Source organism: Candidatus Saganbacteria bacterium, from assembly GCA_026387835.1.
Lineage (GTDB): Bacteria > Margulisbacteria > WOR-1 > JAKLHX01 > JAKLHX01 > JAPLKZ01.
On sequence record JAPLKZ010000011.1, the window covers coordinates 1 to 57671 of the forward strand.

Here is a 57671-nt window from a genome sequence, read left to right on the forward strand (position 1 = left end):
GCAAATCTTTCTTCGACAATAAACGACCTGAAAGAGCAGGGGCTCTGGATAGTCGGGATCGATCACAACGGCAGTAACAAGTTAAGCGAAATTGATTATGCGCTGCCCTTGGCGATAGTGATCGGCGGCGAGAACAAAGGGATAGCTCCTCTGGTAAAGACAAGATGTGATTTTATGGTAAGAATACCGATGAGGGGACAGATATCCTCGCTTAACGCTTCAGTTGCTGCTGCTATTATTATGTACGAGGCTTACCGCAAGAGAAAACCGCAGAAGTTCTAGGCCTGCCTGTACCAGTATTTCATTATCATCAAGATAACTACTGTCGCGCAGGTGAAGAAGTTGGCTACAATGATAATCCAATCACCAAGATAGATCCCGTATATTGCCCAAAAGAACGTGCCTATCGAGGAAAAAGACAGTGTGACCAGGGAAACATCTTTTAAATGCCCGGTCTTCAGACCTTTGATTATTTGCGGGACAAATCCGGTAGAAGTTAGAAATGCCGCAAGTAAAGCTATGAATTTAAAAATCATGATGCGATTATAACATGGATCGGATTTGCCAAAGCAAAGGACAGTCAAAATTGAAAAAAACAGGGTGTTTTGATAGTATAATTAAAGAGTTGCATTTGCGGAGGGGTGGCCGAGCGGCTAATGGCAACAGACTGTAAATCTGTCGACGAAAGTCTTCGGAGGTTCGAATCCTCCCCCCTCCAAATCAGAACTTCCAGGTAGCTCCTACCATCTGGGTCTTGTCAAAAGCGCCGCCGAGATAAGCGTAATCTACAATAAATCCGCCGACGCCTACGGAAGCTCCCGCAGTCTTGCTGCCATCATAAAGACCCGCCCTTATGGCAATTCCGCGGATAGGACGTACTTCAACACCATAATGCATCGAAGCTTTTTCGCCTCCCGCCACGTTCTGCGCGAAGACGTTATGCCCGTCAACAGCGATAGTGATCTCGTCTATAGGCTTGATCGCGGCTCCCGCATTGACCAGCATAGAATATCTGGTCACTGCGCCGTTCTGCCAGTTGATATCCGTTGTCAGGATCTCTTTTACCGCGAGACCGAGAGACAAATTAGGAAGCGGTTTACCGATAGCGCCCAGGTCTATTCCGGCGCCGAACCCCTTGATCCCAGTGCTTATTACTTTGAGGTCATAGAAATTCAGGTTGGCGCCAACCGCCACTCTTTCTTCCCAGCCTGAGGCGACAGATACCGTGTACCAGTTGCGGAACTCGTCAAGTGCGGGGTTAATATCGTTAAGCCATGTCAAACCCAGTGCGAACTGAGCTTTGTTGTATGGAAGATCGCCCGGGTTCTCATACCTGTTATCCCAGTAAGTGTGACCGTGAGGCGCGAAATTCATATTTATTGTCAAATTCTGTATGGGGCCGAAGATGCCGGCAGATTTTTGGGCGTCCGGTTTAGGGGTCGCTCTTTTAACGGGATTCCTTGAATAAGAAGTATCCGTTCCTTTTTCTTTTACCTGAGGCGCCATCGACTGTTCCCTTCCGGTCTTTGGCACGCTGCTGGGGCCCCAATTCTTCTTGAGGATGCCCTGATCCCCGAGGTATTGCGCCGTCTGAACAGCGAATGCCGACATAACGCCAACCCCGAATATCCATTCAAAAGGTGATGACATAGGGGCTTCATAGCACATTTTGACAGCGGCAAGATTGTCTCCCATAACTGCGTTCCTGTTTGTTAATAAAGTAGAACCGGTTATATCCACTCCGGGATTAAATGCAAATCCCGCGGGATTCCAGTATGCCGCGTTGGCGTCATCCGCTATCGCGGTGAATGCTCCCCCCATGCCCATAGGGCGCGCGCCGAAATATGCATATGCCGGGGCGGTAAAAATGACCAGTAACGCCGCAAAAACGATATGTTTTTTATATCTCATTTATGACTCCTTTCCTTGTTATAATAAGATATATGACCAAAATAATCAACATCGCGATAATCGCCCATGTGGACCACGGCAAAACAACTTTGACAGACCACCTGCTGCGGCAGGGGGGAGCTTTTTCTGAAAGGGATGAAGTGCCGGAGCTTGTCATGGACTCCAATGATCTTGAAAAAGAACGGGGTATAACCATATTCTCAAAAAACTGTTCGATACATTATAAGGACAATAAAATCAATATTGTCGATACTCCGGGACATGCCGACTTCGGTTCGGAGGTCGAACGCGTGTTAAAGATGGTGGACAGCGTTCTTTTGCTTGTTGACGCAAAAGAAGGCCCAATGCCCCAGACAAAATTTGTGCTTTCAAAATCCCTCAAACTGGGCTTAAAGCCGATAGTCGTCATAAATAAGATAGATAAAAAAGGCTCCCGTCCTGATAAAGTGATCGACATGATATTCGATCTGTTCGTTAAGCTGGAAGCCACGGACGAACAGCTTGATTTTCCTGTTGTTTATTCTATATCAAGGGAGGGCATGGCAAAATACAACCTTGAAGATGAAGGCAAAGATCTTTCCCCTCTCTTTGAAACGATCCTGAAACATGTAAAGCCTTATCCTGATAAAAGTTCCGAAGCCCTTCAAATGCAGGTGACAAACCTTAAATATGATGATTATGTCGGACGTATAGCTATAGGCCGTGTCAGCAGCGGAAAACTTGAAAAAAACGAGCAGGTTGTTGTCTGTAAAAGGGACGGTTCGATCGTCCCGGGCAAGATCACCAAGCTCTCGATATTCGAAGGATTAAAGCAGCTCGAGATAGAATCAGCGCAGTGCGGCGATATAGTCGCGGTAGCCGGTATGCCCGACATAACCATAGGGGAGACGATATGCACTGCCGATAATCCGAAGCCGATGCCGCTGCTGCAGATCGATGAGCCGACACTTACCATGGAATTTCTCGTGAACGATTCTCCGTTTGCGGGAAAAGAAGGCAAATATGTGACCAACCGGCATCTGAAAGAGCGCATTGACAGGGAGCTCCAGACAAATGTAGGTTTAAGAATAGAATCCATCGGAGGCGCCGACGGATACCGCATTTCAGGCAGAGGAGAGCTCCATCTGTCCATACTTCTTGAGAACATGAGGCGCGAAGGATATGAGATCGCCGTATCGCAGCCGGAAGTTATTATAAAAATAGTTCACGGGGAAAAGATGGAGCCTATAGAGCAGGCTTCGATATCGGTCCCGGAAGAGTTTGCCGGAGCTGTGATAGAAAAGCTGGGCAAAAGAAAAGGCGAGATGCAGGACATGAACGTAAAGAACGGCACGACTTTTCTTAATTATCTTGTGCCGACCAGGGGCCTGCTGGGGTTCCGGGCAGAGTTTATCATGGACACAAAAGGGGAGGGCATACTTCATCATGCTTTCTTCCGGTATGAGAGATATAAAGGGGACATCTCAAAACGGCAGAACGGAGTGCTCATATCGGGGGAGAACGGAAGAAGCGTTGCCTATGCGTTGAATAATCTGCAGGAGAGGGGCAGTCTTTTTATAGGCCCGGGAGTTTCTGTCTATACAGGAATGATAATAGGGGAGAACGCGAGAAGAGAGGATGTCACGGCAAACCCTTGCAAAGAGAAAAAGCTTACAAATATGAGAGCCTCCGGTTCTGATGACCTCGTAAAGCTGACGCCGCCGATAAAGTTATCGCTTGAGCAGGCGCTTGAGTTCATCAACAATGACGAGCTTGTGGAGATAACGCCTCAGAATATCAGGTTAAGGAAGAAATACCTGACGGAGAACGAGCGAAAAAGACAAAAGTAATATTGTCTTAATACTTCTCAAGTCTTTTCTTAAGAAGATTATGTTCCTGAACGATCTCTTTCGGCAGATCTTTCCCGAACATCTTGAAGAATTCTTTCTGGTCCTCGAGTTCTTTTCTCCACCCTTCCCTGTCAATGTGCAGGAGTTTTTGCATTGCGACCATCGAGACATCGAGACCGGTAAGGTCTATATCCTTGGAGTCGGGGATATAACCGATCGGAGATTCCACCGCTTTTACTTTTTGCCTGCAGCGGTCGATTATCCATTCAAGGACCCTGAGATTCTCGCCGTAACCGGGCCACATGAATTTTCCGCTTTCATCCTGTTTAAACCAATTGACGTGAAAGATCTTGGGAGGATTTGCCATGTTCCTGCCCATCTTCAGCCAGTGGCCGAAATATTTTCCCATATTGTATCCGCAGAAGGGGAGCATTGCCATGGGATCACGCCGCACCTCGCCCTGTTTTCCGTATTGTGCCGCGGTCCGTTCGGACGCCATCGTCGCTCCGACATAGACGCCGTGCTGCCAGTAAAAGGATTCATATACAAGAGGGGCCAGTCTGGCCCTTCTTCCGCCGAAGATGATAGCTGAGATCGGGACCCCATGATGCTGTTCCAGCCTGTTGCTTATTGAAGGACACTGCGAAAGAGGCGCGGTAAACCTGCTGTTCGGATGAGCCCCTAAAACCGTCCTTCCTTTTTCATCCGTCATTCCGGGTTTCCACGCTTTACCCTCCCAGTTTATGCCTTCTTCCGGTACGGGGCCGTCGCCGTCTTCCCACCAGACAGTATTATCAGGCTTTAAAAGTACATTGGTAAAAATAGTATTTTTTCGGATAGTTGCAACCGCGTTAGGATTTGTCTTCGAATTTGTTCCCGGGGCAACACCGAACATTCCTGCCTCGGGATTGACCGCCCACAGAGACCCGTCGGTATCTATCCTCATCCAGGCAATATCGTCTCCTAAGGTCCATATACGGTATCCTTTGCTTTTTAGGCCTTCTGGAGGAATGAGCATCGCAAGGTTAGTTTTTCCGCAGGCGCTCGGGAACGCTGCTGCTATATAAGCAATATATCCGCTCGGATCTTCCACGCCCATTATCAACATATGCTCTGCAAGCCAGCCTTCTTTTTTTGCTATCCAGCTGCCAAGCCGCAGCGAAAGACATTTCTTCCCGAGCAAGACGTTGCCTCCGTATCCTGACCCGACGCTCCAAATAGTATTGTCTTCCGGAAAATGCAGTATCAGGCGCTTGTTTAGATCAAGGCCGGCTTTTCCATGGAGGCATTTTGTAAAATCACCGTTAGAGCCAAGTTTATCCAGGACAGTTTTTCCGATCCTTGTCATTATCCTCATGTTCAAAACGACATAAATGCTGTCGGTCAGTTCCACGCCTATCTTTGAAAATTCGGAACCGACCGGCCCCATACTGAAAGGTATGACGTACATTGTTCTTCCGGCCATGGAGTTCTTGAATATATCGCCGGCCTTTTTATACCCGGCTGTGGGCGACATCCAATTATTATTCGGCCCGGCATCGGCCTTTCTTTTTGTACAGATATATGTGAGATGCTCGGTCCGGGCGATGTCGTTTTGCGCTGTCCTGTGATAAAAGCATCCCGGAAGCTTTTCCTGGTTCAATTCGATCAACTCCCCGGTATAGCAAGCTTCTTTTTCAAGCCGTTTTTTTTCTTCATCGCTGCCGTCTATCCAGACGATCTTATCAGGCTTGCACAGGGCCGCCATCTCTTTGACCCAGGCGTTAAGCTTTTTGTGTTTTGAGCTCATATTATAATCTTACCTCAAACGCTCTCGGCGGGCAAGGTTTTACGCACAGCTCGCAGTCGATGCATTTTTCTTTATCAAATGATATTTTCATCTTGCTTCTGTCTATCTGCATCGCCCCGGTAGGGCATATTGTTATGCAGGCGCCGCACTGAGTGCATTTATCCTCGATCCAGCGGACCTCTTTTTTTAAAGGCTCTACCAAGACGCCCTGAGCTTTCATGAACTCAAGGCCCTTTTTCAAATTCTCATCACTGCCTGATATTTCGATGACCATTTCTCCTTCATCTTCGGGCGTGATCCTTGCCTTAAGGATGTTGAAGGCAAGATCAAAATCCTTTGTCAGGTGATAGACAATAGGCTTGTCCACTTTAAGGTGGGGGAAAGTCAGCGCCAGCTTTTTTGAAGAGCTCATGGCTATTTGCCTCCGTTCTTATAAGGACGTTCATTGAGAAGCTTGAACTTTATCCCGCTGTCAGGTCCCGGGAGGTCTTTTACCGGTTCCGTCAGAAGGAACTTGCCGTTCTTTATGCGGTCTTTAAGGATGTTAGAGATCTCGGCCGCTTTTGGATAGCTTGAAAGAGAGGCGGTTTCCACTTCTTTCCCGTTCACCTTTATTTTCCCGGTCTTTAGATCGGCGTAAGATACTTCGCCGATGACATCCGGCTTTACGTTGGGGTAAACATCGCTGTAGTCGACGATAGGCGCGAGTATCTCGCTGTCCTTTAATGCGGCCCATTTTGCTATATCTTCGTCCAGTATCGGGATGGGCACGCCGATGCCGACGTTCAGCGAAACGCCGTATCCCAGAAAGCTGACGCCTACGATCCATTTAGGGTCCATCTCTTTCAGGTCGCCGATAACCGAGAGTGTGCCTGAAGGCCTTTTTGGAACGCCTTTCTCGGTCCGCGGGGTCCCGGGATTATACTGGGTCCCGTTCCACGCGACATAGCCAGTTCCGCCGCCAAGGAATATCCTGGTCCCGATGCCGATAGTCTTATAAAAAGGGTCCTTGAGGAGCGGACTTAACTGTCCCGCGCTGCAATAATTGGCATTTGCAAGGTTCGGCCGAAGGACGCCTAAATATGTATATATCGTCTTGTCCGAAAGATTGACGGCGACATTATAATTCTGATAGCAGTTCCTCGGATTGAACAAAAAAGCTTCGTTCAGGTCCTTTATATTCAGTAACGTTGAAAGTTTTTTCCTCGGATAGCAATCGGTCCCGTAGGCAGTAGCTTCAAATTTTACGTCTTTCCCGGCCACAAGATCATGGATAACATGACCGCCGCCGTATTTGAATTCCCCGGGATAAACTTTATTCTCCGGATCATCATCGGGCATTTCTGTCGCGCCCAAATAAAGGTCTACAGCAGCAAGACCGGCGTAAGCATTTACCCCGTTGAACCATGCTTTGCTTATCTTTATCCTCGGTTTTGTGTGCCCGACGTTCAGGAACGCTCCGGACGAGCACATCGGACCGAATGTCCCCGTAGTCACCACGTCCACCTTCTTTGCGGCGCTTTCAATCCCTTCCTTGTCCGCAAGATCAATAAACTCTTCGGCATTGACCACCACTACCTGGCCTTTCTTGATCTTTTCATTTATTTCATCATAAGTCCTTATCTGTTTTGACATAGTACCTCTCCTTTAATATATAATTTACATCTCTTTTTTATCAAGGCCCCCTTTTGGGGGCTATTCATTATCCATATCATATCAGTATCTCCATAAAACAAAAAAACTCAGCGTCTTTTGCTGAGTTATATCCACGGCTTTTTAGCACATTTATATAGCGCAGCAATACGACTCAAATCAGCGCTTTCCTAAATTATACAATCTTCAATATGCCAAGTCAAATCCCCGAAAAAGAATTGAAAAGGTTCAATATCAATAATATTCCGGTGATGATGAGCAGCAGGCCGCTTAGAAAAGTGATGTATCTCATGTATTTTGATATCTTCGGGATAAAAGAGATCAGGCTGTTGACCATAAGAGCGGATATCAAAAACGGCACGGCCAGCCCCGCGCAATAAAAACATAGGAGAAATGTTCCGCTCAAGATGCTTGAGGTCGTTCCGGCAAGGATCAGTATGGTCCCGAGTATCGGTCCGACGCACGGTGTCCAGCCTGAGGCAAAGATCAATCCGGCAAGGAATGAGCTCAAGCTGTTCTTGGCTTTTAGCGAAGGCGCGAATTTTAGATAGCGGTTCAGCAAAGGACTATTGAACACCCCCATTATGAAAAGACCGAAGAAAATAATAATAAAACCACCGACGATCCTTGTATATTCTTTGATATCGATCAACAGCTGGCCCAAAAAACTTATTGCGACCCCCAGCAGGATAAAGACCAAAGAAAAACCCAGAACAAAGAAAATAGAATTGATCAAAGTCACCTTTTGGGCGGCAGCCCGGTTGCTTTCAAGGTCTTTGAACGTGATCCCGGTAATATAAGATATGTATGACGGGACAAGGGGCAGTATGCAAGGTGAAAAGAACGACAAAAGACCCGCGGCAAAAGCTGTTAAAAATGAAACATTCTGCATTTTATTCCTTTATCAGGGACTTTATATTGCCGATGACTTCAGGCAAGTCCCATTCTCTTCCTCCGATGATCTTTTGGGCTATCTTCCCTTTTTTGTCGATGATAAAGGTGGTCGGGATGCTGTAGATGCCATAGATATCGGAGACAGCATTGTCTTTGTCATGGAGCACCAGAAAAGAATACCCGCCTTTTTCTATGAACGCTTTGACAGTTCCCGTGTCAGTCCTGTCAATTGAAACGGCGATCATCTTAAAATCTTTCTTAGAGAGCGCGTTGTTCAGCCTTTCCATCGACGACATCTCGGCCCTGCAGGGAGGGCACCAGGTGGCAAAAAAATTCAGAAGGACGATCTTGCCCTTAAAATCCGACAGTTTTTTATAATGTCCCGATACATCTTTAAGTTTAAAATCCGGGGCGGGAGTTTTTTTTGCCGTGCCGCCTGAGGGGCCCTTTTCAGACATGGCAAAAGAAATTACAATGAGTAGCGAAAAGATCAGAATGAACGCGAAAATCCGTTTCATACGGGCAATTATATGTTCAACCAAAAGACAAGTCAAATTTCGAGGACCAAAAAAAATGCCTCATTCCTACACGCGGTGGGCGACAGTCACTGCATGTTGTCGCCAGGATCTGAGGCATTTTACCCCTTATCGCGAGATAACGTATCATCAATCTTCTTTCAAGAAACTACGAAGTGTCGCCATAAACCCTAGGAAGGCAGGAATGGGCAAAGCCGCAAACCAGCCGTGATTTATATTAACTTTCGCAATTTCAATGAAAAAAGTCTTGCTGACCGGCTCAGCGGGGTCGCACCGCGTCATAGCCTTAAATCTTAATTTATCAAACGCCAAAACCGTTGTCAAGTGCTCGTTTACAAACTAATCCGGATATGATAAAGTTAAGAGTGAAAAATGAAACTATTTGCATGGCTTTCTCCTGTCAGGTTCAATAAATACGCGTCAACATACGTGTTTTCGCCGAAAGCGAAGATAATCACTATCTGGATCATGATCGCTGCGTTCGTCATGTTCCTTCTTTCAGTAGCACATCTTTTGCCGGTGTTCATCTGGGCTGCTGTGGCGGCCTATCTTTTTAATCCTGTCGTCTCTATGGTTTCCGAAAGATCGAGGCTTCCTAAATCTTTATGCATCATCATCCTGTATCTGGTCGTCGGCTGCATTATTTATTGGGGAGTGAGATCATTGATGCCGGTAGTGGCATATGAATTCCGAGAGCTTTCCGTCGGCCAGTCTGTCCAGAGCGGATCGCTCCTCGGCAGGATAGCGGCAAAAGGCGACATAAATATTCTCGGCGGAAACATCGATCTTAAGGAAGCGGCCGACTCTGTCGCTCCCTGGCTGATGGCGCAATTCCCGTCAAAGGCGTTCCCGTTGTTTTTTGGCGCGGTTGAAAGGCTGGTCCTTCTTCTTGTCTTTTTTGTCGTCGCATTCTATTTTCTCATGGAATCGGGCAAGTACCTTGAAGCGCTAGAAAAAGTGATCCCGGAACCGTACAGGGAAGAAATAGCATCCTTAATAGAACGAGTGAATATGACCCTCGGATCTTACATCAGGGCACAGGTATTATTGATATTTATAATGTCAACGGCAAGCTTCATAGTACTTTCGATTCTTAAGATTAAATTTGCGGCGATATTAAGCATCATGACAGGGGTGTTCGAGGTTATCCCTGTGATCGGTCCGGTCTGCGCGACGGCGATAGTCGCCATGGTCGCTCTTTTCCAGACGGCAGTGCCTTACGGATTGACAAAAGAGGCGCTGGTCCTTTTGGTGATAATATTGTATTTTGTTTTAAGGCAGCTTGAAGATTATCTGATCATCCCTAACGTGGCAGCGCATTTTGTAAGGGTGAATCCGGTAATAGGGATATTTGCGCTGCTTGTCGGAGGCGCATACGCCGGAATTCTCGGGCTGTTCCTGGCTGTCCCCACGGCGGCCATTCTAAAGGTTATAATAGGATATATATACCAAAAATTGACCGAGTAATATTCTAGGAGGAAAATAATGAGACAGTTAAAGATAATGGGGATATTTTTGGTCTGTTTGGGGCTGTTCATTGCCGGATGCGGAGGAAAAACCCAGCTGCCAAAAACCGGTGTGGAAAAATCGGCGGCAACCGCCGTCCAGGAGAACAAGACTTCATCAGGGAAGGTCGTCCTTCAGATGTGGGTCATGCCTAACAGTCTTGAGCCGGTCAGGGACATCGAGGCTATACTCGCGCCATTCGAAGAGGCAAATCCGGATATAGATATCAGGGTGACATCTGTTGACTGGGGATCAGCATGGACAAAAATAACTACAGCCGCTACATCTGGCGACACGCCGGATATCGTCCAGCTGGGATCGACATGGGTCGGTTCGATATCCGCGATGGGGGCTCTTTTGGACCTGCAGGATAAAGTGTCCGAGATCGGCGGAAGTACAAGTTTCATCCCGGCCGCGTGGAAGTCTACAGGCCTTGAAGGGACAAAATCTGTAACAGCCGTCCCGTGGTTTGTTGATGCGAGAGCTCTTTTCTTCAGGACGGACGTCTTAAGGCAATTGAAACTTTCCAAGGACGATCTGAAGACATGGGCATCGTTTGAGAACTCCCTTACAAAGATCAAGAATGCCGAGCCGGAAATAGAAGGGGTAAGAGTATATCCTCTGGGGATCCCCGGGAAGAACGACTGGAACGTTATTCATAATATCGCCCCGTGGATCTGGGCAGCCGGCGGCGACTTTCTCTCCAAAGACAGAAAAAGCGCCGCGATCAATTCGTCCGCTGCGGTGGACGGAGTGCTTTATTACGTTAGCCTGGTGAAAAAAGGCCTGATACCCATAGACGCGCTCGAGCTTAACACCGCGCAGGTCAGCAGTAATTTCAACAACGGGTCATACGGGATGTACTTTGACGGGCCGTACGAGGTAAAGACGCTCACGCTGCCTCCGGAACAGGGAGGCTCTTACGGATCGATCGCTTCAAGAAATTTCGGGGTCTCTTCCTATCCTGCCGGGCCAAACGGTAAGTTCACTTTCGTCGGTGGAAGCGATCTTTCTATATTCAAGAACTCCAAGCACAAGGAAGAAGCATGGAAAGTCATAAAACACCTTGTTACAACTAAGATGCAGGTGAACTACGCAAAAGCAACCGGTTTTTTACCGGCTACAAAAGCCGCATTTTCCGACCCGTATTTTGCTTCGGACCCTTTCAGAGCAGTGTTCAAAGAGGCCGTACAATATGGCAGGACATATCCCTGCGTCGCTGCATGGGGACTGATCGAGCCAATACTGACAAGAAGGCTGGGTATCATGTGGGACCATATCCTTGCAGCCGAGGATGAAGATATCAAAGCGATCGTAAAAGACGACCTTGATGCCGCGGCAAAAGAAATTAATTCCGTTTTGAGCGTGAGAAGATAGGTATCAGATGTGCGGAATAATCGGCTATATCGGGAACAAAGAAGCGGTCCCGATCCTTCTGGAGGGGCTGAAAAAACTGGAATATCGCGGCTATGATTCCGCGGGGATAGTCGCGCTTTCTGACGGGAAGCTTATAGTTGAAAAATCCATAGGAAAGATCTCAGACCTTGAGGCGCTGATCACTCCAAAGAAGATAAGCGCGCACACGGGCCTCGGCCACACAAGATGGGCAACGCACGGGATTCCGTCGAAAGAGAACGCCCATCCGCACTCTGACTGCACCAACTCGATAGCTCTGGTCCATAACGGGATCATTGAGAATTATGAAGCTTTGAAATCAGATCTGATCGCAAAGGGGCATGTTTTTAAATCCCAGACCGATACGGAAGTGCTTGTCCATTTGATCGAAGACGAAATAAGTAAAGGTCTTGCGGAGGCCGTCAGGCTTGCAGTATCCAAGGTCCAGGGGTCATATGCGATCGGTGTCATATACAAAAAAGAACCGGACCGGATAGTCGTAGCCAGGAAAGGCAGCCCGCTTATAATAGGCCTCGGCAATGGTGAAAACTTCACTGCATCGGATATCCCCGCGATAATAAAGAACACGTCGAGGATCATCACTCTTGAAGAAGGCGATATCGCTGTGGTCGAAAAGGACAATGTAAAAATAATCGACCTGTCGGGTAAAAAGATAAGCAGAAAAGAGACGCTTGTATCGTGGGACCCTGTTTCCGCGGAAAAAGGCGGATATGCGCATTTCATGCTGAAAGAGATACACGAACAGCCAAAGGCCATAATGGATACAATAAGGGCCTGCGTCGACACCGCAAAGAAGCAGATAAAATTTAAAGACCTCAACCTCAATAAAAAAGATATCTCCGGGATAAACAGGGTGATACTGACAGCATGCGGCACTTCATGGCATGCCGCGCTGGTAGGGGAATATTTCATTGAGCATTACGCCAAGATACCTTCAGAAGTTGAATATGCCGCGGAATTCAGGTACCGCAGTCCGATCATAGATAAGAACACTCTTGTCATAGCGATAACACAGTCAGGAGAGACGGCCGATACTCTTGGAGCGGTAGAAGAAGCAAAAAAACTTGGGGCAAAAGTTGTCTCAATATGCAATGTCGTCTCGTCGTCGATCGCAAGGGCTTCGGACGGCGTTATTTATACGAAAGCGGGACCGGAGATCGGGGTTGCTTCGACAAAGGCTTTTACGACGCAGATAGTGGTCCTTTATCTTCTGGCCCTTTTTCTGGCATCCGAGAAAAAGAAAATATCAAAAACCGAGATCCTTAAAAAATTGGAAAGTCTTTTCGAGATCCCAAACAAAGTGGAACAGGTCCTGTCGCAGGAGGAGCGGATAGAAAAGATTGCGGATAAATATTACCAGTGTTCCAACGCGCTTTACCTTGGCAGGGGGGAAGGTTTTCCGATAGCGCTTGAAGGGGCCTTGAAACTGAAGGAAATATCATACATCCACGCCGAAGGATATCCTGCCGCCGAGATGAAGCACGGACCAATTGCCCTCATAGACGAGGACATGCCTGTCATAGTTCTGGCCCTCGCGGGAAGAAGGTATGACAAGATCCTCGGAAATATCGAGGAAGTAAAAGCTCGCGGAGGAAAAGTCATCGCGCTTGCGACCGAAGGCGACAAGAACATAAAAAAGAAAGCGGACGATGTCATCTACCTGCCTGTTGCCAGAGAAACAGTCTCGGCGATATTCGCGGTCATACCACTTCAGCTGTTTGCCTATTATGTCGCGGTAAAAAGGGGCTGCCACGTGGACCAGCCGAGGAACCTGGCAAAAAGCGTTACAGTTGAATAAAACTATTTCTTCTTTTGTCCTTCGATATTCTTGATAGCTTCCGCCGCCTTTTTAGCAATTTCGGCATCGGGATTTAGAAGCGATCGCCGCCTTTATGCGTATTTTATTTTCAGGACTTGGAGATTAGAGCGTAAGCCCCTATTGTTCCGCCGCTTTTAATACATCAGGATCATTTTGCAGCGATTTATCGGCATATTGTAACGTCCATTTAGCATTTTTGACTGCGACTAACACAACTTCTTTATCACTTTTTAAGGAAATATCGACATATTTCAGAGCCCATCCGGTTTTTCGGACTGCGGCTAATACAATTTCTTTGTCCTTCTTTAAGGAAATATCGGCATATTGCAATGACTCTCCGTTCTGTTTAATTGCAGCTAATACAATGTCTTTGTCTTTCTTCAATGAGATATCGGCATATTTCAATGACTCTCCATCTCTGCTAACCGCCGCCAACACAACTTCTTTGTCCATCCTCAACGGATCATCGGCATATTCCAGAGCCTTTCCGTCTTGATTGACCGCCGCCAACACAATTTCTTTGTCTTTCTTCAAGGGCTCATCGGCATATTCCAATAATCCCGACTGTTTGGCAATGATCAACATAAATTCCTTGTTTTTTCTTAAAGAGATATCGGCATATTGTATCGCCCACTTAGCATTATTGAACGCGGCTAACACAACTTCTTTGTCCTTCTTCAGGGAGATATCGGCATATTCCAGCGCCCATCCGTCTTGATTGACTGCGGCCAATGCAACGTCCTTATAGGTTTTCATGGAAGTATCGGCATATTGGAGTGCTCTTCCGTTTTGATTGACCGCGGCTAATGCAACGTCTTTGTCCTTTCTCAAGGAGATGTCGGCATATTGTAATGACTCCCCGTCTTTACTAACTGAGACTAACACAATTTCTTTATCTTTCTTTAAGGACTCATCCGCGTATTGCAATAATCCCTCCTGTTTGGTGATGATCAACATAAATTCCTTGTTTCTTTTCAAGGAGATATCGGCGTATTGTATCGCCCACTTAGCATTATTGAACGCGGCCAATACAACATCCTTATCTTTTTTCAATGAATCATCGGCATATTGAAGTGCCCATCCGCTTTGTTTGACTGCAGCCAATACAACTTCTTTGTCCTTTTTCAGTGAGGCATCTAATTGTTGCAGCACCGAACCGTCCCGGCTGACCGTTTTTACTATCAACTCCTTATTTTTTGTTGCTGAAGTGTCGAAGTCTTTACCGCCCATGGCCATGTAAAGAGTGCTTGCTTTAGCCTGTATTGCCGGATCTCCGCTAAGCGCTGCGGTCTTTAGAGCAGGCAATGCTCTTGCTCCTATCCTTTTTAAAGTGTCAGCCGCCTCGTTCCATTCACGATAATCACATATATAATGTAGATTCAAATTGCTAACAAGCAGGGGGATTAAGTCGTCGGTTATTTTTTCGGGCGCAATACTTGAAAAACCGTCACATGCGCCTTTTCTGGCATTCTGGTCCTCGCTCACCAAAGCCTTCTTCAGGTAATCGGTCCCTTTTTTGCCAGCAAGGACAAGGGTCTTTGCCGCAAAATTCGGGATCGCTTCAAATCTTGCCCAGCCCTCCCATTCGTACGTGCACATATTGATATTTTGATACATCAGCTCAAGATATTCGTCGGTAATAAGCTCCGGCTTCTTTTCGACCAAATTATAAAATACCCTGGCAGCCCCTCTTCTTACTTCTATGTCTTTGTCCGCAAGGGCTTCTTTAATGAAAGGTAGAGCTCTTTCCCCTATCTTTATCAGCGCGCCGGCGGGATGATTCTCTCTTTCGCTGTTTGTTTCCCTGTCAAAATTCCCCAGATTCTTTGACAAAGACCGTAATATTCCATCATTAACAAATTCTGGCGTAAGCAGTTCTTTTGGAAGGAGCGAGATAGAATGTGCCGCCCACCTGCGGACCGCATCGTTTTTATCCGATAGAGATATTGCAATAAACGGGACAGCCCTTTTCCCAATATTAGCAAGTGTTTGTGCTGGCAGGCTGTAAATGTCATAGTCGTATTTAAAATGCAGGTCAAGATTCTTAGCTATTAATGGCAGAAGATCGTCCCCGATGATGTCTGGCTTTTTGGAAGAAATCGAATATAAGACGTCGACAGCCCCTTTTCTCGTGTTCTCATCGGGATCAGACAGCGCCTCTTTAATGTATGGCAATGCTTTTTCTCCAAGTTCAGCCAAGGCTTTAGCTGCATAATTATCAAATGCATTAAAACGACCCCATCCTCCGAATGAGTAACGGCATATGTTTAAATTCTTCACCAAGAGTTTGATAACCGCATCGCTGACATCTTGTTTCTTGCCGCTGATCAGTTCGTAAATGATTTTGCACGCTTTTTCCCTTACAAATTTAGAATCATCGTTTAAAAGCGTTATAAAGTCCTCCGGTTTTGTTTTGTTGAACTGATTTTGAGAATATCCCGATTTTTCCAGAAACGATAAAAATTCCTCGAATTTATCAAAGGAACGGCCTTCGCCGTATTCTTTTATTGCCCTGCTGGCCTCATCAGGAGAATCGATCTCGCCGTTATTGTTTCCTTTTTTATCCGCTTCCTGCAAATAGGGCCTGTAGTCATCCGGTGCGCTGCTTATTTTTATCGGCATAAAAAGGGCCTCCTTTTTTATTCTCTATCGTCTGAATCTGTATCGAGCGTATTTTCTGAAAATTTCACTTTAAATCCAATTTGAATCATAGGCCCCCGTCTTTCTGCATCAATGATAAAATGTTAAAATATAATATATAACGTATACTTAGAAAGACAAACAAATGAAGTACGGCGATTTTTCAAAAGACGGGAAAGAGTACATCATAACGGATCCGGATACGCCGCGCCCGTGGGGCAGCTATCTGACTAATGAAAAATACTGCGCGGTCATATCACAGACAGCCGGAGGATATAGTTTTTACAAGGATTCAAAAACCGAAAGGATGCTTTACTGGACCGGCCAGAACCTTCACCAGGGAAGACCTGGAAGATATGTGTTCATTCAGGATGAAGAGACAAATAAAACATTCAGCATTTCGTGGGAACCTCTGCGTACAAAATATGAAAAATTCGAATGTATAGTCGGGTTCGGCTACCAGACCATCAGATCAAGATCCAACGGAGTAGAAGGGGAGACCACATATTTCGTGCCGGCTGACGAACCTTGCGAGATATGGAAGGTAAAGATAAAGAACGCCACAAAGAAAACAAAAAAGCTGAATCTTTTCGGTTATCTCGAATGGTTCATCGGAAGCGCGGATTACATCACCTTCTATAACATAGCGATACTCTGGAACAGGGTCCGTTTTGATAAAAAGGCAAAGGCGATATTCGCGAGAAAGACAGCTTTTTATGAAGAGTTCAACATCAAGGACAATCCTTACACGCTTTTCTTTGCTTCTTCGGAAAAAGTCTCGAGCTGGGACTGCAACAAGCGGAAATTCTTGGGCGCGGGCAATACCTGCCAGCATCCCGAAGGAGTCTATAACGGAACATGCACGAACAGCATCTGTGACGGGGAAGAGCCTGTGGGAGTACTCCATCACAGGGTCACGCTCAAACCCGGGCAGGAAAAAGAGATCGCCTTCATACTCGGCCAGACCGTAGGACAGAAAAATGCCGCCAGGATCATAAAAAAATACCGCGATAAAAAGACCGTTGAGAGGTCCCTCGAATCGACAAAAGTTTTCTGGGAAAAAAAGCTGGTTCCAGTGCAGGTTGATACTCCTGACAAAGATTTCAATAATATAATGAACAACTGGATAAAATACCAGCTATGGATATGCAACATGTGGTCAAGGTCTCCTTCGTTCTATCATGAAGGACAGGGAGGAAGAGGGCTCCGCGATTCATGCCAGGACAGCGAATCCATCCTTTCGATAGATCCGCAGTACGCAAAAGCCAAGATGCTCAAGGTGGCTTCACTGACCCGGAGGGACGGGACACTTGCGCCCGGATGGTCAGATACATACGGGCCTTATTCCAACAAGCCTTTCAAGGATCATCCCACGTGGCTTACTCCGTCGGTCGCGGCGTATGTCAAAGAGACCGGAGATATTGATATTCTCAATCAGGAAGTCCCATGGCTTAAGGACAAGTGGCGTGAGGGCGGTACCAAAACAGATATGGACTGGAAGGGCGGAGCCGTTGCCGACGGAGAAGGAACCCTTTTTGAGCATCTCCTGGCCCAGCTCACATTCACCTATAACGATGTGAGCGTCCACGGTATACCCAGAGTAGGGGAAGCTGACTGGAACGACGCGCTTGATATGGCGGGCCGCAAACAGATCGGGGAAAGCGTTTGGCTCGGCATAGCGCTTGTCCGAGCTCTAAAGATGCTTTCCGAGCTCGCGGGCCTGATAAAGAAAGAAGATATCGGTAAAGATCTTCAAGAAAAAGCGCGCGTGATGACAAAAAGGATCAATGAATCCGGCTGGGACGGGCAATGGTATCTTGCGGGTTATAACGATGAGATGATTCCTTTCGGGTCTTCAAAGAACAAGGAAGGAAAGATATTTTTAAATTCGCAGTCATGGGCAATACTTGCGGATATCGTGCCTGAGGACAGGGTAAAAATAATGATGAAGGCTGTAGAAAAAGACCTTAGCGGTAAACACGGCTATGCACTGCTTGCTCCTGCATATACGGTATTTGATCCAGGGCTTGGCAGGATAGCGATGTTCTCGCAGGGGACTAAGGAAAATGCCGCAGTGTTCTGCCACGCGCATACCTTCATGCTCGCGGCGCTCGCGAAGTTAGGGATGGGAGATAAACTTTATACAGAAATGTGCAAGATAATGCCGAGCAAACAGAAAAATATCGATCTGTACAAAGCCGAGCCTTATGTTTATGCGGAATACCTTATCGGGCCAGGACACCCTTATGCTTATGGCGAGGGGGCTTACACATGGCTCACCGGGACAGCGGGCTGGACGTTCATGGTCGGAACGGAGTGGGTGCTTGGTGCACGAAGGGATTATCAGGGGCTTCGCATAGACCCGTGCATCCCTTCAAAGTGGAAAAAATGCAGCATCACAAGACCTTTCCGCGGTTCCGTCTACGAGATAAATATTGAAAACCCAAATGGTGTTGAACACGGGGTCGCTTCGGTCGAAGTCGACGGCAAGATCATCGAAGGCAACCTTATCAAACCTCACGGGGACGGCAAAATACATAAAGTAAAGGTTATAATGGGTTGAATATGTTCCCATTCGGCGTAACATTTTATCCTGACCAGTGGCCGAAAGACTACTGGGAGACCGCATTTTCGCAGATAGCGGAAAGCGGTTTTAATATTGTCAGGTTCGGCGAGATGGCGTGGAACTGGATCGAGCCGCGGGAGGGCGAGTTCCATTTTGAAGAAATGGACGAAGCCCTGGACCTCGTCAATAAATACGGATTAAAAGTCCTGCTCGGCATCCCCACCTCGATGGCACCGACCTGGCTGGTAAGAAAATATCCCGAGACAAGGCCTGTTTCTAACGAAGGCACGCTGTATCCGGAATACGGGCCGAGGCCGAACATCTGCAGGGACAGTAAATTGTACAGAAAATTCGCGGAGAGGATGCTTCGCAAGCTGGTAGAAAGATACAAGGACCATCCAGCAGTAATGTACTGGCAGATAGACAACGAACCGGTATATCCTCCCCTTGATTCGACGACAAACCTTGATTTCTGCCATTGCCCGGAGACCAGGAATGATTTTGTCGAATGGGCAAAACAAAAATACGGCACTCTTGAACAGATCAACAGGTCCTGGGGGACAAAATTCTGGACGAACGAGTTCGGAGAAATGGACGATATAACCACTCCAAAAGCCGGTGTCTGGGACGCAGGGAACCCCCATATTTTTCTTGACTGGTTCAGGTTCAAGACCGATTCACTTCACAGTTTCTTAAGCTGGGAAAAAGGCATCGTGAAGGAATATGACAAGTCGAGGAAGATCGGCACGAACGGCTTTTTGGGCATATCGTCCAGAGTCCCCGACCACGACACGATGGCCGAAGGTCTCGACTGGTACGGATGGGATATCTATCCGATGGGTGGGAGGAACACCCCCCAGCAGATCGCCGAGATGTCCGACTGGTGGAGAAGCCTTTCTTTAGGAAGGAACATGGAATTCCACGTAACGGAACTCCAGGGAGGGCCGAACGTCAGGTGGGGCTATCCGGGTTTCATAGAAGGACCGGAGATACGCGTATGGACGCATCAGGTAGTCGCTCACGGAGCGCAGGCGATACTTTACCATCAGTGGCGTACTTCGGTATTCGGCGGAGAGACGGGAGGCTTTGGTATACTCAAGGCGGACGGCACAAGGACAAAACGCCTGGAAGAGATAGAAAAAGCGGGGGCAGAAATTAAAAAGATAATCCCGATACTTCACAGGCATAAACTGGACCCGAAAGCCGCCGTCGCATATTTAAGGTCATCCGATATACAGACATACCAGGAGCAGGGACCTCCAAGAGCAATAACCGGCCAGTGGGAACAGGTTAGGGCGGAATTGGGGCATACCCACGGGCTTGACAGCTGCCAGGGGGCTTACATGGTGTTATGGAACTACTACAATCCCGCGGCGTTCATATTTGAAAGGCATCTTGAAGACGGCAATCTTCCTTACGAGATCATTCTTCTGCCGAACCCCTATATCCTTAAGAAAAAATACGCGGAAGTCCTTTTATCCTATGTAGGAAACGGCGGAACGCTTGTGACAGAGGCGAGGTTCGGCGCTAAGAACGAGAACGGAGGCCTGCACGAAAAGCCGATACTTGACGACTTTTTAAGTATCACCAGCCACCACATCGAAACGATAGACGACAGGATCTACATCCCGAAGATCCGCTCGTACGCGTACGGGTTCAGGGACCTTATCTCTGACGCGGAAGGGACTATTGTCAGGTACAAGGACGGGTATCCAGCTATTATCGAAAGAAGTGTCGGCAAAGGGAAAATACTCTACGCGACCTTCAGCCTTTTCATGAGCATCGGTAAAACGGGCAACGAGAGGCTTGCGGATTATGTGAGGGCGCAGCTCCCGCAGCCCGAATTTTTCTTAAAGGACAAGGACAGCATAGAAATGGTCCTCTGGGACGATCCCGAGACGCCGGTATTATATGTGATAAACCACGGGTCGGTCAAAGAAAAATTCGAAATAGATACGCCGGAACGCTTCACCAAAGCGGAAGACATCCTGAGCGGCGAAATATTTGAAATTGAAAAGGGAAAACTGCCACTTACATTTCACGGGAGAGAGGTAATGGTCCTGCATCTATCATAGACCGGAAAGGAATATCAGATGAAATACGGGTATTTTGACGGGCTAAGCAAAGAATATGTGATAACAAGGCCGGACACGCCGCTGCCCTGGATAAATTATCTGGGCTGCGAGGAATACTGCGCCCTGATGTCAAATACTGCGGGAGGGTACAGTTTTTTCAGGGACCCGAAAGAAAGAAGGCTTTTGCGATACAGATACAATAACATCCCTTATGACAGGGGAGGGAGATACCTATATGTAAGGGACAACAAAACAAATGAGTTCTGGTCAGCGACCTGGCAGCCGGTGCAAAAACCCACGGCAAAGATGTCCGTCAGTAACGATTCCGTGCTTTTCCCGGTGCAGGAGGGTAAAAAGGACGATTATATTTACGAATGCAGACACGGCCTGGGGTATACAAAGATAACGTCCAATTATAAAGGCATTCAGACAACCACGACATATTTTGTCCCGCTCGGAGAGAGCTGCGAAGTCTGGATGATGGAGATAAAGAACAACAGCCTCCAACCCAGGTCTTTAGGGGTATTTTCGTTCGTCGAGTTCTGCCTGTGGGACGCTTTGAACGACATGACGGATTACCAGTACAACCTGAATATCGGAGAAACTAAAGTCACAGGTAATATGATCTATCATCTTTCAAGGTACAGGGTCGAAAAGAGCTATTTTGGTTATTTTTCGTGCAGCGAGGATATTGCGGGATTTGACACCCAGAGAGAGGATTTTCTGGGCAGATACGGAGATCTTTCCGCGCCGAGAGCTGTTGTCGAAAATAAATCCAACAATTCTATCGCATGCGGCTGGGCGCCTGTAGGGAGCCACAATATCCAGGTGAATCTAAAAAGCGGTGAGACAAAAACGATAATATTCGTGCTGGGCTACAGCGAGAAGGCCGGCGATGAGAAAAGGGTGGCCGCGAAGTTTTCAAACAGAGAAAATGTCGAAAAAGAATTAAAAAAGCTGGCGAAGCACTGGGAAGACAACCTGGACAAGCTCTGGGTCAAGACCCCGGATGAGGACGTGAACCTCATGGTAAATGTCTGGAACCAGTATCAGGTTAGGACCACGTTCAACTGGTCAAGGTCGGCATCTTACTATGAATCCGGCATCGGAAGAGGGATGGGATTCCGCGACAGCAACCAGGACACGATGGGATTTGTCTACCAGATCCCGGAAAGGGTGAAGCAAAGGATAATCGACCTCGCCTCGACGCAGTTCGAGGACGGTGACGCGAACCACCAGTACAGCCCGCTCACAAAAAAAGGCAGCGGCAGGGGCTACAGCGACGACCATCTGTGGCTTGTCTATTCTGTTTCCGCGTATATTAAAGAAACGGGCGATGCAAAATTTCTCCTGCAGAAAGTTCCGTATGAGACCGGTAAAAAAGATACGATTTACAAACACCTTGCAAAAGCAATTAATTATTCCCTTAAACATAAAGGCCCGCACGGACTGCCTCTCGCGGGATTTGCCGACTGGAACGACTGCCTTAACATGACAGGCCCTAAAAAGCAGGCTGAGTCTGTGATGGTCGGCCAGATGCTTGCCGGCGCGTGTGCCGAGATGAGCAGGATGGCTGTTCTGATAAGGAAAAGAACGGACTCAAAAAAATACAAAAAGCTTTTTGAAAAAGTGAAAAAGCAGATAAACAAGGTCGCGTGGGACGGCGAGTGGTATATCAGGGCTTTTGACGACAATAAAAAAGCCGTGGGCACAAAGAAGAACAAAGAAGGAAAGATATTCCTTGAAACTCAGGGATGGGCGGTACTCACCGGCGTCGCGGAAAAGGACAGGATGATAAAATGCCTTGACTCGGTAAAGAAACATCTTGCCACCAAGTACGGGATAATGATACTTCAGCCGTCATTCTCAAAGTTCTATCCGGAACTCGGGTCCATCTCCATCTATCCTCCCGGGCTAAAAGAGAACGGCGCGATATTCTGCCACCCGAACCCGTGGATAATAATATCCGAGTGCATCGCCGGCAGGGGAGAGCAGGCATTTGAATATTACAAGGCGATCGCCCCTTCAGAGAAGAACAAAATGCCTGACACTCATAAGCTTGAGCCCTATGTTTACTGCCAGATGATAGCCGGGAAAGACCATAAGGATTTCGGAGAGGCAAAGAACGCCTGGCTTACGGGTTCCGCGGCGTGGAATTTTATGGCAATTTCACAATGGATCCTGGGTATAATGGCGGATTATGAAGGGCTCACGATAGATCCCTGCATACCTTCGGTATGGGACGGATTTGAGGTAAAAAGGCATTTCAGGGGATGCGATTACTTGATAACCGTAAAAAATCCGGATCATGTATGTAAAGGAATAAGAGAAGTAAAAATGAACGGAAGAAAAATTAAAACCAATATTCTCAAAGCTCCCAGAGGAGCAAAGCAGGTCAAGGTCGAAGTGGTGATGGGCTAAAAAAGCCTACATTAACTTCGGGTCTATGAAATAACTTCCGCCCATGTTAAAAACAGCCTCTGTGACTTTGCTGTCACCCGCTATCATGGCCGCGATCACGTTAGGGAACGTATTAGCCATGTGCCTAACAAAATCGTGATAGCTCATCCTGTGAGAAACACCCAGAGGATGAAGACTAAGCTCCGGAGGAATATCATCCGAATGGGTATGCTGCAGAGATTTGACCCCAAGAAAAAAGCCGGACCTGGGCGCGAGCACGAATGCAGGCTTTAATCTCCCGGTCCATTCTGAACCGGCCCAGCTGTCGATACAGGCGCCGATCCTGGGCCCGAGCATTTTAATATCTATAGCAGCGTCAAGTTCCCCAAGACTGTCGGTAGCTTCTGCAAGCGCGGCCGTTGACATGACATAGAAAGTAGTATTGACCGAAGAAGGGTTCTGTTTTGTCGAGACCATGTCGGCAGGCAGTACCGTTCCCTCACAGAGAAATTGTCTTTCAGGGTTAGAGGTCTCACGGACGGCGCCGCCGCCGAGCTGGTTGTTTGAGTTCGGCGCGACAAATACCAGCATGTTGTACCCTTTGCCGAACAGATGTTTTGCCATGCCGATCACCGTGGGGTCCGCGCCGTAAAGGAATTCATCGCAATTCCCGTACTGGAAATATTTGATGCCGGATTCAGACATAGCCTTATAGGCATTGTATAAGGAAAGCATCATTGAAAAATCACCGTGGCCGGTGGAAAAAAGCTTGTCCGTAAAGTCCAGCGTTCCCAGGAACATCCTGGATGAGCTTGGCTGGACGAACCCGAAAAGATTATCGATCTCCGGCTGCGACCATCCCGCAAGGTCCGTTTTAAGCCTGTCAGCAGTAAATCCCACGCTTTTTGAATTCAGCATGCAAAGCGTCAGCGCGGTCCTTTCCAATGTCCTTTGGGTCGCGGCAAAGTTGTCCATCATAAGACCGAGAAGTGTCCTGGGGCCGCTGTTGGTCTCTATCGGGTAAAGATATCTAGGCGGCAGGTCGCCTTCATTTACTCCGTTAAGCCCGCCGAGAGGCCTGATCCTGCCAACGATATCAGGGTGTTTGAGTACAAAATCAATTGCTCTTGATGATTCTCCTGCCGAAGGAAATCCCATGGCAACGGTAGAAAGCCGCGGGTTGACGGAATTGCTCTTTAGTTCTTCTATTCCGTCCCGCGTGAGACCGGCCAGCTCCTGCGCGCTGTGGGCCAGTATTTGTTTCGGTTCCCAGGTGTGGCCTTTTATCGGCGGAGTGTGGGGCGTCAGAGTAAAATAGCTTTCCGGGCCGAGGAATGCCAGGCTCCCTGCAGGCCGCCTTGATGAAGCCAGTACTATTGCTTTAAGTTCATCATGGCGGGTTGCCAGCACTCTCTGGGGCGTGTCTTCCATTGCGTCAAGACTCGGGATTACACTCTGCGCTTCCATTTCCCTTATTCCGGGAAGCAGTTCCCTTGCGCTTGCATTCTGGTCGAACAATCCCGATATCAAAGCCCTCAGCATATCCGCCTTACCTGTATCGTTGATCGGCTGCCTGAAGGTATGGTCCGCAGGCACCGCGCCTGCCCTTACATGCCCGCCAAAATTATGGATCTGGGCCTTGGGAGCGAATCTAACAATCTGTGCAGCAGCATTCATCTTAAAGCCCTTTCTATATATATTGAGATCTACTTCATTTATATATCGGTACGTATTTCATGAAATTTCATGGAAAATCAGGCTTTTTTGAAGATTTGGAAAGATGTCAGGCTTCTAAGTTATCAAAATAAGTGAGCCGATCAGAATATCCCAAGAAATTTGCTGTTCTTTCTAATTGCTATCGCAGCTTCTTTAACTGACCCGTTAAACAGGCATTCGACAAACTCTCCTGTGGTGAAATTGGCGGAGTATCTGCCATCTCCTGAGCCGCCCTTCACTGAAATGTGCCCCCTGAAAATGCCGGGTGCCCTGTTGATATAAAAATCCTTGAGATCTCCTTTGATGTTCTCAAAATAGGACAGATGAGCTTTTTCGTCGGCGGTAAGACCGGCAAAAGCATCAGCCACAAGCCCCGCGTAGCTGCTACTCTTTCTGGCTGTCAGCAATAACGAAGTAAAATGGCCGTATAATTTTTTGTGAATGCCGTTTATTTGGCCGCGCATATTTTCTGCGAGAACGGTTTCCCCCTTTTTGTTGCAGTCATCGATCATAAGGAGGATATCGTGAAGGACTTTGGCCGATTCTTTTATATCTGCCAGCCTGACGGCTATCTCTGTCTTCACGCCGGCGACGTTTTTACTGGAAGCCCTGCTCTCTTTCAGCGAATCTTTTTCGGCGCGTATGAGAGTGTCGTTCATGCCGGTGAGGGAATCCCTTACGAACCTTTTGCCTGAAATAAGGTTCCTTTCTTCTTTGCCGAACAGGCCCTGCACCTGGACATTGGCGTCCCCGGCTTTGACCAGGTCCTTTCTCAGGAGGTCAAGAAGTTCCGTTTTTATTTCCATCGGCAGCAGATTGAGCGCTTTTCCTATTTCCGCCCTGAGGCCCTGCTCCGTGCCGTTGGCGCTGAGCGCCCTGTACATCAGGTAGAGGCCGTCTTCTTTAAGCTGTTTTTTGGTCTTTTCATTTATTTTTAAGGCAGGGTCTTTCAAAATTAACGCTGTTTCATTTATCACTAATATTGCGGCCCTGACATCTTTTGCCACATTTCTCTTTTCGATAGTCTCCCTTGTGCCGCCGATGGATGTGATGAGGTTCAATCCCGGAATTGTCCCCGAATTCTTTATTATTCCCTTAAAATCAACTTCCCACGGGACGAACGGGATCAATTTTCTGGTGATCCTGCCGTACTTGATCTTGGCTTCATCGCGGCCGGACCTGTAATACGCCATGGACACGGGGTCGCTCGTGCGTGCCGTTTTCAGCGCTTCAAAGATCTTTGGTTCGTCTTTGGGATTGACGGAAGATTTAACTGACGCCATTTTGTCGTATATGGCCTTCTTTACACCAGGCGTTGCAGATATCCCGATATCTTCCGGCTTTTTAATTTCTTTTGCTTTCTTCAGATTGACCGCGCCGGTTTTGTCGATATATCCGTGGTCGATGAGCTGCTGGCGGACAGTATTAATTTTTGCGTTGCTGAGTATTTCGAACACGGCCGCCTTTTCATCGGCAGTGAAAAGGCTTGCTCCCTTTTTGGAAGAATTGAGGATCTCGTTTATCTTTTCCTTGTCTTTAGCGGAAAGCTTTAAAGTTCCGAGTTCCCCTATATTGCCGCTGAACGTATCGCTGACCGAGTAGGCCCCGCCGAAAAGTCCGCCCTTTGCTATATGCCTAGACTTGACCAGCTCAGCGAGGATAAGGTTCTTTTTGTCTCCGAACTGCTCGAACTTTGTTTTATCGATTCTATTGTCCGTTTTCGTGGGATTAAAAGCCCGGATAAAGTCGTCTTTGTTTTTAATAGTCTTGAAAAAATTATCCGTTACCACATTGCTTCCGATAAACAAAAACCCCGTGCTTATGAATCTTGCTTTGCTCAGTTCTTTCCACACAAGCGCCTGCCTTTTTTCAAATTGCGAGAAGTCCGCTTTTCTTATTAGAGGTTTTTCGCCGGAGAGATTATCTTTGTAATCTTCCGCGGTTATTATCCTCGCATCCCTGAGAGAGAATTTCTTCTCGTCTTTCGGGTCGAACTTCGGCTGGACAATGCCTTTCTCGTCCGTATATCCCGCTGAACCAAGAGCCGCCTGCACCCGTGAGCTGTCGGTGCTCAGGCCTCTAAAAGATCTGTTTGTGACGATGCCGTTGCTCACGATATTTTCAAGTTCAGTAGTTATTTTTCTGCTGTTCATCAATCCGGGGATAGATACGCCGGCGGTGATGAGCGCCGCGGCGACGGCAAAATACGGATTAAAAACAAATTTGCCGTTTACAGCAGTAAGCCAGAAAGTGGTCCAGCTGGGCTTGCCGCTTGGATCTATTGATAAGCCAAGCGGGGTCGATGAACCGGGCAGTGTGTAGAAAAGCCCAAATCCGGTTGCGCTTTCTGAAATACTTAATCCGAGATCAAATCTGTTTACCGAAAAGCCAAGGAATCCGGACACCCCTTTTTCAGGATTTCCGATATTTAATTCACCCCTGAACGCGATGTCATCGCCAAAAACAGGAAGTCTTTGCACGAGTCCGGCTTTGCCATAAGGCGTTACATCGCGGGTTGTTTCGTCGTTTTGCAGAGTGAATCCAGGCCCCGCGTATATTTTTGTGTTTTCAGAAGGTATTGCGTACAGCGTCAGATCACCGCCTGCGTTAGTAGCAGTGGCATGCCTTTCTTCAGCATAGGCGTCGACGCCCGCGGTGGCCATCAACCCGGTCGGCATTCGAGTATCAAAAGCTTTTGTAATAAAAGCCCTGAGAGAGCCCATTGCCGCATTAGTTGTAGTGTTGACTTCCTCGATCTGGGCCCTGTAAATTGTTGTTGTTTTGCCGTCCTTTATCATATTTATTTCAGTCTCTTTGCCGCCGTTCTTTCTGATTATCTGCAGACTGTAAGCTTCACTAGGGGTAGTCCACGTGCTATTGGCATCTGTCATCCATGTATTGGCAGGAACGCCGGGATTAAGGGTCCTCTTCGAGCCCTGTACGATGACATTATAGATAACATTATTTCCTTCCGTTGTTACGGAAGAAGTGCTGTAGGTTTCCCTGTAGATCCCTACGGTTGGCCTATTGTTTGAATCGGAGTTAATGATGCTTGTATCTATGGCATCAATGGCGGGCCTGACGGAAGCATCTGTAGTTGTTGTTTGGTTTCTCTGGTCAAGCTGAACTATGGAATTGCGCTCCATATAAGCGTAGCCGGTCATGGAAATATTGTTCAGCCTTAACTGTGCTATTTCATTGCCGCTTCCGTCTGTCAGCGAGACATTGTTTACCGCATTGTCTGTGGCAAATCCTACGAACCAGCCCTCGAAAAAAATGCCGGTCGTCCTATCACGCATGGTCTCATGAAGCCAGCCGATCCGCCTCAGCTCATTGCCGTCGGAATCGGATACCGTTTGCGTGCTGTAATGTGGATTGGTATCGGTCCATGCCGGCGCTCCGACGGTTGTCTCTTTTTTATCAATGACTTTCCAATTGTATTTTTTGCCTATTTTAGTGCCGCCTCCGAGCGTTGCTTCGGCAAAAAAACTGATTCCGTTCCCGAGATCGTTTGAATATGCGAGAGAAAGTTCCGGCCATACAGCCGTATTCCCCTGGCTGTCTTTATCCGCCAGTATTGATGCGCCAACATTCCAATGTTTGTCGAGCTGGCGGTTGACCCCGACTTTAGCGCCTATCGTATTTGTTTTCTTCCCATATTCCGAATCTTCGTATCTATTATGTATGCCCGCGGAAAAAGCATCCTGTCCGTTGGTCCACTCGCCCCCTATGCTGTCATATCCGCTTTTCTTTTTACCATTATTATCCTCAACTTGATTATTCAGGACCAGGGTCGTTCTTTCGCTCAATCTTATCCGCTGCTCCGCGGAAAGAGTTGCTGTTCCGTCGAAAGGCGAGAGAGAATAATACACATCGGTCCTATCATAAGGTGAAGAAAGGAATGTCCTTCCGCTGAGGACCTTGCCGGGATATATGTAAGTCCTGTTGCTTTCCTCGAGGCGGAACCTTTTTATTATCGAATCAATGTTCTTGACACCTTCCAGGTTCTTATATATTCCGGCCAGCTTGAGGTCATAGCCCGGCATCCTTTTGGCGTTCAGTATTTCGTAGGTCGTCTTCAGGTCATAATAGATCTGGGATTCAAAAAGATAACCGCAGGCGGACTTTTTGTCCCACTCATCAAAGAAGAGCGTCCCCATCTTTTCCTGGTACGCGGCCGCGGCCAGTACCCATTTTCTGCCGTCCGGTCCGTCATATCCGGGGTTTGCCATGCAGTTCTTGGCGGACGCCTCAAGGGCCAAAAGTATGAGCAGCCGGCCGTAATCATTTTCGGAAAGGGCCTGCAATGCCTTTGGATCGCCGCCGAATACGATGCCGGCGACTTTCTGCCTGATATTGATGCCGGAAGCGGTTTTGACCGCCTCTTGTATAGGGATGTCCGCTTTTAACAGGAGCTCTTTCAAAGCTTCTTCGTAAAGGTCGACCGCGCCGTTCATTTTACCGTCGTTGTCCGTAAGATACATGGCCCTGGCCGTGTGCACGGACAATTCAAAATTGACCGGGTCCAGGTCCTTTGCCGAGACAAAATCACTAACGGCTCCTTCAAAATCCTGCCTGCTAACCTTTATGCTTCCGAGGGCTGATTTGGCATTTGCTTTTATCTTGGCGGGAGCTTTGCCGGAATCAGCTATTTCTTTAAAATATTTTTCCGCGCCATTTTTATCGTGTTCGGCAAACAATCTGAATGCCAGATCGATCCCAGCCTCATATTTTATCCGGTCGCCCGCATCAGTTTTGCTGTAAATTTCACCGAGGGCTTTTTTATCGCCCCTCAATTTTGCGAGCCTGAACCCGGCTTCATTATTCTGCTTCGGATTCTCCGCGATCTGCCCGGCCCTGATATAAGCGGCCGATGCTTCGGCGGTATTATTTACAAACGTAAAAAGATTGCCAAGTATTATGAGCGCGTCCGCCATATCATAATTGCTGAGGTTTGAGGATGAGGCAAGAAGCTCAAGGTTTTTAATGGCCTGTTTTATTGTTTCCTGCTGCTTGAGGACATCACTGCCTTCCATAGAAGCTAGGTTGAGCTTGGTATTCAGGAGGATGAAGCGCGACACCAGCATCCTTTCGTATTCCTTTAAAGTCCCTTTTCCCAGTGCCAGCTTTAGGCCTTCAATATCTTTGTTCTCTGATAGGGCTTGAAGCGTTTCCTGGGCGATTATGGAGGAAATATCCATTATCCCGCGGGCTGTATACGCGCCGTCTTCATCGTTCTTCCCCTTGGCCAGCTGCCATGCCTGGAGAGCCGCCTGGCCGACCGAGATACAGATATCAGTAGCGATCAGATCCAGATATTGTTTTGTGCTCGAATCGCGGGGTAAACGCTCGATAGCTTTTAATAATGAATCTTTTTTATTATGCTCGAATCCGATGAGCTTGGACCCGATGGTCTCCAATTCTTTCAAAAGCCCGACTTTTTTTGTTTCGTCTTTCTCATTCACCGCAATAAGGAATTTAGCTTTGACGTATTCCCTTGCCATTTCCGACACGGAAATATTGTGCGCCCATTGGTTAAAACTGAAAGCGTAGGCAAATACATTCAACTGCTGTTCTAACGGTTTGTTTTCAACAGTGGCACCAATCAATTCTAATGACTTTTTAAACGCGTCTTCAATTCTATTGAGACGGGCTTTTATTTGTTCTCTTGTGGTCTTGACTTTTGTGTCATCGAGAGCAAAGGACAGAAGCCGGCTCTCCGCCATGCCGATATTTTTCGAAAGGACCACTCTTTCGCTATTTTTGGTAAACCATGGAGTGAACTTAATATCGATATTTGATAGCCCCGGGATCTTTTTTAGGTAAGCGAGTAGGTCGCTTAATTTTTCCGACAAAAGCGCCCCATACAGATTTTTTGCGGTCTCGACATTTTTCGCGTCTCCCCGCATAAGGCAGTCGGCAAGAAGTGTGACCGCATTTTTGATCGTACCGTTTTGGTCATTGTCCTTACTTATATTGCTCTTCAATACCTCAATGCAAATATCTTTGGCTTTTTTTGTGTTTTCTTCTGTCCCCCTCTTTTTTTCTGCTAAAGAGCCCTCTCCTGGCGCTATGTTAAAATGATATCTCGCTGTCGACAATAAAAGACCGTTTCTGTATCTTGGGTTATCTATCAACCCTCGCTCCAAATCCTTTACGTGCTCTTCTACAGATATTCTTTCTTCACGGGTCAACTCGGGTTCTTTTCGTCCATTTGTCGACGGAGAAAGATATTTCTTGCCGACATCTGAAGTTTCTTTAATCGCTTTTTGATAATCATCCATAATAAAAATCCTATTTCACAAACAATTTAGTGAAATCCGCATTATAATCAATGGTCATTGGCGTCTCTTTTCTTTCCCCTCTATATATATATCGTCCAAAATAGAGCCAAATTTCACTTGGCTCATTCTTTGGCCGGGAACGGATCTATAAAATCCTTGCTTTGTTTCTGCTTTTCAAGATATTCGATCGCAGCCTGCTTAAACTCTGCTACAGATACATTCCGCCCATTATATGACGAGACATAATTATTATCGTCACATTCTTTTATCGCCGGTATCACATCGGACGTGTCGATTTGCTTCTTTGCGGCTTCGTCAAGTTCCTCGCGGGTGATATTCCCGTCCCTTATTGAATCTATCTTTCTCAAACGCTCATAAACCTTTTCGATATTCCCCGCGCCGGTCAAAGTCGCTTTTTCCATGTTCGTTCTCCTTTTCTTTATGAAATTGATTCCGATTAATATGGATTATTCTTTCTGCCCATATTTATTTAACAACTCTTTGTAAATATCATTTATAGCCCTAATTTCATTAGACCCCCCATCTCGCAAACATTCCCGCATTCGGGTTTTGGCGCGGCTTTTTATTTCCTCCGATTTGCAATATTTAAAAATTAAGAAACAATCTTTAAATGCTCCGATCTTAAGGCCAAGCTTCTTTTCCTCGCTGATGTTTTGATCTGAAGATAGCAAAAGCAATATTTCTGCCTGGCATAAACGGGCCTCAAATAAACTTCTGCCTTTTAAGAGGCCCAATTTATTTGGATCGTAAATTATATCGAGTAAACTTTTTGCCGTCCGAGCTATTGTTAGTTTTTCATTACGATTGTCTTTGCTATTTGCCGAATAGATGTCATTTTCCGCCATAAGAAGGATAAGCCTTGCGGAAATGGGGCCAAGTCCGACATTTGAATGAGACTCAAAAACAGTCCTAATATTGCCTATCGAAGGTGTTCCATCCCCGATAAGTGCGATTTTTGCCAGACCAGCCGCTTCAATAGCAAGACCAGCTCCTTTTGTCCGCAACGCCGGATCGTTTGTTCCCAATGCTGTTAATGCCGCGATATAGGCGCATTCCGCTATCTTTAACTGCAGTTGAAGCTTGTAATAGCCCTTTGAAAGGATGCCGGAAAAATACGGTTCTTTTAAAAGCGCTTCTAATGAGCCTTTTATATTTAAAAGAGCAGTAATATCTCTTTTGTCAATTGCTTGGCTTGCTTTCACGTCATATGCCACTAGCAAAGCCCTTAAGATGAGATCCCTGTTAAAGGAATTGTTTTTGATCAGCATAGCTTTTGAAGTATCGATATTATTTGTGTCTATCCCAAATGAATTTGGGATATCTGATATCTCTTTCGGTAGTTCAACTTCCTCTGTCAGATCTTTAGCTCTATAGTATTTGGCAAGAAGAGCTTCGGCCTGCAGGACTTTTGCTGTCATAATATCTCTTTCTGAATCTTTTGTTTTCGTAATACCAGCGACGGCCTTGGCGATATCTATCACATGATCAAAGCTGATAGGGGAGTCTACTTTTTCTTCGTAAGTATCTATTGCCTGGGCAAGGCGGACCCGGGCGATTATAACCGCGGCTTTTACCGCAAGGGAAGAGTCGACGTCTTCAATAGCATTTGTAATTAGGGTCTGTTCGTACGCCGCTTTTTCTGTTCCAAAAGTCCATTCAGGTATGATCTTGCTTATAGCTTCTTGGAGCTGTGTTTCAACCTCGCCGGTATCTTTGTTCTTATTCCGGAGCAGATACCACTGGCGGAGGGAGGCTTCAACCATCAAAAGGGAAGCAGATTTATTATAGTAAGAGTCTTTTAGATATCCTCTTGCTGTTTGAGCGAGATTAAAAACGTTATTAATGCTCTCTAACGCATCTTCAAATGTATCGTCGATATTTGACAGTATCGTTTCGGCAAGGATCAGCAAAGCCTTTGCCCTTAAGTCTTTATGTTTAACTTTGCCAATGGCAGCTGTTATGAGAGCCAAGTCAGCTTTTGTTAATTTATTAAAGTTAAAGACGATCTTTCCGGCCTCAATGCCGGTAAGCGATGAAAGATACTGCTTCATCTTTGCGGTTTGAGCAGATGTCTGAGCAGATACGCCGTCCGCATTTCCCGAGGTCTTATATGCCTGTCTTAAGGAGCTTGAGACCTCCAGAGCCAGAAGGTCAGCACTGAGCTTAAAATACTCTCCTTTTATTCCTGATTTGTATATTTCGCTTTCAAGGACCTTTTCTATCAAAGCCCGCGCGTGCTTCAGCTTTTCGATGTCACTTCCCGCCTCAAGGAGTTTGAAAGTGACAAGATACAGAGCCGCATCGGCGTAGATGTCGCTGTCGTCGTCGGTAAGCTTCTTATTAAGGGCTTCAAGTTCAGCGTTTTCTTTTTTCTCAGCCTTTGGGTCAACGACTAAAAACCGTTGTATGGCCGGTCCTAACATTGCAAAAAGTTCGCTTGCAAGGACAGAACCCCTTTTGCCGGTTTTGTCCGTATATGTGTTGCCCAGAGATTTGAGCACGAAATATTTTTGGAAAAGGCCTTCTATTTTCAGCAACCCCAACATTTTTAGATCTCTTTCATTCAACAGGTCAGGCAGTTTCGCGAGTTCATTTTCAAGCAGTGACAGCTCAGACAGTTCTTTTTCAATAGAGCCCAGTTTATTTTCTTTGTTCATTTCGTGGTTCAGGGAAAGCCCCATCAGGGACAACTGTACCTTGAAGAGAGTAGCACGGAAGGCTGAAGTCATAAGTATCTTCAATTCAACCGATACCGGCGCATCGGCTTTTTCTTTTGAAGGCTCTCCGGTCTTTGCCTGCATGGCTTCCCATTCTTTGAGGCATTTAATAAGTTCGGCATTGGCATCCCGGGTATCGGCATCAAGCTTATTGTATGCCACGATCAAAGAGGCTTCACCGCACACGACCTTGAAGCGGGCGGTCATATTATTTATATCAGGCGTTTTACATTTCCCGGCGATTTCAAGTGCCGGCCCTCTGGCATCCGCCACAACTTTAAAATATCCGTCGGCTTTTTTCCTATAGTCTGCCGCGGTTTTCGCATCCGATTCTGTTTTTGCCGCTTTGTCATAAATGCTGCCCAGTGCATTTGACGCGAACGCAAGCTCGGTCTGAATGACCACATACAGGCCGGCAACATCATTTAACGCGGCCGTGTCTTTATTCGTTTCCAGTGTTTTTATAACATCAGATATGTCCTTTCTGTCATTTCTGTCGGGTTTGTAATAATTGACGGCATGGGCAAGCGCGGGATCGAGATATTTATTTACAGCGGTATCTATGAGGAGCTTCTTTTCCTCCAGGGTAAACTTGCCGGCCTCATTAGTAAGGCTGATATTGAAAATAGTTGCGAGTTTCTTTCTGTCATCAGTCGTAAGGGTGTCTTTGGTCGTTGACAGCGAGATGAGGAGATGCCCGATAGCTCTGTAAAGGTTTGTTCTTAACCAGGGATTTTTCTTTGAGGCGCCATCAAAAAAACCGACTATTTCCGTGGTTTTTACCTTTGCGGTTAAAAATCCGTTCAAGGTATTCAGTGAATCTACGATTTTAACCGGTGGAAGTTTATTGATATCTGCCGATGCCGCTTCAATTTTTTTCATCCCCGCATCCATTATCTCCGATTCAATATATAAAAAAAGATCTGCAATCGGGATTTTCCCTGTTATTTCAGATAAAGCTTTCCTTCTTGTCTCATCTTCATCAGACAGAAGCCGGAGTTTTAGGCCATAAATAAGGGTGGCATCAACTTGACCGTCCGTCTTAAAATTGGCGCCATAGTATTCAAGCGTGACCAGCTCCGATTTTTTCAAATAGTTTACTGCTTCATCGAAGTATTTTTGTTCTTTGGTGTGAATGCCCATAAAAACGCACGCTTTTGCCATTTTTCTGTAGATGGAAGATGTGAACCATGGCTCGCACATCCCGGGTTTCACCTTATTGTTGGGCCTGTTATCGATGATCTCTGTAAGGGGCATGCCGCCCGCCGTCTTCAAACACAATAATTCTTTCATGCTACTATATGCCTCTTCAAATTTCCTCTTTTCTATAAGATCGTCGATCTTGGAAAGATACGGGATATTCTTCTCTAATTTTGTTTCTTCGTTTCCTTCAATTTCCAGCCTAACCGCGCCGTAAACAATTTTGTATTCATATTGTGTACTGCCCAGTATTTCTTTCATATGCTGATTTATTGTGTATAATAAGATGTTTTTATTCTCGGTAGCATTGGCCGATGTTATGCCAAGCGCGGCTTTTGTAATTATGTCAAAAGCCCGGTCATCTATATCTGACCTTTCGCAGAATCCTCTCCACCAATCAGGATGTTTTTTAAAATCTTCTGCCGCGCTCCTGATAGCGCGAACATTCCCTGACGTAACAGCATCGTTAAGTAACGTCCTCAGCCGCGGGAACTCAGGAATATCTAAAAAACTGTTGTATTGCTTATCATCTATTATCGGCATATATTCTGTCTCCAGAAAAAGGGGCCGAGCCTATCCCCTCTATATATATATCGGTCAAAACCCGGCAGGATTTCAGCCGTATATTTTCATCATATCTTAATATTACATCGGGTGAATATTATGGGAATTTCATATAAAATGGCTGTTGCTGATATGGATATGCCCGGGTGTCAGCAAGGCAATTCATAAATGATGAATAATTATTTTCCACCCGGATTGAAGGTATAAGTGTCGTAATATAGTTTCATTGTTCCGGCTTTTGACGTAATGCCGGGGGGTGTCAGGGATGTTTCCATTTCTATTTCGCTGTCTATTGCTTTAATGGTATCCGTTAAGGCGCCTCTAATGCCGGTATCAGGTTTAACCGCAACATTAAAACGAGCTAATATTTTATTAAGGCCTTCCAGGTTCCTAAGCTCATCTGCTTTCAGGGAATTATCATCGATCTTTGCAATAATTGCCTTAAGATAGATATTTAGATCTTTACGCAGATCAAAAAACAGAGCCCTTTCAAAGTAATTGCGCAAATAAAAGAAGCACACTTCTTCTTGCCTGTACTCAAGTATCAAATTGAACGCCTTATCAATATTCTTTAATGCGGAATCGATATTATCCTTGGTTGGATCTTTCATGTCGGCAGACGCCATCGCCATGAAGGCCTGCGCTCTGTAACCGTAAAAGTTGCTCGGTTTTTGGAGGTCTTTATAAATAAACGGTCGCCTGAACTGGCCGAAAGTATCGAGCTGGCGGTACCAGTCTTTTGAGGCTTTAGAATATTGTTCCCTGAGTATCGATGCTTCAGGCGAAGTTCCCCTTGTGTCTTCGGCCGCGGTTGAGAATAGAGCTCCTAAATAGAGCATTGTTTTTGCCGCCTCAAATATCTCGCCGTAATCGGTCCTGTATTCGATGCCCGAGAAATATGAAATATCGCGGTGCGTTTTTGTTTTTTCCGGATCAAGGGCTTCAAGGTGCTTTGGTTTTCTTGCGGTAGAGCAAAGCTCCATGGACCATTCAAAATAATTTCTGATGGTCTCGATATATTGTTTTTTTCCATCATCATTGGTCATGCCGTCTTTGTTCAGGCCAGGGACGATCCCTCTTTGAAATTTGAGAAGATGGATCAGCCCGGCTTCATGCGAGGCGCGCATCTTATAGCCGAGATTTGCCCGCCCCTCATCGTCGTTGATGATCCTGTTCAGAATGGCCAGCGCGTCTTCGAATTTTTGATGGTCCTCTGCCTCCAAGGCCTGCGCCCTGTAGATCTGAGATTTAAGGAATAAGGCCTCGTAGTAAAAGTCAGAGTTCAGATATCTGCATTTAATTATCGTTTCGCACTGCTCGATCGCCTTGTCAAAGTCCTTATCAATAAAATAGTTCGTGGCAAGGTCTATCCTGGCCTTTAATGTGGCGGCTATATCGCGCGATGCGGTGTTAAGCGACTTTTTTAGGACAGATTCTTGTTGCTTTATAAGGAACTTCATTCCGGAGGTGCCGGACTGCGTTCCGGTAAAAACAAGGATCCTCGGGATAATGCACCCGCATTTCTTGACCCATGTTTCCCTGTCAGCGGCGCCAAGGTCTTCCGCGTCAAAGAGTACCGTGCTGCCGACGGTCACCTGCATCCTTCTATTGTCTTGCCTGAGGCCGGGCAATGTTTTGTCCGTGACAGCCCTGTCCAGTTTTGAGGCGATATTTATGGCGCGCTCAACGGATGACGTTTCGATCATGACAGAACCTTTATACGTCACATTATTATTAGTGATAGATATTTCATCGCTCATATTAATAGTACCTCCTGCTGATATTTACGAAAGCATTATTAGCTGACTGGAAAACATTCTCCATTCCCCATAAGGAAGCCTTCGCACCTATCTTTCTTATGCGGTCCAATTTTTCGGCATAGGTGACGGTTGCGGCCCCGGAGCCTGCCACGCGCGCAAATGCCGCTGTTATTGTGGCAAGTTCAGCAGGAGTAACTGCTGGTCCTGCCGGCAAGTCAATTGGGTTTGCCGGGGCATATTTTGGCAGCACGTTTCCATTTCGGTCTATATATCCGTTGATACGAAGCTGATCGATGAGAACGCCTTCTCTCTGCCCGGGAGTCCGTGATAATGATGCCGGAGTTATTGTCGCGACCGGGATTGCTGTTATGTCGTTGATCCTGGCGATCAATAATGGTCCCAGACCGGTTCTGACAGGTTGTCTCAGCGGCGCCAGCATGTCGTGGAGCGCTGTTTCTTCACGCAGCTTTTCCTTCCCGGCCCTGCCCGTTTCACGGTCCTTTTTCGGCAGCAAGTCCGAAATATCAAAAGTGTAACTGTAATAACGCTGGTAGAAATCCCTCATCTGTCTCTCAAGCTCGTTGGTCATTCCCATCACTTCAATATATCTATCCGTTCTTTGTTCAGAAGTTTCATCTCTCGGGTCCCTGCTTTTTTCTGCGATCAGGTCCATCATACGGTCTCTTGCCGATTCTGCCAGCTTTTTTGATCTGGGGCCGAAAAGCGCGAGCGCGAAGCCCTTATACCCCTCATATTTTGCCCTGAGCGAAACTACAAGCGAAGAATTGTCGATAACCGGAGCATTGGAATCACTGTGGGCCTGTTTCAAAATGTCTTTTGTTTTCGGTTTAATATCAAGCCAGTCAATTTGACCATCTGTAATATTCGGCCTAAATACCAGAGTATCCGCCTTAGGGTCTTCAAAAAGGCCTTTGGTTTTTTCAAGGTCACCCTCATCAGGAATTCTTGATTTCGCAACAGTCCCACGGCCAATCCGTATTTTTAACATATCGCAACTTCTTATATCCGCGATTTTAGCATCTAATTTATCTCGGTCAGTTATTGTACTTCGTGCTAGTTTCTCTTGTTTTGCCAGTTCTTCAGGCGATTTGTATGTTTTGCAGAGCCAATAGATCACGCTTTGCGCTCGGTCAAAATTCAAACGGGGTAATTCCGCCCTCACGGATGCAGCGTCTTCGGATGTGATATCCATTGTATGCACCGTTGTATTTGATTCCTTCAGGTATCTTTTTGAAAGCGAGAGCCCGTATGACTGGTACGCGAGCCAGCCCGCGTTGATCCAGGAGGCAAGGCTGTGGTATCCGGAGCTGAAAAGACCCGCGGCAAAAATACCAAGAGCGACTTTTTGCGGAAATTGCAGGATATTGAGAAAATTTACCATGTATTTTGGCATGTCCGTTTGAACTAGACCCCTGGATGACGAAAACTCGCCGCATGTAGGGTCTTTGCCTTTGTCCACGGCATCGTTGCCCTTTATGATCCTCGGCAGGTTGGTATTGTTGAGGGCGGGATATTTTAAAAATGTAAATGCCGGGGAAAATCCTTTCTGGGCGCTGAAAAATCCCCAAGATACGCTTTGTATCCCTATCAGGGCGAATATTGGATAGATCAGGTCTTCCATTGCCCCGAAAAACGCTTTTCCGAGCCCCCCGGTAGCCAGGAACATGACCGGCAGGTAATTCCTGATGACCTCCGCGTCTACCCATCTGTACCATTGCCATCCGGTTATTTCTTCTGTTATAGCCTTGTATGTCATGCGGATGGCATTTCGCACCCTTAGGTCAAGAGGATTATACTGGAGCTTGTATTGGTCTTTGATGGCGCTAAACACCATGTCCGGCCCAAGCGCCTGTATGCTTGTGTGGTCGTAACGGTTCCCCTCCTGGTTCCTGGCTTTGCCTTCCGTATCTTCGATAGCCGTTGAACCGGGAAGTCCGAGAGCTATTTCCTTGCTGCCGTTGACATACCATAGCATATTCTTTTGCGTCCTGGTGTCTTCGCCGGCCGTGAAAATAAGATCCTCTTTTATCCAGTCTCCGGCTTTGCGCGGGTCAAATACCGGCACATCCGGATTTACAGTATTCAGGATAGAAAGCACCCCGTTGATCTCAAGCTGATTAAAACACACTCTTTGTAATTCATTTCTTACGGCGGCAATGTCATATGGGTCGCGGGGATCGAGCGCGGGGTATCTTTGCTGATCCACAAACCCTCCTATTCCGATAATACGCCTATTTGTCAGGGCCGTCCATATTTGAGGCCCTCTTGTTTGTCCAAAAAGATCGATGAAAGCCCTTTCTGTTGCGGGCAAAAGCAATTCATGGGGAAGTCTTGTTGAAAAGATCGAATTGGGCATAAAAGTACCCTCAAGATGTTCTTCAAGCGTTATTACTGCCGCTGTCCCCGTTTCTATCGGGTTTTCCCTGCCGGCATTCAGCCCCCAGCCGAACCTGCCGACGATCTTAGGCGCCCATGAAGGTATCTTCGACTCGCCGTAATTTTGCTGCGAGATAATTGCCGGATAAAAATTCCAGTCGCGGCCCGCTGAAAATGAGCAGTTCTGCGGATTTTCGATATGGTCTTGGCTCCTGCCGAACGACGTCTCATCGAACCTGTTGTTCGTTGCCCTGTTCAGGTTCTGCCTTGAGCAAAGCGTTCCCGCGCGGTCAAAGGTCAGGCCGTTCACCCGGTGGTCCGGAAAGCGCACGGTAAAGCGCGGAAGTATATTATTGCCCGTCATTTTCCGCCTCGCTTTCTATGACATCATGCACACCCATAGAAAAGTTTATATTGTCGGTCCTTCCCAGGGGTTCCGATAAAGGTATCCAGTGCTTTTTGCCGTCTCTGCCGACCTCAACCTGTATCGAGGATGCCGGGCACATATAGGCAATGCCTTCTATAATTGCTCCCTGAGGCAGGAAGCTGTTGAGGTCGGGAGAACCAACGTCAATTTTTTCTACAGGATAGAGCATAGCTTTCAATTCCTGCAGCATTAAGTTCTCCGGGCTAAGGTCTTGCGCGGTTTCCGGGGATTTGTCCGGTGCCCAGCCGAGGAACCTTCCTATTCTCGGCCTGAATTTTTGAGCCCACTCGCCGCGCGAGTACGGCACATATATGTCATCAGGCGATGTTATATGCGGTTGAAGCGGATTGCCGTACAAAGGCCTGTTGTCATTATCGATAAGATCTCCGGAATTGACACGAACAGGGATACGGCATCCTTCCATATGAATTATGATCTTGTTCCCGTCCGGGAAAATGGTGTGGCCATTTATCCTGCTCATCCTGCCGTATAAAGTTTGCGGCGTAATCGAATAATATATAGGATCTATCAATTGAGAACTTAAAGGGTTGAGCTGTTTTCCCGCAACTGCCGTGAGGGTCATCTGGTCAGGTGACGGGACCATCTCAATGACCCTGGCCGCGTTCACCGGATTAAAAAGGACCGATCTCATTTTTCTCTGCAGCCGGGAGGTGGAATCCTTTGTGATTGGATACGCAGTCGTGCCGATCTTTTGTTCTCCGCCGATATCATATCTGTACCTGATAAGGGCAAGCCCGCCTTCGATATCTCTATTTTCTGAATAACCTCGTGCGAGCAGTGTTTCTTCGGGCGCCCAGTCCCAATATGTTGTCCCGTCGTCCCTTTCATATTTTGCTATTACCATGCCGCCATGGGCTCTCGCGTCAACGATCCTCGGGAAATCAGGATTTGGCATTTCCGCAAGGATCTCAGGAAAGCAGGTAAGAAGATCGGGATCCGCGGGGGCTTCGGTCCCGTCATTTTTTACTATGGTGAGGCTTTCTATCGGCTGGTCTTTCAGCTTTGTGCCGCACTCAAGGCCAAGGCATCCTATCCACGAATGGGGCAGTCTATAAACGTCCGGAGCGGACCTTTTCCCGGAGAGCAGGATCTGTTTCTTTTCTATGCTCATCTCAAAATCCACGTTCCCTTTGAAATGGAAGGGGCCTGTGATCCTTATGGGCAGCCGCGTGTTATATTCTTCCGGTTTTGCGGGATGAAGCCCTTTTACCAGGAAAATAAATTTTAAGCGGCCGGCTATAAAACCGTCTTCTAATTCCGGGTCTCTTGAAAATAAAGGGCCAAGGTCAACAGTCAGATAGGGTATATCTCCGACCCTTTCAGGAGAAACAAGAAGTTTTATGTCTTTTGCGTCTTTTGGAAGATAAAGAGGTAAAAGCTCTTCCGGAAGGGCTTTGAAGCCGTCCGCGTTCTCAAACCTGTAAAGCAGTGATCCGTCGCTGGCTGTCACGCATTGTTCATGCGTTCCGCTGAATGTATAGACATTTTTTATTACAGGTTCAAGCAGCGCGCGGTTGACCTGATAGGGAACGATGTTCTCTGTGTCGTTTCTGTCTTTATAGTATAATAATGTCGATGTTGCCGCGGGCCTGCATATCATGGGCCATCCAATATTAGTGCCATTCGCGTGATCCCGTATCAACTGTAAAAGAGGCATTTCAAGACACGCGGGAAGATCTACCGCTACGGGACCCCAAGGTATGTTCCTGAATATCCTTGCCACCGGATTGTTCCTGTTTGCCAGTGCCAGCGAGCCGACCATAGAGGACGGTTCTTTTGTGATGGCAAAATGCTCCTCGTCCCTTATCATCGGGTAACTGAACAGGGGGACTATCAACGGTTTGTCTTTATGGCAGACATCCACTGCATTTTGCACCTGTTGCGGGAATTTCTTTAAATATTCTTGCCAACCGCCCGATTTAAGAGTCCCGGCCTGAAATGGGGTGCTTGCCAGGCGGGCTTCCATTCCCGGCCTTGCGATGACCGCCGTAACATCGGGAATGCCGTTTACGGCAACACCCGTGATGGGAACCCCGTTGATCCGGAAAAGCTCTTCCATTTGGCGGCCTTGAGGCATTACAGAAGCGCTTGCAAATACCGGGTGGCTTGATTGCCTCAAAGGCCTTGTAACAAAATCTTTGGGCACGATAAGGTTCTGGCACGTTCTTATCCGGTTAAATTGTTGTTCGGTTATTCTTATTTTAATTCCCATATATACTACCTTTGAGGATCATAAAACGGATTTCGTACCACAGCTTCAGATCCTTCCACCGGAGCCCTGTCCACCCTGTCTACGGTCAGTGACGGCTCTATTGTTTCGATGGTCACTAAAACATTTTGAAGGTTCAACTTGACAAGTTGTGGGGACTTTGCGGCTTTGGCGGTAAAATATTCAAGTCGGTCCTTCCTCCTGAAGTTGGTTATGTTTTCAGTGGTGCAGCGGTCGATCAGATCGAGATAGCATTCCCTGAGCTCATTTAGTGACAATTCGTAATTGGGATTTGCGGCCGCGCTCTCGATTTCCTGTATCGTTCTTAATACATCAAACTCGTGCATAAGTATTAGGGCCCTCATGTTCGTTAGCCAATTTGCTTCGCATGAATCCTGAGTACGAGGGTCGGGTGTGCCGAAGTAATTGTTCTGCCTGCTGCTGAACCATGTCCAAACCGCCCCGAGCTCATTTGTCGGATTGTGCCCAATACTTGCATAATGTTGATTGATTAAAGCGCGCCCTTCACCTTCCACGTACGGATAGAGGACCTCAAAATATCTGTAAAGGTGGCCTATAAGGATGTTATATTGAACTTCTAATTCTTGCCTTGCCGGAGCCCGGCCATTTAAAGCCGCGGCCCAGTTTTTAAAACTTTCATATGCAACCAGCGCCGGCCTGGCAAGGAGTTCCTGCTTTTTATTTTCAGCAGCCGTATCGATCTCAAATGTCCTTTTTATCTGGTTGATCTCTTCTCCTTCCGGCTTAAGTTCAGGCATTGTTATGACCGGCAAGCTTCTTCTTCCGTAGAACCTATGCAGCACACGGGACGGATCATTAAGCCTTGGATTTATGATAGGATTGTTGATCAATACCTGCGGCGAACGGCAGGTTCCGCCGATTTTGAGCAATTCCTCGTCGGTCGCATGGACCAGATTTTCCCTGTCAAGACACCTTCCGATATCTTGTTGCGCTCCGATGGCCGATCCGGTCTGGTGCGCGTCCTGCCACCTTGCCTTATAAAGCAAGTACATCTGCAGCAATCCGGCCGGACCGCTTATATATGCAAGATTGTTCCAGAATTCAGGCTGGCACAGGCTGGACGCGAGAGTGAAAACATGGGCTGCTGACAGCGAATACATCATTAACAGGTAGTTTGATTGTGCCGCCTTGGACGCGCTGGTCATGGAATGCACCAGCCTGTTGGCAAGACGGCTCGGCACATTTCTTGCCGCCGACAGGCGGCTGTTATCGGATGCCTTTATCTTGCCAAGGACCCAGGACGAGAACCCCGTGATCCCGGCGGCTTCAAGAAATGTCTTTGTGTTCTCACCCGCAAGGGTGAGAATAGGGCTGAGCTGGCCGTTATTTTCTCTGGCCCAGAGGCCAAGGCCGACCGCGTCGAGGCCTATCAACCACGGGTAAAGCCTTGTCCCCAGTGTATACGCTTTATACATGAACCCGTTTGGATCGGCCTTTTTCAGCCTGCCGATAGAAATAAAGGAAAGAGCGGTAAGGGTCGCCATCCAGGAAGCCGCGAACCATTCGGTGTTCTTGTAATCGACAAAACCTTTCATGACCTCTTTGGCGCCTTCCCATGTTTTCGTGCCTGCGGGCAGGGAAGAAAATATGGCTCCGATCCCGGCCAGCTGAACATATTTTGAAAACTTTATAAGGCGGTTATTGGCCGCTGCTCCGAGTTTCGAGGTGATGGTCCTGCTGTTTGATGCCAGCTTGTCGAGAATAAAGCCGCCCAATAAAGCTGCCGAACCGGCTTTGCCGACATTTGAGCCCCAGATGGCGCTCAAAGGCGAGTTGATATATTGGTCATACAAATAGTTCATATAATCATAGCCCACTCCGGTATTGTGATACAGGAGGCCCATTCCCGTTATAATAGAGGTCCAGCCGAGAGCCTCAAATATTTTCATGCCTGTGCTGTCAAGCCATCTCAAGCTACTCGGAAGCGCTTCGGATGTGTAAAGTGTGCTGGCGGATTTCAAATAATACTTCATTTTCAATAAGGTGCTGGCGACCGCTGTTGTCCCAAAAGATGCCATCAGTATGCCCAGCTTTCCTTCGGCTGTTCCCCATGAAAGCTTGATGGCATCCCATTTTGATGTCCAAAGCTCTTTTCCGTAATCAGAGTTTGCCAATATGCCTGCTATGCCTAACGTGGTAAATGAATCTGCCAGGCTTTTTATCTCGGTGCCGGGCTTAAGCCGGTTTACAAGTTTTAGCGCAAGTCCGGCGGCGGCTTCGGACAGAGCTACCGTAAAGGGAGTGAATAGTTCAGTATTAAAATATTGGTTTAGGTCATTACAATAATACATGCCGGCTGCCATTCCAGCAGCTGCAACTCCGTACGAACAGGCGGATCTATACCAGTTCCTGTCCCTTAACGGCTGGGCAAATATAGTAGAAACATCAGGTAAAGTAATGCCGACCCTTAAAAGCTTATCAGGCGTTATTGTGCTGGAAAGAAGAGAAGCATCGAGTGTCGTGAGATTAAGAGTGGTTGGCGTACCTGCAGGCAGGAGCCTGTTTCTAGTCAGGGCCGTGATTGTTGCAGCATGTTGAGCTTGAGGTATCGTGCGCAAATGATTAGCAAGGCATGTTCTATTGGCGTATCCCAAAGTGCCCATAACTTTGTCTGAGATCTTAAATCTTAAAGTTCCTGCCGCCATAATGAAAACCTCTTTATACTTCTATCCCCCTGCATATATTTATCGATAAAAACTAATACAAATTCCACTAAAAGGCCTATATATACGCATATTAGTTTTATATATCTCGAGAGGTTTTTTGGGGAATTTCACCGAATTTGAGGGAAATAGGAAAGATCAGGCACATGGTCTACACCCCCTCAGAGGGGTAGTACGTATCAGATATCTTCATGAGACGAGCCCGAAATCACTTTTATATAATTCAGTCACCTTACAAAAAGTTTTGCCCATTGTATATCCAATAGTCCGATCACTACAGAAAGATATTTATAAGCTAATTCCGTATTTCTTTTCTTGAGAAACGTCTTTCCCGCTTTTGTGGGGTCTTTCGGGATTTCAGTCTTAGACAGACCGTAAAATTTTGGCACAAATACTTTTCGGTTGATCCATGCAAGGAAAGTAATACTTGCAGGGAAAGAATGCGGCCTAAATCTTAATAGTGCTTGCTGAATATTTCCGCCTTTCCAAAGCCTAATAATAGAAAAGATATCCGAGAGCGGCGCCGTAAACGATATCTCAGCCTTTTTTGTCGGGAACCCCTTGTCCAGCAAACACGAGCTTATGGCTATCTCCAACTTGTTTCGCTTAACTCCTATGAATAATGCATGATTCATATAGGGCCCTTCCATTGTTTCGCCAAATAAAGTGATGCCTGACAGATCTATTAAACACGGAAATTCACGTAATTTCCAGATATCTTCCACCATACCTTCCGGTAAAGCGGATTTTACTTTGACAAACGGAGAAGCCGGATCGATCTGTGGAGTCAAAGAAAGAAGCTTTCCATCTACTTCAATACCAATATCCCTTGGATATAGCGGATTTTGAACCCATACATCCCGAGATTTTCCGCCCTCATGATGAACTTGATCTTTAAGCCAGTAAGAAGCCTCAAAGCAATCGAAGCCGGGATAATATCGGCCATCTCGCATTTCTCTTTGAACGCTGCCAATAAGAGCCAGCTTCATAAGTCTTTGTTCTCTTAGAGGAGATATTATTATGCCCGGCATTTTGAACCACGAAGAATAACCGTATTCATTCTGAGGGAACAATAGTCTCCCCTTTGCTAGAATGTTGTCAATCCTTGCTGATCGCATATTTATCCTGCCCAAAAAAGCGTGAAATGTCTTATGAAATCCATCCCGCGATTTTGCGCCCAATCAATATCGATATTGCGTTTGAAGCCAAAAATATTGCAGGAAGCTGCCATTTGAGCTCATCGGGCGTCCAGTCGTTGGTAGCCGACAGAATGAATATATCCGCCAAGGAATTAACGATTGCAAATCCGACTATATGTTTGGCGCTATCGTCATACCGTGCGAATCTGTCTGCCATAAGAGCCGTTGATAGTAATATTTTGGCGCCAATCCATCTTGACTGAGGAATTGCGCAAAAAATGAAAAACGGGTTACTTGTTGAAAAAAAAGAGCCAAAATGAGCGCCGAATTTGTATTGGTCGCGCCCAAAGAAATAATAAGATGTTCCTACCATAGCGATATTAAGCAAATGGGGGAGCGCTATATACGCAATATACGAAACCCCACACAAACAATCAAGTATTTTTGTGCCGATACTTTCAGGCGCTTGCGTTAATTTATCAGGAGACTTGATTTTATGTAAATCATTTTGTGCTTGCATTTGGTTAATCAAACGAAATGTTGTGTCAATAGTCCTCGTAGTAGCTATCCGAAATAATGATGCTATTTGTTCAGGCGGGGTTCCTTTAGGGATCTCCATTTCATTGACTCCCGCTTTCCCGAGCAGTTTTGAATATAAAGGCAAGCAAACAGTTGTTTCCGAAAGCTGTGTTTGCGCCGTAATCCCGGTTTGTGAGGCCCTTATAGTAACATCATTGTTTTGAGCCAGCATCCCTATTTCTCTGCCAAATGATCTATGCACTAGCGGGTGAATAAATCTATTAGCCAGTAATCCTATCCTGGTGATGCTCCTGTAGTCGGGGTCTATTTTTACAGTTAGCCTGGTCGATGGTACCATGTTAATATCTCCTTTGCGGGCCTGATGCCTTTATTCGGACATTTATCTATCGGCACCATTTTCGTGAAATTTCAGTTGATTTGATCTGTGTTTAGAAAAGTATGGGGACATGGCAACCCTCTCGGGTCGGGAATAATCACGACTCGCCGCGATATTACCAACACAAAAACTTACTCTAATTTCGCTGCCAATTCAGAATTGATTTTCTGCAATTCCTGAAGGATCTCCTGTCTTTTTGCGGCGGGATGTGCAGCCAGAATATCAACAGCAAATTTAATGTCGCTTGAAGTATATTCATGATGTGAAGTTTCTGGTATAGGAGGACAAACTTCTTTAGTCCTTTTGTTAACATCATCCTCCATATAGGCACTCTCATCATAGACTTGATAGACTCCCGGGGAGACAATTACCCTAGATTTTGAGGTTGATCCAGAAATTATTTTTGCGACAACAATACTGTCTTTGCTTGATAAAGGATTATTCAAAACACTTAATAGAACACCAGCAGACTTACTATCGGCCAAAGCTGTTAAATCTGCTTCGGACAAGAGCCCTCTTTTATTTAGATTGTCATAAGCTAGTCGGGCTGTAAAATCATTTGCCTCGTTCTTTGCAAGGGCCATTAAAACATCCTTGTTTGTTAGTGGATTTTCCGCAACTCGGCTTGGAACAGAAAGAGATTTGCTGCCGGCCAAAACAGTTAAATCGGCCTCAGTCAAGAGCCCTCTTTTTTCCAAAACTTCATAAGCACGTTGTGCCCCTGCATAATCCTCCCCCTTTGCAAGAACCATTAAGATATCTTTGTTAGCTACGAGTAGTTTTTGAACAAAGGCAAATCGGGCATCCGACAAAACACTTAAATCGGCTTTAGTCAAGAGCCCTCTTCTATCTAGATTGTCATAAGCTCTTACTGCCACCTCTCCGCTTGTTGCACTTTTTGCCAGGAGCATTAAAGCATCTTTGTTTGTCTGGGGATTTTCCGCAACTCGTTCTTGAACACTCACATTGGGACTGCCAGCTAAAGCCGTTAAATCGGCTTCGGACAAGAGCCCTCTTTTGTCCAAACTTTCATAAGCTTGTCTGGCTATGTAACCATGTACTACTTGGCTCTTTGCAACGACCATTAAAGTATCTTTGTTTGTTAAAGGATTATCTAAAACTCTTGATTGAACAGAGCCAAACCGACTACCGGCCAAAACAGTTAAATCAGCTTCAGTCAAGAGCCCTTTTCTTTTTAGATTGTCATAAGCTCCAAGTATCATCTGTCCACTGTAGTCCGGCCTATCAATGGGAGATGATGTCCATGTGGTAGCCAAAAGAGACAATTGCTTGGCAGATAACGCGAGAATGTATTTTTCCAGACCGTGAAACCCGCATGGGTTAAAAAGGCCATAAATGGCAAACTGGAAATTATCTGGCAGACTGGAGTTAAATAAAAATTCCCCAAGAGATTTATATTGAGCAAGTGCACGTTGCAGAATTTCCCTGTGCACGGACAGTTTCCGATTCCCATATCGTATCAAGTCTATAAGCCCGACGGAGAGTAAAGGCAAAGAAGATAAGCCCATCACTTTTAAAAAGTTAAAATAATTACCATTTGCATTGTTAATGGCGCAAGCGAATATGAATAATGTCAGGGAACAGCATAATCCAACAACATATCCCTTATGTTTATAAGGATCCATAGGTTCGTAAGGCTCCGCATGTGCATAAAACTCTTTCCACGTGAATGGCATCCTCGCGCCGCCCCCTTCGATATTAAACGACACAGGCACATCCGCCAGTAATCTTTCAGAAGCCGGATACGGCCTTGTCGTTAAGGTCTTAAACATCCCGCTAAGCGTATCAACGGATATTCCTTTTGGGATATCTATTCCTGTTATCCCCGCCCTTGCAAGCAATCCTGAATAAAGAGGATTTGAAAGCTCTGCTTCTCCGAGCGGTGACTTTGCAACTAAGTTCGCGCCTTGAAATTTTAGAGCGACGTCGCTTTGACGCGACAGGATGCCGACTTCTCTTGCGAAAGAACCCGCCACCAGCGGATGCGCGATCCTTGTTCGTAAGCCGTTAAAATGTCCGAGCCTGACCTGTGAACGATCTATTGTTGCCGATATGGCCATGTTAATTTCCTCCTTCTTCCTTGGTGAATATCTATCGAGCGGATATTATGGAAATTTCAGGCAATTTTCATTTATGGAATTTATCTCTGTCAAGCGGAAGAAATACTTACGGCTTCATATCAAAATGTATCTTAAGTCCCAAGGCCTTTTTCGATGCGCGACAGCCCAACCCGGCCTATTTTTACTCTACAGAAAATACTCTATCGCCCCCCCGCGCTCTCTTTATTGAGATATCAGGGTTCATGCCGATAGGCGATATCACAGTGTGGCCGTCCGGAGCCATAAAAGCTATGCTGTCACGGACAGTCAAATTATGAGGTATCGTCCCGCTGGCAAGAATACTTCTTTCAAGCTTTGCTCCCGTGTCTCCCGTGCCGAGCAGCACCCTTGTCCGGTCGCATTCGCCTATTCCGTCACCTTTCAGGCCGAAATGATACGCTGTTTCAAGTATGACCGCAGACCTTACCTCAGCGTTCGCTCCGACAATAGCATGGCTCGCGATAGAAGCTCTTTCGATACGAACGCCGGGCCCGATAACCGCTCCCGCACCTATATAATAAGGCGCGATCAAAGTTGCGGTTTTATCGACTTTTGCGGTGGGATCTATGAAAGCGATCTTTTTGGATGTGACCAAATTATTTTCAGAAGAAGCCAATTTTATCCACATGGACCTGTCAAAGTATCCGTCCAGGGTATCCATTATAGCCAGCCATAGCTTGCCCAGGTCGCCCACGTCTATCCAATAGTTGGCAGGCGGCAGTATCACTCCCTGGAAATTGAGCCTCTTTTCTATCGCGAAGGGAAAGACATGACGGGCAAAATCCTTGAAATCATCTTCCTTCCCTGCTTTCATTTGTTCTTTCCATATGTCATATAGGTCCCTTATGAATTTTCCTTTCATGACCCCGATAGAGGTGTCATTAAGATTACTGCAGCATGTGTCGACGGGTATCTTTTCCTTGAAGCATACTACTTTATGGGACATAAAGGGTGTGCTTCGGGCAATAAACCCGTCAATCTCGTGCCCATATAGTTTTAAATATTTTTCATAATCTTCAAAAGACTCCTTCGGCGCCCTGTCACGCTTCTGCGGCATATTTTCCAGACGGACGGTGCCGTATTTAGGGACCTCTTTCCAGGGGACGGCATTAAAGAGTTCCGTAATATCCGCCCCTGTCCGGCGGTGTGTCTCAAGCAATTTTGCAAGATCAGCATCACAGAGTATATCGCCGCATGTCACTACCAGGTCATCTTCATCCTGTATGCCTGCCTTTTCCACGGCCAGTTTGACCGTATCTCCCATTGTTCCGTGCATTGCATCCTGGTTATGGAGCTTGATGAGATCCGGTAATTTTACGATATTTTCGTAATAAGATCTTATTGTGTCGGGATGGTTCCACAGGTTTATAAGTATCGGAGATACCTCCTTGAGTCTTTGCAGCTCAAGTACAGTATGGTGCATTACCGGGGTGTCTAATATCGGGAACCTGGGTTTTGCCATAGGCCACTTGTTGATCTCGGTGGTCAGACTTCCGACCCTATTGCCCAACCCCGCAGAGAGCACGATCGCCATAACCCTTCCGCTCATAACTTTTCTCCTTTCATATGACGATGAAAAATGAATTTTTTCGGTTCTTCGCCGGTAAAATCGAACATGTAAAGAAAAGCCCTGTAGATCCTCTCTGATGCCTTGCCGTCCCCGTATGGATTTGACTGGACCGCCATCCCATTATAAAAACTTCGGTCTGTTAACAATCTTTTCGCGTCTCTATAGATGTCCGAAGGATCGGTCCCTGTAAGCCTGGCATTGTTGCTCCAAATAGCTTCGGGCCTTTCCGTAGTATCCCTGAGTATCAGCACGGGGACCCCGAAAGACGGCGCTTCTTCCACGATGCCGCCGGAATCCGTCATGATAAAATAGCAGGACCTCATCACATGCAGCATCGTCAGATAATCTAACGGTTCTATCAGCCTTACATTGTGAAAATTATGCAGATCACTCTTCCGGAGAGCTTCTTTTACTGCCGGGCTCGGATGGACAGGGAAAATGATATTCACTTTATCAGGATTATTTTCGGCTAAACGTCCGATAGAATTGAACATCTTCACCATTTGTCTGCCCTGGTTCTCTCTCCTGTGCAGGGTCACCAGTATATTTTTTCTGGCCGGGTCTATCAGTTCAGAGACCGCGGGCGGCGCTTCCGTTCCTTTAAGGACCATTTTGACCGCGTCTGTTACCGTGTTGCCGGTGACCAGGATCCTTTCTTTCGGCACGCCGCAGTTGATCAGGTTTTTTGCCGCTGTTTTGGTCGGGGCAAAGTTAAATGAAGCTATGGGGGAGACCATCCTCCTGCAAAACTCTTCCGGAAAAGGGGACAGGAGATCGTTGCTTCTAAGCCCGGCTTCGATATGGCTTACCGGGACCTTGTGAAAAGACGCGGCAACGGAAGCCGCGAGCGTGCTGACAGTGTCTCCCTGCACGATGACCATATCCGGCATCATCCTCTCAAAGAACCTTCCCAGCGAATCGGTCATTATTGCAAACGAAGAGTGAAGTCCTTTGTTCTTGAATTTAGGCAGATAGGAAATGAAACGACCGGTTATGCCGAAAGACGCGATGGCAGAATCAGCGATCTCTCTGTGCTGCCCGGTCAAGAGCAATAAAGACTTGAAATATGAACAATCCGGAGCAGTTAACCGTTTCAGTACAGGAGCTATTTTAATGATCTCCGGCCTTGTCCCCGCGACAAAGCACAAGGTCCTTGGCACGAAGGGCCGGCTTGCGGTAGGATCGTGTTCTATTTTTATCATATATCAAATTATCATTTTGGTTTCTTCGACCGCGGTCTTGGCCTTGCCCTTAAGCATATTAAAATAAAGATGAAGAGCCTGCATGGCGAACATAGTACACCAGGAGTTGCAGTGATTTATCTCTTCCCCTTTAGCGCCGAATCCGTATACAAAGCCTCCTTTTATCCTTCTGTTGCCCGAATTGTTATAAAAAAGCAGAAGTTTATTAGCAAGCAGGTGAATTCTATTCTCATCGATTGTATGCGGCTGATGCAGATTTATAAGGCAGGCAAGCCTCAGCGCCTGGGCAAGGGTATCGCTCCTTTCGGAATAGGAAACTCCGCATTCCGAGAAAGCCTGCGGAATGCCGCCGGTCGTTTGGTTCTGTATGTCAAATATCCATTTTACCGCTCTGACAGCCGACCCCATATATCGTTCAGTTTTTCTTGGATCTGTTTTTTTTAAGTGCAATGCGGCATATAAAAGGCCTTCCGCCGTATAGCAGTGAGGGTGGAGCTGCGTGGATTTAGATGTTCCGCGCTCTGACATATTTGTAAAAAATCTTCCGCTGGCGTCCTGGTCCTCGACCGCATTGTCACAAAGGGAAACAGCCATCTTCATGGCAAGAGAGTTCCCTGTTTCGCGGGAATATTTTAATAGCGGCATGGCAAGCTTAGCGTGGTAAGATCCCGAAAACATGGACCAGTTCAGGCGGGGAATACTCACGCCCTCCGCGCGCACGGTGTCAAAAAACGCCAAGAGACTGCCATCCCTTCTTCGCATTTTCATAAGGAAATAAAAGATATTTTCGGCCATCTCGGCAAACCTTTTGTTACCCGTGATCGAGAACATATTCATGAGCCCGTCCATTATCATACCGTTGTCGAATGTATAAAGAAGGTCGTTAAGAGGATTTCCCGCTCTATCCTGATCGGGGTATAATCTTGACGGAAAAGCGATGCAGGCGCCTTCGGCAGGCGTAGATTCAATAGACAAAGAATTCCTTTCCAGCCAGTTAAACGCTGCCAACGAATGCGAATAGATTTTTTCCGGTAAATGGATCGTTTTTGACAGCTGATGATGTTTAGCGATATTTGCAAGTGCTGTCAGGCCATAGCCGGTTATTTCAGGATATATGAACGAGTACCTGTTGATCGCAGGATCAAGATAGGCAAAAAAACCGCCGCGAAAGAGACGACTGCTAGAGCGCGACTGGATCCCGGAATCAAGCAGCCAACTTTCTGTTCCGAGATGACATCTTTTGAATTTTGACAGATACGATTGTTGCGGCACCGATCTAACGGCTTTCCAGCGGACCCCGCCGTATTTTTTTAACGGATTAGGGGCATCAGCTCTCAAAGCCAGACAACGATCGCCATGGGAAAGAAATCTCTCACCGGGCCGGAGGACAGCGGCTATTTTTTCTAATATTCCGGCTGAGGCCGAGCCGTCCCCGAAGATCCGGGACGCGACAGAATAACTTGCCAGCTTCTTCCGGTCTCTCGCAAGTTCGGACATGACACGGAACAAGTTTTCCCAGTTCGATATACTTCCGAAACAGAGATTTGGCAGGGTGGTTTTCTGCGGAATTTCAACACTGTTGGCAAAGACCATGGGCTTACCCAAATGAGCCGTTTCGATCTGCATGTTCTGCGAATCCGAGACTATGAAACTGCAGTATCTCATCATGTGGGTAAAATTCCTGTAAGAGTAAGGAGACTGTATGATCACGTTGTCGAGCGATCCCAGGATGGACGATGCGGCTCTATGCAATGTCGATATTTCCGGCAGAGATAGAACAACGTTATGATCTGCAAAGTTATGGGCAAAGGCCTTTAGCGCAAAAAGGAAATATTTGAACGGATCGCCAAAGTTATCGGGGTTCTTGATGCTTACCAGCACGAACCTTTTATCCAAAAGTTTTTTATCAATATATCTAGTCACCTTTTTTCCCGCAATGGCCAGGGCATCAACGATCGTGCTGCCGGCGAAAATCACTTTTGAGGGATCGCGTGTGTCCGGCTGAAGCCCTTCCGGCGTGGTTGTGGGGCAGAATTGTAAAAAGGCGGTATCTTCGATCGTTCTTCTGGCAAATATCCTTGTGAGCGAGCTCGACATCATCATACTGCAGTAATTTCTAATATGGACAGCGGGTATGCCGCTGTATTTAGAAAACAAGGCTCCGGAAAATGCCACGTTCGAGTCGCCATGCAATAAAATGATGTCCGTATCGGAGCCCGACAAAACCGAATTAAGATTTTTTAATGTCCCGCTGACCAATGATGCCTGAGATATTGCGCGGCCGCCTAAATGAAAATCCCTGTCAAAATCTTTTATACCGAAAAGGCGCAAATATGATTCAATCCCGGTATCTGTACCGGAATTGATCAGGGTCATCTGAAACATCCCGGGATTCTTTCTTGCGGCCGCAATTACCGGTCCGAGGCCGATCACATCCCGCCTTGACCCCATGACCGCGCTGATCCTTATCGGTCTAGGAGCGACAAGGCTGACCGGCAGATTTTTCGATGCAAAATGTGTTCCCATATTTAATTCGCGCTTCCATTAGTTTATCGTCACATTTACCACGAAATTTCACTTATTATTAATATATTTAAAATCGACGGCAAATATGAGAAGCCGATATTTTTCGGCGGAATTTTACGGCAGAGGACAATTTGCGCTAAACATATTTATTTTTACCGCCTATTACTTGCTTTTTTCAAACCTTTATGTTGTTTTACTGTTGTTAAGATGCTCATCAGCATTTTATAGCCGTCATTCAACGGATTTACTTTTGAGTGTATATCGTTATCCCATGATACCGGCGATTCCGTGATCTTAAATCCCAGCTTGTGAGCGATATAAAGGACCTCGACATCAAACCCCCAGCCGTTCACGGTCTGCCGCGCGAAAACTTCTTTTACTGCCAGCCGAGTTAAACATTTGAAACCGCATTGCGTGTCGCGGATGTTGAGCCCGGTCGCAAATATCGCGGTCTCACTGAAAAGCCAGTCTAAAAGTTCCCTGTAAAAAGGCTGGTGACGTAAAATGTTTGACTGCGGCAGCATCCTTGAACCGATCACGATGTCGGACCCGGCATCAAAACACGGGATAAAATTTTGCATCTCGCCTATCTTGGTCGCATTGTCCGCGTCCATGAAAAGCGCAAGATCGCTTTTTGTCCGGAGCATGCCCTCCCTGACAGAAAATCCCTTCCCCATATTGGACCTGGGCCCCGTGATCTGCACGCGGCCGCTTCCCGCGAAGGAAGAGACGATGTCGGATGTCCTGTCAGTGCTGCCGTCGTCGACTACCAATATATCGGCAATGCTTAACCCCGCGCATGAAAAGCCGAGGATACTTTCGATGGTCGGGCCTATACGTTTTGCCTCGTTGAATGCCGGGATAACGACAGAGAGAGAAAATGACCTGTCCATCGGCTTTGCCACTGCAGGTCCGGGAATTTGCGCAGGACGAAATCCGGTCAATGCCGACCTTATGCGAACAGACAGATGTTTTTCGCTATTTACCGATAATCCCATATTAATATCTTTACAAACAACAGCTCGGGCTTCCCATGCTTATTGCTTGTTCCCATCTGCATAGTTGTCGCCGGTATTTTAAGGAAATTTCACCCATTTTGCTAAGGCGTTATAGTAAAATGTCATTAATGAGACCGATCGACCTCAATGGTCAGTGGCAGTTCATAAAAGACCCGAAAGACATCGGCGAGAGTGAAGGTTATTTCAGGTCCCCGCAAAAATTCAAAAAAGCCAAAAAGATCAGTGTCCCGTCAAACTGGGAGACCGCTGGGATAGAAAACTACAGCGGGACTGTGTGGTTTTACAGAGAAATCGATAAGGTGGATATTTCTGATGATGAAGACGCGATCCTCCATTTCATGGGAGCGGACTATTTTTGTAAAGTCTGGCTGAACGGAGAATATTTAGGGGAACACGAAGGATATTTTCAGCCGTTTGAATTCGATGTTGCGGACAAGGCCGGCAAAAAAACCAAAAACATTCTGATCGTAAAAGTATCTTCGCCTGCGGAAAAGACAGGAAAGGACGATTGGCCGCACAAAAAAAAACTTATCAAGGGAGTATTTGGCCATCACGATGTCAGGCCAGGGGCCTGGTCTGAAAAGCTTGGGCAGTCCCATGGTACCGGAGGTATATGGAACGATGTCTCTATTTCAATACTTCCGAAGGTAAGGATCTCAGGAATAAAAGTCAGTCCGGTACTTAAAGATAATTATAAAACTGCCGAATTAGACGTTGAAATATTTATTGAAAATAAGTCAAATAACGATATTTCTGCAAAGGTTGAGTTAGAAATATCCTACTGGCTTTTGACGTCCGACAAACAGCCTTCGCCCGTAAAAAAAATTGAACTGGACGCCGCCGTACTGCCGGGTGTAAATGTCTGCAAGACAAAAATTGAGATAAGAAATCCGTTCTTATGGTGGCCGTGGGACCACGGCGAGCAGAACCTGTATGTAATGAACGCAAAACTGTTTGTCCCGTCCGCCGGACAGCCGGTATCGGAGGCCGTCCAGAGGTTCGGGATCAGGGAAATAAAGATATCGGAAAAAGATAAAGGATGGATACTCAACGGCAGAAAAATATTTATCAGGGGATCGAACATCATCCCCGAGGAATATCTTTCTACTTATACGGCTGAACGCATAAAAAAGGATGTCGGGATCATCAAGGACGCGAACTGCAATGCGGTAAGGGTCCATGCTCATATAAACAGGAAGGAATTATATGACGCGCTTGACGAGGCCGGAATAATGGTATGGCAGGATTTTCCGCTCCAGTGGGAATACGTGGACACCCGGGAATTCATCGAAGAAGCGTGCAGGCAGATAAAAGACATGGTAAATCTTCTTCACAATAATCCGTGTGTCATGCTCTGGTGCTGCCACAATGAACCGGTCGTCACGGGAAAGGCCATCGATTCCGCCCTGTATCAGGCCGTGAAAGAAGAAGACCGGACAAGAATAACAATAAAGGCGTCCGATTTTCACGAGCACCCGTATCCCGGATGGTTCTGGGGGCACTACCGGTATTATTTCGCTCTTCCCGGCAAGCCTTTCCCGACGGAATTCGGCGCGCAGGCGCTGCCCGGGATCGATACATTAAAAAAAATGTTCGAAAAAAAGGATCTCTGGCCGCCAAAATGGGGCATATGGGCGTACAGGGATTTTGTCTACGAGCAGACGTTCCATATCGCCGGCGTCAGACGCGGTAAAAGCATAAATGAATTCATAAAAAACAGCCAGGCTTACCAGTCCGGCCTGATAAAATACGCGGTCGAAAGATACCGCCAGCACAAAGGAAGCGAGATATCCGGAATGTTCCATTTCATGCTGCTCGAGCCGTGGCCGGCCGTCTCATACTCAGTGACGGACTATTTCAGGAACCCCAAAAAAGGTTTTTTCACTCTTAAGACATGTTTCCAGCCGGTGCTTGTCATCGCGTCGCTCCAGAGGAGGACTTTCGGGCCGGGGAACAGGATCGAAGGCCAGTTCTGGGTCGTGAACGACTATTTCAGGGATTTTTACGGCGCAAAGCTGGCGATCTCCGTCAAAAGAGGCGGTAAGGTATTAATAAGATATAGTAATGTAATGATAGATATCGAAAGGGACACTTGCAAGGAGATAACAAATATTGTATATTCAA

The 57671-nt window shown here is 46.7% G+C and carries 32 protein-coding genes and 1 tRNA gene (1 of these 33 running past the window's edge); 10 read left to right on the forward strand and 23 right to left on the reverse strand.

Translation table 11 applies throughout. The features are described from left to right. The coding region (locus NTZ10_05910) for an RNA methyltransferase (GenBank protein ID MCX5749759.1) at positions 1-282 on the forward strand (282 nt) is incomplete at its 5' end. On the opposite strand, the gene NTZ10_05915 is transcribed toward NTZ10_05910, so the two are convergent. Beyond that, positions 279-536 (reverse strand): SemiSWEET family transporter, encoded by a 258-nt coding sequence (locus tag NTZ10_05915; GenBank protein ID MCX5749760.1) that lies wholly within the window; start codon positions 534-536, stop codon positions 279-281. The genes NTZ10_05910 and NTZ10_05915 overlap by 4 nt on opposite strands. Before the next feature lie 99 nt (positions 537-635). Here NTZ10_05915 and NTZ10_05920 point away from each other — a divergent pair. Continuing rightward, positions 636-718 (forward strand) — tRNA-Tyr (locus NTZ10_05920). Between the two features lie 2 nt (positions 719-720). On the opposite strand, the gene NTZ10_05925 is transcribed toward NTZ10_05920, so the two are convergent. After that, a complete protein-coding gene (locus tag NTZ10_05925; GenBank protein MCX5749761.1) occupies positions 721-1911 on the reverse strand; it encodes a hypothetical protein in 1191 nt (396 codons plus the stop codon). A gap of 32 nt (positions 1912-1943) precedes the next feature. On the opposite strand from NTZ10_05925, the gene typA reads away from it, so the two are divergent. Then, positions 1944-3740 (forward strand): translational GTPase TypA, encoded by a 1797-nt coding sequence (typA, locus tag NTZ10_05930; protein MCX5749762.1) that lies wholly within the window; start codon positions 1944-1946, stop codon positions 3738-3740. A 7-nt stretch (positions 3741-3747) separates the two neighbouring features. Here typA and NTZ10_05935 read toward each other — a convergent pair whose 3' ends face one another. The 5 genes from NTZ10_05935 to NTZ10_05955 all read right to left on the reverse strand — a co-directional run bounded on the left by NTZ10_05935 (position 3748) and on the right by NTZ10_05955 (position 8594). Continuing rightward, positions 3748-5529, reverse strand: coding sequence for a phosphoenolpyruvate carboxykinase (GTP) (locus NTZ10_05935; protein MCX5749763.1), 1782 nt, complete (start codon positions 5527-5529; stop codon positions 3748-3750). Between the two features lies 1 nt (position 5530). Beyond that, the gene (locus tag NTZ10_05940; protein MCX5749764.1) at positions 5531-5941 is read right to left on the reverse strand and encodes a 4Fe-4S binding protein; all 411 of its coding nucleotides are present in this window, start codon (positions 5939-5941) and stop codon (positions 5531-5533) included. Positions 5942-5943: 2 nt separating this feature from the next. Then, positions 5944-7164, reverse strand: coding sequence for a homocysteine biosynthesis protein (locus tag NTZ10_05945; protein MCX5749765.1), 1221 nt, complete (start codon positions 7162-7164; stop codon positions 5944-5946). 217 nt (positions 7165-7381) lie between these two features. Continuing rightward, positions 7382-8074, reverse strand: coding sequence for a cytochrome c biogenesis protein CcdA (locus tag NTZ10_05950; GenBank protein ID MCX5749766.1), 693 nt, complete (start codon positions 8072-8074; stop codon positions 7382-7384). A gap of 1 nt (position 8075) precedes the next feature. After that, positions 8076-8594, reverse strand: coding sequence for a TlpA disulfide reductase family protein (locus NTZ10_05955; GenBank protein MCX5749767.1), 519 nt, complete (start codon positions 8592-8594; stop codon positions 8076-8078). Between the two features lie 390 nt (positions 8595-8984). Here NTZ10_05955 and NTZ10_05960 point away from each other — a divergent pair, with 390 nt between their 5' ends. Genes NTZ10_05960 through glmS form a run of 3 tightly spaced genes read left to right on the forward strand, consistent with a single transcriptional unit; the run spans position 8985 to position 13332 of the window. Then, positions 8985-10079 (forward strand): AI-2E family transporter, encoded by a 1095-nt coding sequence (locus NTZ10_05960; GenBank protein MCX5749768.1) that lies wholly within the window; start codon positions 8985-8987, stop codon positions 10077-10079. A gap of 18 nt (positions 10080-10097) precedes the next feature. Further along, positions 10098-11495 carry a sugar ABC transporter substrate-binding protein gene (locus NTZ10_05965; protein MCX5749769.1) on the forward strand — a complete coding sequence of 466 codons (1398 nt, stop codon included), beginning with the start codon at positions 10098-10100 and terminating at the stop codon, positions 11493-11495. Between the two features lie 7 nt (positions 11496-11502). Continuing rightward, entirely contained in the window at positions 11503-13332 is a 1830-nt protein-coding gene (glmS, locus tag NTZ10_05970) for a glutamine--fructose-6-phosphate transaminase (isomerizing) (protein ID MCX5749770.1), read from the forward strand. A 138-nt stretch (positions 13333-13470) separates the two neighbouring features. Here the strand turns inward: glmS and NTZ10_05975 are convergent, their stop codons facing one another. Next, positions 13471-15975 (reverse strand): DUF4116 domain-containing protein, encoded by a 2505-nt coding sequence (locus NTZ10_05975; protein ID MCX5749771.1) that lies wholly within the window; start codon positions 15973-15975, stop codon positions 13471-13473. A gap of 163 nt (positions 15976-16138) precedes the next feature. Between NTZ10_05975 and NTZ10_05980 the strand changes: the two genes are divergently transcribed. From NTZ10_05980 to NTZ10_05990, 3 genes are read left to right on the forward strand one after another with little or no spacing between them, the layout of a single operon-like run. Further along, on the forward strand, positions 16139-18556 hold the full coding sequence (locus tag NTZ10_05980) for a hypothetical protein (GenBank protein ID MCX5749772.1): 2418 nt from the start codon (positions 16139-16141) through the stop codon (positions 18554-18556). Positions 18557-18558: 2 nt separating this feature from the next. After that, positions 18559-20634 (forward strand): beta-galactosidase, encoded by a 2076-nt coding sequence (locus NTZ10_05985; protein MCX5749773.1) that lies wholly within the window; start codon positions 18559-18561, stop codon positions 20632-20634. An 18-nt stretch (positions 20635-20652) separates the two neighbouring features. Beyond that, a complete protein-coding gene (locus tag NTZ10_05990; protein ID MCX5749774.1) occupies positions 20653-23055 on the forward strand; it encodes a glycosyl transferase in 2403 nt (800 codons plus the stop codon). Between the two features lie 6 nt (positions 23056-23061). Here the strand turns inward: NTZ10_05990 and NTZ10_05995 are convergent, their stop codons facing one another. The 15 genes from NTZ10_05995 to NTZ10_06065 form a co-directional block, all read right to left on the reverse strand. Further along, on the reverse strand, positions 23062-24711 hold the full coding sequence (locus tag NTZ10_05995) for a hypothetical protein (GenBank protein MCX5749775.1): 1650 nt from the start codon (positions 24709-24711) through the stop codon (positions 23062-23064). A 140-nt stretch (positions 24712-24851) separates the two neighbouring features. Then, complete coding sequence (locus NTZ10_06000) at positions 24852-31034, reverse strand: hypothetical protein (protein ID MCX5749776.1); 6183 nt, start codon at positions 31032-31034, stop codon at positions 24852-24854. Between the two features lie 122 nt (positions 31035-31156). Continuing rightward, complete coding sequence (locus NTZ10_06005) at positions 31157-31456, reverse strand: hypothetical protein (GenBank protein MCX5749777.1); 300 nt, start codon at positions 31454-31456, stop codon at positions 31157-31159. Between the two features lie 45 nt (positions 31457-31501). Further along, complete coding sequence (locus NTZ10_06010; protein ID MCX5749778.1) at positions 31502-35515, reverse strand: hypothetical protein; 4014 nt, start codon at positions 35513-35515, stop codon at positions 31502-31504. A gap of 200 nt (positions 35516-35715) precedes the next feature. Continuing rightward, complete coding sequence (locus tag NTZ10_06015) at positions 35716-37296, reverse strand: hypothetical protein (protein MCX5749779.1); 1581 nt, start codon at positions 37294-37296, stop codon at positions 35716-35718. Between the two features lies 1 nt (position 37297). Then, on the reverse strand, positions 37298-40057 hold the full coding sequence (locus tag NTZ10_06020) for a hypothetical protein (GenBank protein MCX5749780.1): 2760 nt from the start codon (positions 40055-40057) through the stop codon (positions 37298-37300). Continuing rightward, a complete protein-coding gene (locus tag NTZ10_06025) occupies positions 40044-42353 on the reverse strand; it encodes a hypothetical protein (protein ID MCX5749781.1) in 2310 nt (769 codons plus the stop codon). Before NTZ10_06025 ends, NTZ10_06020 begins: the two co-directional genes overlap by 14 nt. Positions 42354-42358: 5 nt before the next feature. Next, the gene (locus NTZ10_06030; GenBank protein MCX5749782.1) at positions 42359-45037 is read right to left on the reverse strand and encodes a hypothetical protein; all 2679 of its coding nucleotides are present in this window, start codon (positions 45035-45037) and stop codon (positions 42359-42361) included. 245 nt (positions 45038-45282) lie between these two features. Beyond that, positions 45283-46188 carry a hypothetical protein gene (locus tag NTZ10_06035; protein ID MCX5749783.1) on the reverse strand — a complete coding sequence of 302 codons (906 nt, stop codon included), beginning with the start codon at positions 46186-46188 and terminating at the stop codon, positions 45283-45285. Between the two features lie 16 nt (positions 46189-46204). Then, the gene (locus NTZ10_06040; GenBank protein ID MCX5749784.1) at positions 46205-47071 is read right to left on the reverse strand and encodes a hypothetical protein; all 867 of its coding nucleotides are present in this window, start codon (positions 47069-47071) and stop codon (positions 46205-46207) included. Between the two features lie 170 nt (positions 47072-47241). After that, complete coding sequence (locus tag NTZ10_06045; protein MCX5749785.1) at positions 47242-49191, reverse strand: hypothetical protein; 1950 nt, start codon at positions 49189-49191, stop codon at positions 47242-47244. Positions 49192-49372: 181 nt separating this feature from the next. Continuing rightward, positions 49373-50779, reverse strand: a complete 1407-nt coding sequence (locus NTZ10_06050) for an NDP-sugar synthase (GenBank protein MCX5749786.1) — start codon at positions 50777-50779, stop codon at positions 49373-49375. Then, positions 50776-52002: a UDP-N-acetylglucosamine 2-epimerase (non-hydrolyzing) gene (gene wecB / locus NTZ10_06055; protein MCX5749787.1), complete on the reverse strand. Its 1227-nt coding sequence runs from the start codon at positions 52000-52002 to the stop codon at positions 50776-50778. The genes NTZ10_06050 and wecB overlap by 4 nt, the downstream gene beginning before the upstream one ends. A 3-nt stretch (positions 52003-52005) precedes the next feature. After that, positions 52006-54528 carry a UDP-N-acetylglucosamine 2-epimerase gene (locus tag NTZ10_06060; protein MCX5749788.1) on the reverse strand — a complete coding sequence of 841 codons (2523 nt, stop codon included), beginning with the start codon at positions 54526-54528 and terminating at the stop codon, positions 52006-52008. Between the two features lie 152 nt (positions 54529-54680). Beyond that, positions 54681-55526 (reverse strand): glycosyltransferase family 2 protein, encoded by an 846-nt coding sequence (locus NTZ10_06065; GenBank protein MCX5749789.1) that lies wholly within the window; start codon positions 55524-55526, stop codon positions 54681-54683. A 119-nt stretch (positions 55527-55645) separates the two neighbouring features. On the opposite strand from NTZ10_06065, the gene NTZ10_06070 reads away from it, so the two are divergent. Beyond that, a protein-coding gene (locus tag NTZ10_06070; GenBank protein ID MCX5749790.1) for a hypothetical protein crosses the window boundary here: on the forward strand, positions 55646-57671 show its 5' portion. 170 nt of this gene lie beyond the right edge of the window; 2026 of the gene's 2196 nt are visible here — the first part of the coding sequence; the start codon lies at positions 55646-55648; the stop codon falls past the right edge of the window.

What these genes read in the sequence shown, in the direction of transcription:
- NTZ10_05915 (MCX5749760.1), bottom strand. Translation starts at nt 536, where the DNA reads ATGATTTTTAAATTCATAGCTTTACTTGCGGCATTTCTAACTTCTACC.
- NTZ10_05925 (MCX5749761.1), bottom strand. Translation starts at nt 1,911, where the DNA reads ATGAGATATAAAAAACATATCGTTTTTGCGGCGTTACTGGTCATTTTT.
- typA (MCX5749762.1), top strand. Translation starts at nt 1,944, where the DNA reads ATGACCAAAATAATCAACATCGCGATAATCGCCCATGTGGACCACGGC.
- NTZ10_05935 (MCX5749763.1), bottom strand. Translation starts at nt 5,529, where the DNA reads ATGAGCTCAAAACACAAAAAGCTTAACGCCTGGGTCAAAGAGATGGCG.
- NTZ10_05940 (MCX5749764.1), bottom strand. Translation starts at nt 5,941, where the DNA reads ATGAGCTCTTCAAAAAAGCTGGCGCTGACTTTCCCCCACCTTAAAGTG.
- NTZ10_05945 (MCX5749765.1), bottom strand. Translation starts at nt 7,164, where the DNA reads ATGTCAAAACAGATAAGGACTTATGATGAAATAAATGAAAAGATCAAG.
- NTZ10_05950 (MCX5749766.1), bottom strand. Translation starts at nt 8,074, where the DNA reads ATGCAGAATGTTTCATTTTTAACAGCTTTTGCCGCGGGTCTTTTGTCG.
- NTZ10_05955 (MCX5749767.1), bottom strand. Translation starts at nt 8,594, where the DNA reads ATGAAACGGATTTTCGCGTTCATTCTGATCTTTTCGCTACTCATTGTA.
- NTZ10_05960 (MCX5749768.1), top strand. Translation starts at nt 8,985, where the DNA reads ATGAAACTATTTGCATGGCTTTCTCCTGTCAGGTTCAATAAATACGCG.
- NTZ10_05965 (MCX5749769.1), top strand. Translation starts at nt 10,098, where the DNA reads ATGAGACAGTTAAAGATAATGGGGATATTTTTGGTCTGTTTGGGGCTG.
- glmS (MCX5749770.1), top strand. Translation starts at nt 11,503, where the DNA reads ATGTGCGGAATAATCGGCTATATCGGGAACAAAGAAGCGGTCCCGATC.
- NTZ10_05975 (MCX5749771.1), bottom strand. Translation starts at nt 15,975, where the DNA reads ATGCCGATAAAAATAAGCAGCGCACCGGATGACTACAGGCCCTATTTG.
- NTZ10_05980 (MCX5749772.1), top strand. Translation starts at nt 16,139, where the DNA reads ATGAAGTACGGCGATTTTTCAAAAGACGGGAAAGAGTACATCATAACG.
- NTZ10_05985 (MCX5749773.1), top strand. Translation starts at nt 18,559, where the DNA reads ATGTTCCCATTCGGCGTAACATTTTATCCTGACCAGTGGCCGAAAGAC.
- NTZ10_05990 (MCX5749774.1), top strand. Translation starts at nt 20,653, where the DNA reads ATGAAATACGGGTATTTTGACGGGCTAAGCAAAGAATATGTGATAACA.
- NTZ10_05995 (MCX5749775.1), bottom strand. Translation starts at nt 24,711, where the DNA reads ATGAATGCTGCTGCACAGATTGTTAGATTCGCTCCCAAGGCCCAGATC.
- NTZ10_06000 (MCX5749776.1), bottom strand. Translation starts at nt 31,034, where the DNA reads ATGGATGATTATCAAAAAGCGATTAAAGAAACTTCAGATGTCGGCAAG.
- NTZ10_06005 (MCX5749777.1), bottom strand. Translation starts at nt 31,456, where the DNA reads ATGGAAAAAGCGACTTTGACCGGCGCGGGGAATATCGAAAAGGTTTAT.
- NTZ10_06010 (MCX5749778.1), bottom strand. Translation starts at nt 35,515, where the DNA reads ATGCCGATAATAGATGATAAGCAATACAACAGTTTTTTAGATATTCCT.
- NTZ10_06015 (MCX5749779.1), bottom strand. Translation starts at nt 37,296, where the DNA reads ATGAGCGATGAAATATCTATCACTAATAATAATGTGACGTATAAAGGT.
- NTZ10_06020 (MCX5749780.1), bottom strand. Translation starts at nt 40,057, where the DNA reads ATGACGGGCAATAATATACTTCCGCGCTTTACCGTGCGCTTTCCGGAC.
- NTZ10_06025 (MCX5749781.1), bottom strand. Translation starts at nt 42,353, where the DNA reads ATGGGAATTAAAATAAGAATAACCGAACAACAATTTAACCGGATAAGA.
- NTZ10_06030 (MCX5749782.1), bottom strand. Translation starts at nt 45,037, where the DNA reads ATGGCGGCAGGAACTTTAAGATTTAAGATCTCAGACAAAGTTATGGGC.
- NTZ10_06040 (MCX5749784.1), bottom strand. Translation starts at nt 47,071, where the DNA reads ATGGTACCATCGACCAGGCTAACTGTAAAAATAGACCCCGACTACAGG.
- NTZ10_06045 (MCX5749785.1), bottom strand. Translation starts at nt 49,191, where the DNA reads ATGGCCATATCGGCAACAATAGATCGTTCACAGGTCAGGCTCGGACAT.
- NTZ10_06050 (MCX5749786.1), bottom strand. Translation starts at nt 50,779, where the DNA reads ATGAGCGGAAGGGTTATGGCGATCGTGCTCTCTGCGGGGTTGGGCAAT.
- wecB (MCX5749787.1), bottom strand. Translation starts at nt 52,002, where the DNA reads ATGATAAAAATAGAACACGATCCTACCGCAAGCCGGCCCTTCGTGCCA.
- NTZ10_06060 (MCX5749788.1), bottom strand. Translation starts at nt 54,528, where the DNA reads ATGGGAACACATTTTGCATCGAAAAATCTGCCGGTCAGCCTTGTCGCT.
- NTZ10_06065 (MCX5749789.1), bottom strand. Translation starts at nt 55,526, where the DNA reads ATGGGATTATCGGTAAATAGCGAAAAACATCTGTCTGTTCGCATAAGG.